The sequence below is a fragment of the Algibacter sp. genome, from assembly GCF_029245835.1.
Taxonomy (GTDB): domain Bacteria; phylum Bacteroidota; class Bacteroidia; order Flavobacteriales; family Flavobacteriaceae; genus Algibacter_B.
Window position 1 is genome coordinate 1 of the sequence record NZ_JAQWOO010000014.1, and the last position, 41,696, is coordinate 41,696.

Sequence of the window (41,696 nt, forward strand, 5' to 3'; positions counted from 1 at the left end):
CTATCTAAATAATCATCTACACCATCAAAATCTATGGTAGCTGATGATGGTGGATTAACATCAAATAAATCGCGGTAATCTAAATCACCGCCTGATGCTAAATCACCATCCGCATCTGGTAAAATTGTTAAATCTGAAGGGGTTTCAATATCCTCATTGACATCGAAAGTAGCATCATTAACTCCTGAAGTCTCAAAAGTATTATCCAATCCATCAGTATCTGTATCGGTTCCTGATACTGAATTAGCCATTCCGTTTTCTTCTATATCTGGTGTACCGTCGTTATCACTATCCATATCTATATAATCAAATACACCATCAAAATCAGTATCTGTTAAAGACAAGCCTGTTCCATAGTTGTTATATATTCCCGTAATACCATCTATAACCAAAGAAGGTCCAATATAACCTAGAGTTGTTTGGGCTTCAATATTATCTGGTATTCCATCATTATCTGAATCAATATCTAGAAAATCAAAATCCTCGGAACTATCAGTATTTACTGGGTTTGTTCCTGAACCTGAAGAACTGGGTATACCATTTGTAGTTGGTGTAATACCTATAGTTCCATCTGCCATACTGTTGTTATCTACATCTACTCCACCAGATTCAATTACATCTGTAATTCCATCATTATCACTATCAAGATCAAAATGATTAGGTAATCCATCTTTATCTGCATCTAGGTTAGCAAATACTCCGAAGGCATTTAATGTACAAAAATCAGGATCTTGATAATTAGGTGTGCCATCAGTGTCATCATCTGCTGAAGGGTCTATCCCTCCACATTCATCAGTATCTTTAATTCCATCATTATCGTCATCTAAATCATCCACATCACTAAACCCATCACTATCAACATCAGGCAGGGTAAGTATAAACAATTTCCCATCGGCATGATCGTTTGTTGAAGCTGTTAATTGTGCCTTAGTAATAAGAGACCCATTTGGTGCAATATCATCAAGATAGAACAACGCAATACCAATAGTACCATAATTTTCAAGCACTCTATCACTTAACCAATAATCTGACCCAGTAACAGGTGGATTTACGGCACCAGGAGTTCCAAAATTTCCATTAGATCCAGTTCCTCCAAAACCCCATTTTGTTGATGTTTGATTTACAAACGTTTCACCTAAAGATTGTTCAGCACCACCGCCAGCAGGTATCCCAAAAAGTTCTACATGATAGCAGTTATTGGCATTTCGTTCTGTGACTGCAATAACTCCACTTGTACTTGCAATAATTCCAGTACCATAAGTTAAGGTTTGCCTTTGTGCATCTGTTGTTGATTCTGACGAGTAATTATCACAAATACCTCTACCGTTACCGTTGGCTTCAAAATAATGATTAAGATTCAAGTCTTGAAAAGAGGCTAATGCTGAAGCATTCCAAGAGCCACTAGCACTTGTAGTCTCCGTATATGTTCCATTTAGTCTAATATTATTTGCTCCGTGTCCATTGGGTCCTAATTGTGTCATTGTATAACCTACGGGAACACCATAGTTGAAATATACAATCCCATTAACTGTAACACTTTGAATTGTAGCAGATTGTGTTGGAGCCGTTTGTGTATCGCTCCATTGAAAGCTAACCCCGGTTTGAATACTTGGAGCATTAGTTTGAGCGATTAAATTACCAAATGAGAGGCATGCTATAATTACCAAGAAAAGTAATTTTGCTTTCATATTTAATTGATTTAGGCAAGTCAACATTAAAATATATGAAATTATGATTAAGAACAACTTAAACCCTTTATAATATGAAACATTGAACATAAATATGTCACAATTACAGCTTTAAGGTTCTTGTTAAAGTTCTTTACTTTAAATTAAAATATATATTGAAACTAAACTTGAGGGAAGAATATTTCAGTTTTTGAATCCTATTTTCAGGATTCAGTCTAAAATTGTATCACAATAGTAATGCAATTAATTCACAAAACCTAATAAAAATCAGTTTAAAAGATTAATTTATCCGACAAAAAGATATTTTTCGTAAGATAAATCGATTAAGAAATATGGCAATTGCTTATATAAAGATATTTGTTATTCAGATTGTAATTTATTTTATTGCTTAAGTTTTAAACAATTAAATCAACTAAATCTTCAATTTTAGAAATTAATTGAATTTTAATACCTGTGTTTTTTAATGAAATTTTATTGTACTTAGATACAAAAATGGTTGAAAACCCTAATTTTTCGGCTTCTAAAATACGTTGCTCTACGCGTTGTACAGGGCGAATTTCGCCAGACAATCCAACCTCAGCAGCGAAACAAAAATCTTTTTGCAAGGCAACATCTTCATTAGACGATAAGATAGATGCAACTACTGCTAAATCTATGGCAGGATCATCTACAGTGATACCGCCTGTGATATTTAAAAACACATCTTTTGCCCCTAAACGGAAACCAGCTCGTTTTTCTAAAACCGCCAATAACATATTTAACCGTTTTGCATTAAATCCGGTGGCACTGCGTTGTGGTGTCCCGTAAACTGCAGTACTAACAAGTGCTTGCACTTCAATCATAAGCGGTCTCATACCTTCTAAAGTTGCTGCTATGGCATTACCCGAAAGCTCTTCATCTTTTTTAGAAATTAAAATTTCCGATGGATTTGTAACCTCTCGCAAACCCGAACCTTGCATTTCATATATACCTAATTCATTTGTTGACCCAAAACGATTTTTGTGTGCCCTTAAAATTCGGAATACATGATTTCTATCGCCTTCAAATTGTAAAACGGTATCCACCATGTGTTCTAAAATTTTAGGGCCAGCAATATTCCCATCCTTGGTAATATGACCAATTAACAATACTGGCGTTGCTGTTTCTTTGGCAAATTTTATAAGCTCTGTAGTACACTCTTTTATTTGGGAAATACTTCCAGAAGACGATTCTATATAATCGCTATGTAAGGTTTGAATAGAGTCAATAATAACAACATCTGGTTGAAGCGAAGCGATTTGTTTGAAGATATGTTGAGTTTTAGTTTCTGTTAAAATATAACAGTTACTATTTTCTGGATTGATACGTTCTGCACGCATTTTTATTTGTTTCTGGCTTTCCTCTCCCGAAACATAAAGTGTTTTATAAGGTAGCTTTAAAGAGATTTGAAGTAACAGCGTACTTTTACCAATTCCGGGTTCTCCTCCTAATAGAGTTAAAGACCCTGGTACTATACCGCCACCTAAAACACGATTAAATTCTGCATCATAAGTGTCTAATCGAGGTTCTTTAGAGGTGTCAATTTCATTAATTCGTAACGGAATTGATGCCTTCTTTACTTTAGAGGTAGGAGATTTCCAATCGCTTTTTTCTGGCTTTTGAATAAGCTCTTCTACAATCGTATTCCATTCTTTACAGGCATTACATTGCCCTTGCCATTTAGCATATTGTGTGCCGCAATTTTGACAAAAAAATGTGGTTTTTACTTTTGCCATTATTTAGTATCCGAAATCTGATTTAATTAAATCTGCTTTTTCTAACATTAACTCTTTTGTAAGTCCTGCAACTTCTTCTAAGGTATAAGCTGATTGGTAGGTACGCATAGCTTTTTTAGGCTCTCCTGTTTCTTCATAAAAACGGGCAACATAATACGTTCCCATCATGGTATCGGGATAAGCTTTTCTTGCCATTTTACCTAATTCTTCGTAATATTCGTATAATTCATTTCTTTCTATTGCGGCAGATATAGCTTTAAAATCGTTTATTAAAACTTGTTTTTCAACACCAAACAAATCAGAAATAGCTTGATATTTTTCTTGAAGATAAAGCACTGGTGATATTTCTAATTCAAGTATAACCTCTTTATATTCCTTTTTTGTTATGGGTTGAAAGACTTGAAATATGTTTTCTATGGCATTGGGTATAGCATGTGTTGGCACTGAATAATGAGATGGCCCTTCAAAACTATCAAAATTATAGACTAAATTTTCATTATCGATTGCAAAGATATCCGTATTCAAAGCATCTGTCATTCTTTTTAAAGATTTAGAATCATTACTGGTATTTGCTAAATAGTAAAATGTTTTAGATTCAATTTTACTCATAACTTCTGGCAAATATTCTATCATTTGAGGCGCTAATTCTGGACTGATACTAATGTAAGCCTGAAATAAAGATTGTGACTTTAGTAAATAATAGTTTATAAAATTGGCTGTTTCTCCATGCCCTACAGCAACCCTAAAATCACCTACTCTATACGTTTTTTCAATATATGGCATTAATTCCATACCAATAAATTCAAAAAATGCAGCACCAGTTTCAATAGGTAAGGAATTTTGTTCAGAATACATACAATCGTCAAATCGTTTGTCTAGCTGGTTTACACCAACTACTATAGCTGCCGGCATATCTTCCCAATAAGAATAATAATCTACGTTTCCAGCAACAACTTCAAACATATAATCACCATCTAACACTATAAATACAGGATACGTTTTATCTTCATCAGAGTTATACCCTCTTGGTAATTGAATTTTTATTTGGCGTTCTTCTCCTAATTTTGAAGATTGAATGGTTTCATATTTAACTTGAGCATTAGATATATTAAAAGCTAAAAAAAGGATTAAAAAGAAAACAACCGTCTTTTTCATTCTAAATGATTTGAGATTTGACATTGGCAAGGTAATAAATTAAGAGAAAGATAAAAAGCTAAGCTCTAATCGCTTTTTGAAGCCTTAATTCTATTATATATAGGCAAGTAAATTAATGAAATTCCTCCAAAAATAATAATCATAAGGGTTTGTGATGCCCACATAATCCAACCGAAAGCTATACTAGGATTTTCTGGAATTCCAAAAACTGAAAATGCAGCATAAATAGCTAAAGGATAAGAGCCAATACCTCCATTTGTAGCAGCTATACTAAAACTTGCCGATATAAACCCAATTAAAATTGCACCCATAGAAATGCCATCTAAGTCAGCAATAGAAAAAGAGGTTATATAAAACATAAGCACATACATACTCCAAATAAAAAGCGTATGAAAAATATAAGCCCACTTCTTTTTCATTTTAAAAATACTTAATGCGCCTTCAATTAACCCATTTACAAAAGCTCTTATTTTTAGTGCTATTTTAGAACTACTTTTCTTTATGAATCTAAAAAAGAAAATGATTAAAAGGGCAAATACAAGAAGCGCAATCAAAATTTTTATGGGATTGAATTTTTCGATAAGAAAGCCATAAATAAAATCGAATTGAAGAAAAAGGGTTATTCCAATTATTCCAAACATCACAATTAAATCGGCAATACGTTCTGCTACAATAGTGCCAAATGCTTTTTCAAAAGGGACATCCTCGTAATTTGTAAGTATGGAAGCTCTAGCAACTTCTCCAGCCCTAGGAATCGTGTAGTTTATTAAGTAGGTAGCAAAAACAGCCATAATACTATTACCAAACTTAACATTATAACCCATAGGTTCTAACTGGTAACGCCACCGATAAGCACGGGACAAATGACTTAAAAACCCTAAAAACATACCTAAAAAAATCCAAGTATAATCTGCCTTTTTAGCATATTGTAGCAACTCGTCTATTGACACCTTAGAGAGTGAATACCAAACTAAAAAAACTCCCAATAATAGTGGGAGTGTGATTTTTATTATATTTTTTGTCTTTTTATTCAAAAAAAGTTATTTTAATAGATTTGTGGCTTCATCCGGGAACACTAAAGATGGCTTAAATACTTTAGCTTCTTCAATATCCATGAAAGCATATGTTATGAGAATTAAGGTGTCGCCTACTGAAACCTTTCTTGCTGCAGCTCCATTTAAGGTAATTTCTCCACTATTTCGTGGTCCAGGGATACAATAGGTTTCTAGACGCTCTCCGTTATCATTATTTACAATTTGAACTTTTTCTCCTTGTATAATATTGGCAGCCTCCATTAAATCCTCATCAATAGTGATACTACCAATGTAATTGAGTTCTGCACCAGTGCATTTAACTCTGTGAATCTTAGATTTTACTACTTGAATTTGCATGTGGCAAAGGTAATTAATTTAAAGCGATATTATCAATAAGTCTAATATTGTCTGCATATACCGCAATAAAGGCTCTATACGCTTTTTTGTTTGATTTTCTTTTAATTGGTTTTAGGGTTTTAGCGTCTGCAACAATAAAATACTCTAACTCCAGAATATCATGATTATCAAACTGTTTTTCAACCCATTCCGATATTTTATTAGCACTTTTTGTGCCAAACTTTTCTTTAGCTTTTTTTAGTATTTTATAGATAAAAGGTACTGCTTCTTTATACTCTGCTTTTAACCTTGTATTTCGAGAACTCATGGCTAAACCATTAGCTTCACGATGTATTTTACACCCAATAATTTTTACAGGTATGTTATACTTTTCAACTAATTTTTTTATGATCGCCAATTGCTGAAAATCTTTCTCTCCAAAATAAGCTTTGTGAGGTTTTACAATGTCGAAAAATCGTTTTACAATAGTCCCTACACCATCAAAATGACCACTTCTAAATTTGCCTTCCATTTCAAACTCCAAACCATCAAAATCGAATGTTTGAGACACGGTGTTTCCTTCATATATATCATCAACAGTCGGTGCATAAACCATAATATTGGTTTTACTTACTGTTTTTAACAAGGCTACATCACGGTCTAAAGTTCTTGGATATTTTATAAGATCCTCGTTATTATTAAACTGTGTTGGATTCACAAAAATACTAACCACGACTCTATCATTTTCAAGCAAAGCTTTTTTAACTAATTGTAAATGCCCTTCATGTAACGCCCCCATTGTGGGTACCATACCAATAGTTAGCTTTTTAGCTTTAAAGGCATCAATAGCTATTCTAATTCCTTGTTTTTCTGAGTAAACTTCCACTTTTTAATAAAAAATTAACGCGTGCAAACTTAAGATTTTACAACGAATTAGCATAAAATTTTGTACTTTTGCGTGTTTTTTATTTCGAATTTTTCAAAAAGCAGAACCATTGGTGTATTAGTTTTAAGAAATTTTTATTTAAAAAAGAAATCAATAATTGCTATTGTATAGTATTATTTTAAGTCAACAAAAACAAACATATGAAAGATAAGAGGATATTATACGTATCATCTGAAGTTGTACCTTATTTACCTGAAACTGAAATTTCGTCTGCATCGTTTGAAGCACCGAGATTGGTGAATCAGCAAGGTGGACAAATACGAATTTTCATGCCTAGATACGGCAATATTAATGAGAGAAGACACCAATTACACGAAGTTATAAGATTATCAGGTATAAATCTAGTGATTAATGATTTAGACATGCCTTTAATCATAAAAGTGGCTTCAATTCCCAAAGAGCGTATTCAAGTTTATTTTATTGATAATGATGAATATTTTAAAAGAAAAGCAACGTTAACAGACGAAGATGGGAAATTATTTTCTGATAATGATGAGCGTGCTATTTTCTTTGCTAAAGGTGTTATTGAAACTGTAAAAAAATTAAACTGGGCACCAGATATTATTCATGTTCATGGATGGTTAGCCTCATTATTACCACTTTATCTTAAAGAATATTATAAAGATGAACCATTATTTAACGAAAGCAAAATAGTCACTTCTATTTACAATCAAAGTTTTGATGGTAAGTTAAATAACGATATGGTTAACAAGATTAAGTTTGATAATATTGGCGATGCTGTTATTAAATCACTTGAAGAACCAACATATAACAATTTAATGAAAATTGCTATTGATTATTCTGACGCTTTAATTGTAGGATCTGAAAATATCCCAGAAGACCTAGGTACTTATTTAAAAGCATCCGAAAAACCAATTTTAGAATATAAGAGCAAAGACGAATTTGGCGAGGCTTATACAACTTTCTTTAACGAAACTGTTTTAGGTTAAACTATTTATATTCATTAAAATATTATATGAAAAAGACATTTAAAGCCCTTAAATTTCCTATTGTTTTTCTTCTTTTAATATCTTTTATTGCTTGCGATAAAGATTTTAACACTATAGATAGTGATGTTTTAGGAGAAGGAAATGCTAGTTTTTTAACAGACTCTTTGGAATTACCAATAGTGGTTTACAACAAAAAATTAGATTCATTACAAATCAATAACTTATCAGCTAATTTGTTGGGTGTTTTTAACGATCCTGATTTTGGAAAAACCACAGCTAGTATAGTTACCCAAATAACGCCTAATGCTGCCTCTCTAACTGAAAATTTTGGTGTTAATCCAGTTATAGATTCTGTTGTTATAAACATCCCTTATTTTAGTACCATAACTGGAGTCGATTCAAATAATAGTAATATTCAAACATACGCCTTAGATTCTTTGTACGGCAACAATAGCGCTCCTGTAAAATTATCTATCTACCAGAATAATTATTTTTTAAGAGACTTTGATCCTTCTGGGAATGTTAGCAGTGTTCAAAATTACTATTCAAAGACAGAAGTTCTTGATGATGCAACCCGTAATTATGCTTTAAACGGTTCTCAACAAATAGATTTTGATAATCATTTAGGTGAACTGATTTATGAAAATAATAATTTCACAAATAATAGTGAAGCTATTGAATTATGGAATATAACAAGTACAGATACAACTATAACTTATGCAGCACCTGCTTTAAGAATTTGTTTTGATGGTGAAGTTGATGATGATGCAGATGAAATAGAATTTTGGCAGCAAACCATTGTTGCAAAAAATGGGAGCCCTGACATAAGTAGTGCAAATAACTTTAAAAACTACTTTAGAGGTTTATATTTTAAAACAGAAGCCATTGATAATGACGGTAACATGATTTTAATGAATTTAGCTTCAACAGGAGCTAATATTACTATTTATTATTCTAAAGGCGAGGAAGGTACAAGAATACAAGACAGCTACGTTTTAAATTTTACTGGCAATAGGTTAAACGTATTTAAAAATGAGTTTTTTGCGCCATTAATTAATGGTAATAAAGACGAAGGTGATGAAACTTTATACCTTAAAGGATTAGAAGGCTCAATGGCTGTTGTAGATTTATTTCCAACAGAAGAGGCGCTTGAGAACTTTAAAAATCAATTTCTTGATGCTAATGGAAATCAAAAAGCACTTATTAATGAAGCCTATTTAATTGTTTTTGAAGATGATGACATGCTTACAAATCCAATAGACCAAAATGGAAATTCATACCATAAATACGACCGTATTTTTGCTTATGATATAAAAAATAATAGTGTAACCATTGATTACTTAAATGATTTTACAGAAAACCAAACCAACCCTTTAATCTCTAAAATTTTGCATCTTGGCCAAAGAGAAGAATCGGGAAAATATAAAATACGTATTACAGAATATTTAAACAACATTATACAGAACAATTCTACAAATTATCAAATTGGTTTAGTTTTATCAAATAATGTAAATGTTACTTCAAGTTCAGAAATTTTAAATAGTAATGATGATGTTACAGCTGTTCCAATGGCGTCAATAATATCTCCAAGAGGCACAATTCTTCATGGAAGTAATTCGCTTACAGTAGAAAAACAGTTAAAATTTAAAGTATTTTTTACTAAATCTAAAGCCAATTAGTAAATTAAAAATATGTTTTAAATGAAACTAATTTGTTAGTGAAGTGAATTTTATCGTACAAATCAATTCGTTTGTATAATAATTATCTGTCATTAGTATTTATTTTACATATTTGCTTTAAAATTAAATAACCCCAAAATCAGAAAATTATGTGTGGAATTGTTGGATATATTGGCCCCAGAGAAGCATACCCGATTATAGTAGAAGGTCTTAAACGTTTGGAATATAGAGGCTATGATAGTGCAGGAATTGCTTTATTTGACGGCACTGACCTTAAAGTATCTAAAACCAAAGGGAAAGTAGCCGATTTAGAAAAACGCGCTGAAAATGAAATTTCTAAAAATGGAAATGTAGGTATAGGACATACGCGTTGGGCAACTCACGGTGTTCCTAATGATTTAAACTCCCATCCGCATCTATCTAACTCTGGTGAATTAGTTATTATTCATAATGGTATTATAGAGAATTATGAATCTCTTAAACAAGAACTTATCTCTAGAGGTTACACTTTCAAATCAGATACTGATACTGAAGTTTTAATAAACCTAATTGAAGATGTAAAAAAAGAACAGAACGTAAAACTTGGTAAAGCGGTTCAAATCGCATTAAACCAAGTTATTGGCGCATATGCTATAGCTGTTTTTGATAAAAACAAACCAGAGGAAGTTGTTGTAGCACGTTTAGGAAGTCCTTTGGCAATTGGTATAGGCGAAAACGAAGATGAATTTTTTATTGCTAGTGATGCTTCTCCTTTTTTAGAATACACAAAAAATGCTGTATATCTTGAAGATGAAGAAATGGCTGTAATTAGGTTTCATAAAGGTATAAAAGTTAGAAAAATTAAAGATGATTCTCTAGTAGACACTTATGTACAAGAACTTCAACTTAATCTAGAGCAAATTGAAAAAGGGGGTTATGATCACTTTATGCTTAAAGAAATCCATGAACAACCTAAAGCAATAACTGATACTTATAGAGGTCGGTTATTAAGAAACGAAGCTATTATAAAAATGGCTGGTGTTGAAGATAACATGAAAAGGTTTCTTAATGCCAATCGTATAATTATAGTGGCTTGCGGAACATCATGGCATGCAGGATTGGTAGCAGAATATATTTTTGAAGATTTAGCTAGAATCCCTGTAGAAGTTGAGTATGCTTCAGAATTTAGATATCGTAATCCTGTTATTACAGAAGATGATGTCGTTATAGCAATCTCTCAATCAGGAGAAACAGCTGATACTCTTGCAGCTATTAAGTTAGCTAAATCAAAAGGGGCTTTTGTATTTGGGGTTTGTAATGTTGTAGGCTCATCTATTGCAAGAGAGTCTGATGCCGGAGCATACACCCATGCTGGACCAGAAATTGGTGTAGCATCTACTAAAGCTTTTACAACACAAATTACAGTTTTAACGCTAATAGCACTAAGATTAGCAAGGGCTAAAGGCACTATTAGCAGTTCAGATTTCCGTCAACATCTTTTAGAATTAGAAATGATTCCAAAAAAGGTGGAGAAGGCATTACAATCTGATGCCAACATAAAAACTATTTCTAATGTTTACAAAAACGTTAGAAATTTCTTATACCTAGGAAGAGGATATAATTTCCCCGTTGCGCTTGAAGGCGCTCTTAAACTTAAAGAAATTTCATACATACACGCTGAAGGCTATCCTGCTGCAGAAATGAAACATGGTCCAATTGCATTAATTGATGAAAATATGCCTATTGTCGTTATTGCCACAAAAAAGGGACATTATGAAAAAGTAGTTAGTAATATACAAGAAATTAAATCTAGAAAAGGAAAAATTATTGGAATTGTTACTGAGGGAGACACCCAAGTTAGAGCACTAGCTGATCATGTTATTGAAGTTCCTGAAACTTTAGAATCACTATCACCTTTACTTACAACTATTCCTTTGCAGTTATTATCATATCATATAGCGGTCATGCTAGATAAAAATGTTGATCAACCAAGAAATTTAGCAAAATCTGTCACCGTAGAATAGAAAACTTACTTCAAATAGATATTTAAAAATTGCCATGCTTTACTACAATAAGTATGGCAATTCTCAATTTTACCCTATGTTTTTTATTTATTTAGTAGCAAAATCTCAATTTTTTTATTAAAAAGTGCTATGCATGCATAATTTTTTTTACTTTTATCAGCTAGGATTATATCATAATTTTATATTACCTTGTTGTTAAACTTAAACTCAAATTACTAAATGAAGACAATTCTCCCTTATTTAATGCTTTTGTTTTGTGGCTTATCTTTTTCACAAACAACAATTACAGGTTCAGTCGTCGATGATAATAGTCAGCCCATTCCGGGAGCTAATATCATTATTGTTGGAACATCTACAGGTACCGTTACAGATTTTGATGGTAACTTTTCCTTAAACACAAATTTAAATCCCCCATTTTCACTACAAGCAAGTAGTGTTGGTTTTGAAACGGTTATTGAAGCAATAACCTCAAACAACCAAAAAATTAATTTTATACTAAACGAAGGAACCTCTTTAGATGAAGTTGTTATTTCCGCATCAAGAACACCCGAACGTGTTTTCGAATCGCCTGTAACCATTGAGCGTTTTGGATTAAAAGATATAAAAAACACAGCTTCTGCGGAGTTTTACGATGGTTTAGAAAACTTAAAAGGTGTTGATATTAACACTAATAGTTTAACTTTTAAATCCATTAACACCAGAGGTTTTGCTACATTTGCTAACACACGGTTTATGCAGCGCGTAGACGGTATGGACAATGCAGCACCTGCACTTAACTTCCCGCTTGGTAATTTACTAGGCATGGTAGAAACCGATGTGCAAAGTGTAGAACTATTGCCCGGAGCAGCATCCGCACTTTACGGAGCTAATGCCTTTAACGGAGTTCTTTTTATGACAAGTAAAAGTCCTTTTGATCACACTGGTATAAGTGCTTACTATAAACAAGGTATAACATCACAAGAGGTTTCAGGCAATAACGAGTATCAAGATTATGGTATTAGAGCTGCATATAAATTTAATGATAAATTTGCTGCAAAAGTAAACTTTAGTTATTTACAAGGTACCGACTGGGCAGCAAACGATACTAGAGGAAAAGATAGAAACACATCATTTATTAAACCAAATAGCACTAGAGCCAATGATATTGATTATGATGGTGTAAATGTTTACGGAGATTTAGCTTCTTCAAATTTAGCGGTTGTAGCAGCAAGTCCTGATTTCTTACAAGGTCTAGCAGCTAGAGGAATAAATCCTGCAGTAGCAAATTTATTACCAGCAGTAAATGTGAGTAGAACAGGTTATGACGAAGCAGATTTAACAAACTATGATGCCAAAAGCATTAAAGCTGATTGGGGTTTATTTTTCCGTCCTTGGGAAAATGATTTTGAAATTCAATATGTTGGTAAAATAGGTTCTGGTTCTACAATTTATCAAGGTTCTAACAGATACTCTATCAAAAATTTCTTTTTACAACAACATAAATTAGAAATAAAAAATGATAACTTTTTCGTAAGAGGTTATGTTACTGCAGATAATGCAGGAGATTCTTATGATATGGTATTTACAGGTGTAAATATTAATCGACAATGGAAATCTGACGAACAATGGTTTGGAGAATATGCTGGTGCTTTTTTAACAAGTACCTTGGCTGGAGCAACAGGAAATGAAGCGCATGCCAATGCAAGAATAGCTGCAGATACTGGACGATTAGACCCTATTAATACCCCAGAACAATTTCAAGCAGCGTTTAATAAAGTAACAAGTGATCCAAACATACTTACTGGAAGTCAACTTAAAGATGAATCGAAAATTTATCATTCTGATGCTAATTATAACTTTAGTCATTTAACAGATTTTGCCGAAATTCAAGTTGGTGGGTCTTACAGGCAATATGTGCTTAACTCTTTTGGAACTATTTATAACGATGGCGACGGAGAAATACCATATTCTGAAGTGGGTTTATATACTCAAATTCAAAAGAAATTTTTAGAGGATGATCGATTAAAATTAACAGCCTCTTTAAGATATGACAAGTCTGAACTTTTTGATGCGTTTTTCTCACCTAGATTATCTCTTGGATACAATATAGGAAACGATAAAAATCATAACATAAGAGCATCTTTTCAAACAGGATTTAGAAATCCAGATACACAAGCTTTATATATTGGTTTTAACCTAGGCCCTATAGTTTTGATTGGTAGTGCACCAGATAATCCAGAACGATTTTCAAAAACAGCAAGTGGTTCAGATTTATCAGCAACTGGTCAAGCCATACTAGGTTCAACTAGTTATACCTACGATGGAACAGGTGCTTATAACAACTCGTTTACAAGAAGTTCAGCAACAGCATTTGGAGCTTCTAGAAACCCTGCAGACTTAGAAATTGCAAATCCAGATATCGTAAAACCAGAACAAGTCAGTTCTTTTGAGTTTGGTTACAGAGGTAAAGTTGAAAAAGTGGTTATAGATTTTAGCGCATACTACAACCAATATCAAGATTTTATTACAACGGTTGATGTTATTAATCCTTTTTATGGCGATGTTGAATTAACACAAACCATTCCTGTAAATGGCAACCCAACACCTTTAGCATTAGTAGCATTATCACAAGGAGATATTGAGGTATTTCGTGCCTATACAAACACTACTGAAGATGTTAATTCGTATGGAGCGGCTTTAGGAGTTTCTACAAAGGTATTTGGTGATTTTGATTTAGGAATGAATTATACTTATGCAAAACTAGATTTTGATCGTCAAGCAAACTCAGATTTTCAAACTAATTTCAATACACCAGAGCATAAGGTTAAGGCTACTTTTGGAAATACCGATTTATTTAAGAATTTTGGTTTTAACCTAGCATGGAGATGGAGTGACGATTATGTATGGGAAGCCACTTTCCTGACTGCTGATGTTCCTGCCTTTCATGTTCTAGACGCTCAAGTTAATTTTAGAATCCCTCGTTATAAATCTTCTATTAAAGTTGGCGCAAGTAACCTTTTAGGTGATGAGTATTTCACTGCAGCTGGAACTGGATTAATAGGTTCTCAATACTATGTGTCTCTGACTATCAATAACCTATAAAAAAAATAAAATTATGAAATATAAATATATATGGCTTTTCACGCTTTTAGTTGGTTTTTTATCATGTGAAGAAATAGAAAGCCCAATACCAGAAGCCGTTTTACTTCCAGAATTAACTACGGGTTCAGTAGATTTTTCTAATTACGTAGCAGTAGGAGCATCTTTCACTGCTGGATTTACAGATGGTGGTTTGTTTATAGCATCACAACAAAATTCCTTTCCAAACATTTTAGCAAAAGAGTTTGCAAAAGTTGGAGGAGGCGAATTTAAACAACCATTAATGGCAGATAATACAGGAGGTATTTTAGTTGGTGGTAATGTTGCTAGAGGTTATAGGTTTACCTTTAATAGTGAAACTAGCACCCCTCAATCCTTAGATACTTTTTTAACAGGATTAGGCGCATCTGTACCACCTATTACAACAGAGGCAGGGATTAGCCTTGGTAGTGATTTTAATAATTTTGGAATTCCAGGAGCAAAGAGCTGGCACTTATTAGCTCCAGGATATGCCGGTGCGAATCCATATTATGCAAGAATAGCATCTGGTCCAACAGCAACAGTAGTAGGCGATGCCATAGCACAAAACCCAACATTTTTTACCTTATCAGAAGTTGGAGGAAATGATGTTTTGGGATATGCGCTTTCTGGTGGAGATGGCACAGATATTATAACGCCTGTTGCTGGACCTCCAGGAGTTGGTTTCAATGAATCATTTGGTGCTTTAGTAAATACCTTAACTTCCAATGGTGCAAAAGGCGTCGTAACCAATGTACCATATGTTAAAGATTTACCGCACTTTACCACAGTACCCTTCAAACCATTAAGTCCAGCAAATCCAGATTTTGTAGATCAAATACCTACACTGAACGGTATTTTTGGTCAATTAAATCAAGTATTCGCCTTTTTAGAAAGTCAGGGAATCCCTAATGCCACTGAACGTCAAATCGTTTTTAGTCAAACTGAAGCAAGTGCCGTTGTGATTCACGATGAAAGCTTAGCTAATTTATCCACTAATATAGCTGATGTACTAAAATTAAGCCCAACATTCCCAGCCTTTGTTGAAGCTCTTGGCCTTCCAGCTGAGGTGGCTCCCGTAGTGGCTGATTTATTTGGATTTGTATATGGACAAGCCAGACAAGCCAATGAAAACGATTTACTTGTTTTACCAAGTAGTGCAGTAATTGGAACAGTTAACACAAACTCTGTAGCTTTTTTAATGTCTCAAGGCGTACCACAACAATTAGCTGGTCAATTTTCTGCAGAAGGCATTACATTTCCTTTAGAAGACAAATGGGTGTTATTACCTAGCGAACAGGACGATATTAAGATAGCAACAGACGCTTATAATGTAACTATTGCCTCTATAGCAAGCAGCAATGACAATGTGGCTTTAGTAGACCTTAATTCTATACTAACTGAAGCCTCGACGATGGGTATTGATTTTGACGGCTTTAATTTAAGTACAGATTTAGTTACCGGTGGCACAGTAAGTTTGGATGGTTTTCATCTTACCGCTAGAGGTTATGCTTTTATGGCTAACAAATTCTTAGAAGCTATAGATACTTCTTTTGGAACAAACTTTATTGCATCTGGAAATGTTGCTAAAGCAAGTAGTTATCCAACTTTCTATTCCCCACTATTACAATAAAATAAACTCAAAATAAAATATTAAAAACACCTTCAATTTGGAGGTGTTTTTTTATTGTAAAAAACCTATAAAAACAACTTTCATTTTAAATTAAAAAATATATCTTTGCACGCGAAAACTTCAAATGTTTTCAGAATTAAAACGCATAATATTAAACATATAAGTAATGTCTAAAGTTACAGGTAAAGTTTCACAAATAGTAGGACCAGTTATCGATGTTGAATTCGCTGCTGGCTCAGAGCTCCCAAAAATTTACGATTCATTAGAAATTAAGAAAGCAGATGGTTCTCTTTTAGTGCTAGAAGTACAATCTCATATTGGAGAAGATACAGTTCGTACTATTGCCATGGATTCATCTGACGGTTTAAGTAGAGGAACTGAGGTTTTTGCTACAGGTGCTCCTATCCAAATGCCAATTGGTGATGATGTTTACGGACGTTTGTTTAATGTAATTGGCGATGCAATTGATGGTCTTGGAGATTTACCTAAAGCTGGGAAAGCTGGATTACCAATTCACCGTCAAGCACCTAAATTTGAAGATTTATCAACTTCTACTGAAGTTTTATTTACGGGTATTAAAGTTATCGATTTAATTGAGCCTTATGCAAAAGGTGGTAAAATTGGTTTATTTGGTGGTGCTGGTGTTGGTAAAACGGTATTAATACAGGAGTTGATTAATAATATAGCAAAAGGTCACGGTGGTTTATCAGTATTTGCTGGTGTAGGTGAAAGAACTCGTGAAGGGAATGACCTTTTAAGAGAAATGTTAGAATCTGGAATTATACGTTATGGTGATGATTTTATGCATTCTATGGAAGATGGCGGATGGGATTTATCTAAAGTTGATAAATCAAAAATGAAAGAATCAAAAGCAACGTTTGTATTCGGACAAATGAATGAGCCTCCTGGAGCACGTGCACGAGTTGCATTATCTGGTTTAACTATAGCAGAATATTTCCGTGATGGTGCTGGTGAAGGACAAGGAAAAGATGTACTGTTTTTCGTAGATAACATTTTCCGTTTTACACAAGCTGGATCTGAGGTATCTGCATTATTGGGTCGTATGCCTTCTGCGGTAGGTTACCAACCAACATTAGCAACAGAAATGGGTGCTATGCAAGAGCGTATTACCTCAACTAAAAGAGGCTCTATTACATCTGTACAAGCGGTTTATGTTCCTGCGGATGATTTAACAGATCCTGCACCGGCTACAACTTTTGCTCACTTAGATGCAACAACCGTATTATCTCGTAAAATTGCTGAGTTAGGTATCTATCCTGCGGTAGACCCATTAGATTCTACTTCTAGAATTTTAACTGCTGATATTTTAGGTTCAGATCACTACAATTGTGCACAACGTGTAAAAGAGTTGTTACAACGTTATAAAGAATTACAAGATATTATTGCTATCCTTGGTATGGAAGAATTATCTGAAGAAGATAAATTGGCTGTAGGTAGAGCAAGACGTGTACAACGTTTCTTATCTCAACCTTTTCACGTAGCAGAACAATTTACTGGTATTCCTGGTGTATTAGTTGATATTAAAGAAACTATCAAAGGGTTTAATATGATTATGGATGGTGAATTAGATCGCTTACCAGAAGCTGCGTTTAACCTTAAAGGAACTATTGAAGAAGCTATTGAAGCTGGAGATAAAATGCTTGCCGAGGCATAAGCCTAAAGCAACTGCTGAATTTATTTTAGCATCTTTTAAATTGAACATCGAATAAAATTATAAAGACCCTGAACTAAATTCAGGGTAGTTAAACAAGTTTAACTATGTATTTAGAAATAGTATCACCTGAAGCAACCCTATTTAACGGAGAAGTAACTAGTATTGTGGTTCCTGGAACTCATGGTGATTTTGAACTGTTAAATAATCACGCCCCTATTGTTTCTATTTTGAAAGAAGGTGTTGTAAAAATCTCTGGAAACATTCAATTAACTGAAGACGTAGAAGATAAATTTACAAAAGGTGAAAACGGCAGAACATTATTAAAAATAAATTCTGGAACTCTAGAAATGAAAGATAATAAGGTTATTGTCTTAGCAGATTAAGAATTTCATTTTCTGTCTTTAAGAATATTTAAAACGCGAAGCCATGCTTCGCGTTTTTTTATGCAATTTTCTTCCAATTGTTAATTAATAATAAACAACATATAACTGCCAAAACTGTAAGCCCTAAAGCAAGCATTGTTTTCCCATAAATAAAATACCCTGTTGCAAACAAAACACTATATGTGCCTATTACCCCTAAAAAGAAGGCTAGAATTTTGTAACCAATATTTTTAAATTTACTTTCATTACCGTAAACTAAGTGTTCAAATTTCTCAAGAGTTTCTGAGTCACTTTGTTTTGTTAAAAGCGTGACAATAATCCAGCCAACAGTAGTTACAACAACCCCAAAAACTAATTGCATATAACCTTCTAATTGAAACCAAGGCGTGTCTAATTTTCCATTAATAAAAAAGATAACGGCTATTATAAATGAAATAACCATAGCCGCGATTTCGCTATATGGGTTTATACGTTTCCAAAACCAACGCATAATAAATAACAATCCTGTTCCTGCTCCTATTTGAAGTAATAAATCAAAGACATCTTTCGCAGATTTTATATAAAATGAAAATAGCGCAGCACAAATCATTAGTAAAACCGTTGAGATTCTACCCATACTAACTTTTTGTTTTTCTGAAGCTGTTTTATTGATGAAGCGTCCATAAAAATCATTAACAATATAAGAGCTTCCCCAGTTTAATTGCGTTGAAATCGTACTCATAAACGCCGCAATTAAGGATGTTAAAACAATTCCTATTAATCCTGCTGGCAAATACGTCATCATAGCCGCATAAGCTACGTCATGCCCTTGCATGTCTTCATTTAAGTTTGGAAATGCCGTATTGATACTCTCTAAACTTGGAAAAATAACTAATGATGCTAAACCAACTACAATCCATGGCCATGGACGAAGCGCATAATGTGCAAAGTTGAAAAATAAGGTTGCCCAAGTGGCATTTTTTTCATCTTTTGCGGCAAGCATCCGTTGCGCGATATAACCGCCACCTCCTGGTTCTGCACCCGGATACCAAGTGCTCCACCATTGTACAGCAAACGGAATTATAAATAATGTAATTAAAGCTTCAGAATTTGAAAAGTCAGGAAGAATATTTAATTTTCCTGCTACATTTTCGTGCGTTAATAAGTTTTGCATTCCACCAATTTCTGGAAGATTTACAATATATACAGTGGCCCAAACCGAACCTACCATAGCAATTATAAATTGCAAAAAATCGGTAATTAAAACACCTTTTAAACCACCTAAAGAGGAATAAATTACCACAACTATTGATGAATATAATAAAGCTTCTTGTTGAGAAATACCTAACAAAATATTTGCGATTTTAGCGCCAGCTAAACACACTCCTGCCATGGTAATAATATTGAAAATAACACCTAAATAAATAGCGCGAAAACCTCTTAAAAAACTCGCCGACTTCCCAGAATAGCGTAATTCATAAAATTCTAAATCCGTTGAAATGCCAGATTTTCTCCAAAGTTTAGCATAAAAAAATACGGTAAGCATACCTGTTAGTAACATAGCCCACCAAACCCAATTACCTGATACCCCATTTTTTCTAACCAATTCGGTTACTAAGCCAGGAGTATCGGCCGCAAATGTTGTTGCCACCATAGACACTCCTAATAACCACCAAGGCATATTACGCCCTGAAAGAAAAAATTCTGCTGAACTTTTACCTGCTTGCTTAGACACCCAAACGCCAATAAACAGTGTGATTATAAAAAAAGTAATGATGATACCAATATCTAAACCTGATAAGTTTACCATGAAAATAATTTTAGTTGATTAATTTATAAATCCCATGTTAGAATATTCCAATCTTGATTCTTAAAACGGCATGAATATAATGTTTTAAATCCGATTGCTAATTGTGCACTTACAGATTGTATGTTTGCTTTATTTTCATCGGTAATATAGCATCGTATTATGTGTTTCTATTTCTGAAATTGGAGTTGGACTATGTTTATGTTGAAATTCTAGAATTTGATATAATTCTTAATCAATAATATTTTTTTGTAAATGATTTACACTCTGAATACCTATACCTTTTTAATCACATTGGTTACAATACCCCAGATAACAAAATTATTATGTTCGGTTATTTTTATAATAGGGTAATTAGGATTTTCTGGTTTTAGCCAAATGCCTTCGTTATCAACTTTTAAACGTTTTACAGTAAACTCACCATCTAAAAAGCAAACCGCTATTTTATTATGTGATGGTTCTAAACTTCTATCGATAACCAATAAATCATTATCATCTAATCCCGCACCAATCATAGATTGCCCACTAACACGAGCATAAAAAGTGGCTTCTTTATTTTTTATAAGTTCCTTATCAAGGGATAGTTTTTGCTCGTTAAAATCTTCTGCTGGAGAAGGGATTCCTGCAGAAATTCCAGTATCAAAAAAAAGAGCACCTAAACTGTTTGAAGCTTTTGGAGTAAAAAAGGTAAGGTTATTAGATTTATGTAATATCATGGACATTATTTAATATATTGGCATTTTAGAAGGCTAGGGATTGCTTCGCAAATCGCTATGCTTTTGGCAACCTACCTTTCGGCAGGAGGACGCCCAAAAAAAATTATTTTCTGTTCTTAAATTTAATTAAAATTTCTGGTAATTTTGGTTTATTTAATAATATTAATGCGATAAAAATTCTTGGTTTTATAGAATTGGGTATTTTAAAAAAACTTCTGTTTTTTAATTATGACGTTTCCAATACGTTTATAAATAACTTCCTCCCCTTTAACACAAAAATGATATACAGCCTTGGACTTAATTTCTGAAATCTCAAATAGTGTAACATCGCTTACATCACAATTGTATTCTTTAGCGACTTTCTTTTTTACGTGGCTCATTGTGGCCCGCCCTTTTTTAAGCTGTGATTGAATTTTTTTATCCAAACTAGGTTCTACAAAATCTTCTGGCAAATTGCAATTTGTAGTTTCTTTTGGCATTGGGTTATTGGCAACTGTAGGCTTTGGAGTACTAGAAACAGCTTGAGGAGCATCAATATACTCCCAAGTAAAATCTGCTTTTAATAGCACGCGCCTTCCATCATCTGTTTTTACTATATGATTATTTTGTGCTACCGAAATTAAAGATATAAGAAATACTAAAAGGAAGAAATATGTTTTCATTTTGACTATTATTGGGTTGAAAAGTTTATCAAAAATACAATTTTAATCCTCAACATATTCTAAAATATCAGCAGGTTGACAATCCAAAGCTTTACAAATAGCCTCTAGAGTTGAAAATCGAAAAACAATAATTATTTCTAAAAACATATTAACTATATTTACTAGACCATTAATAGGATATGGCAGAAACCTTTACCACAATTGCAAAATTTCAATATTCTAGCGAAGCACAAATAATAAAAGGCCGCTTAGAAGCTGATGGTATTCAAGTTTTCCTTGCAGATAATTTAACTATTGATACCGATCCATTAGTAAGTAATGCTATTGGTGGCGTGAAACTTAAAGTACTAACTGAAGATACTTTAAAGGCCAAACACATTTTAGATGGTATAGCAAAATACTCTAAAGATGACGAAGGCAAACCAATAGTCTGCCCTAATTGCAATAAACAAGAAATTGAACTTTTTTCTACAATAACCAATTTAAAATCTCTTTTCGCTTTTATTGTTGCATTAATAACTAGTGTTTTAACCTTCGGCTCTATTTTACCTATTTACTCTAAACACAAATACAGGTGTAATAATTGCAAAACAGAGTTTGATATAGAAAATCAATAAATTTAGTTTCACGAGCAATTTAAAATTGAAATTTATGCTTCAATATGGTCTAAAATACTACATTGTAAGCATTTTTTAATTTCTTAACCACAACCTCTATTTCTTCTTCATTTAAATATCCAAATCCAAAACGAATAGCACATGTATTTCTATCTTGATAGAGTATAGTTTTTGGAAGATACAAATCGTTTTTTTCGGCTTCTTCAGCTAATTTAACCAATGAAATTTTAGGTTCAAATTGCAGCCATATGGCTAATCCGCCCGATGGTAATTTCCATGTTATAGCATCTCCAAAACAGGATTCCAAACACTGGCACAGATAATCACGCCTTTGTTTATAAATGATGCTATTTTTTTTCATGAAGCGGGATATTTCACCTTCAGAAATTAACTCAGAAAGCATCTGTTCTTGTATGATATCGCCTTGTTTATCTAGCAATTGCAAATAGTTTTTTGCTTCAGAAACTAAATTCTCTGGTGCTACTACAAATCCTGTTTGAAAACTTGGAAATAGAGATTGCCCTAGTTTTCCTAAATAAATAACCATACCATTACCATCCGCACTTGCCATTGGTAACATGGCTGAACCTTCGAACTGAAAATCGTAATCGTAATCGTCTTCAATAATAGCAAATTGAAATGCTTTGGCTAATTCTAACAATTTTAAGCGTCGTTCTGCACTTAAAGTTGTAGTTGTTGGATAATGCCTATGGGCACATACATACACACAACGAATACTTCCCTTAACAAAATGGGTCTTAATATAGTCTACATCTAAACCTTGGTCATCTACTGGGATGGTTTTAATAGCAGCACCAGCTTGCTGAAAAATCATATTTGACGCATAGTTACTTAAATGTCCTACCAAAACAACATCGTTCTGCTTTATTAAAAGTTGCGAAACAATATATAAACTCATTTCGGTACTTCGCGTACTTATTAAGTTAATTGGTTTGATATGAAATCCTCTTGTAGCATTTAAATAATTACAAAGTTGCGTTTCATAAACCGAGTTAGAGAATTGTGTGGTTTCATTCCATTTTTTAACTAAAGGTTTCCGCTTCATAACCGCACTATACCATCTTGAAAATTGATGCACGGGATGCAACCTTAAATCGGGATTTCCATCATTAACACGATACTTAGCGGTTGTTACTTGCACTGTAGAAGACAAATTAAATGACGGTTGAAACGGAAAACCTGTGTTTTTAGAATAGTCGTACACCTTATCTATCTGTTGCGCAGTGGCTTTAATTTTAGCTGTTGGTTGCTCTGGCACTAAAACAAATGTGCCTTTATTTGGAATTATTTCTACCCAGCCTTGGGATGCTAACTCGTCATAAACGGCAACCACTGTATTTCTATGAATTTTTAATAGTTGACTTAAAACTCGTGTTCCAGGAAGTACTAAACCTTTTGATATATAACCACGTTGAATCGCATTTATAATTTGTTGCGCTATTTGAATATAAATAGCTTGTGCACTAGATTTATCAAAATGCACTAACTGTTTCAAAAGATCGCTAACCGGACTATTCATTGTTTTAAAACTGGACTATTATAATCGTCCGGAAAGTTACCACTTTTGCAGCGTTTTAAAAAAATCATTTTTATGAAGACTAGATTCACTTTAACCGTTTTATTATTATTTGCATTTATAATAGGATATGCACAAGAAAATCCTGTTAAAATGGATGCTTTGCAAGAAGTTATTATTAACTCAACTAGAATAGATTTACCATTTAAAGAAAACTCCAGAACTATTGACATTATATCCTCAGAAGATATAAAAAATAGCGCAACTACAAATGTTGCCGATTTATTACAGCAAGTTGCTGGAGTAGACATAAGACGTCGTGGAACTGCTGGAAGTCAAGCCGATGTATATATTCGAGGTGGTAGTTTTGACCAAACCTTACTACTTATTGATGGTATTAAAATGGACGACGCCCAAACGGGACACCATACTATGAATGCCGCATTACCTATTGAAGTTATTGAGCGTATTGAGATTATTAAAGGACCTGCTGCTCGTGTATTTGGGCAAAACGCTTTTACCGGCGCCATTAATATTGTAACTAAAAAACAGGTGAAAAACTCGGTTTCTACTAATTTAGAAACGGGTTCGTTTGGACAATTAAATGGCTCTGTTACTATAGGGTCAGAACTAGAAAACTCATCACACATTATCCATGTTGGGAAGTTAACTTCAGAGGGTTACAGGAACAATTCAGACTATAATAATTCAAATTACTTTATTAAAAGTGTGTTTAATAAAAAAGTACAAGCTGTTGAAATGATTGCGACGTTTTTTGATCGTAAATTTGGTGCTGAAAATTTCTACACCACAAATCCAGATTGGAACGAATATGAAGAAACTCAAAATAGCTTAATTGGTTTTACAACAACGTTTAAATCTGAAAAACTTAAAATAAGTCCTCGCGTGTATTGGAAACGCAACCAAGATATGTTTCTATTAAAACGAAATGAACCTAATTTTTTCAGGAACTTGCATATTACCGATAAAATGGGTGCTGAAGTAAATGCATCTTACAATTCTAAACTTGGTGTTACTGGTTTTGGTATAGATATTTCTAAAATTTATATACGAAGTAATAATTTAGGGAATAGAAATCGATTTATGACGAATCTTTTTTTAGAACATCAATTTAAATTATTTAATAACAGATTAGATATTACTCCGGGCGTTGCAGTAACGTATTTTTCAGACTTTAAATTTCATGCCTTTCCTGGTTTAGATATTGGCTACAGATTAAATGATTATTTCAAAATTTACGGAAACACAGGTTACACCTATCGTATTCCTACCTACACCGATTTATTTTATAGCGATCCTGGAACGATTGGAAACGAAAACCTAGACCCCGAAGAAGCCCTTTCTTTTGAAATTGGCGGGAAATATTTCTCACCAAAATTTACCGGATCTTTTGCGTTTTTCTATAGAGATGCTAATAAATTAATAGATTTTGTAAAAGAAAATGCTGCCGATCGTTTTATGGCTACCAACCTTCGCGATTTATATACCAAAGGGTTTGAAGTTAATACAAGCTATAATTTTAAAGTAAATAATTTAAACCAAAATCTGTCACTAGGTTACACCTTTATTGAAGATGAAGTGGGCGATTTAAACATCCCTTTTTCTAGGTATGCTATTAACTCATTAAAACACCATGTTACCTCTCGTTTAAGTACACAATTTAATAAACAAATAAACTTTAATATTATCTATAAACATGCTGAACGTACTGCAGGGCTTAGCTATAATGTTTGGGATACGTCTATAGCTGTAAAAGCCAAACAATTTGAGTTTACGCTTACTGCGGCCAATATTTTTGATGCAGACTATATTGAAACTGGATTTGTGCCTATGCCTCCTAGCAATATATTATTTGGGTTACGTTATGGTTTTAACTAAGGTTTATTTTGTTTAACCAAGTGACTATTCTAGGTTTCTAAACGAAAGGATTTTACAGTAGCAATTTTGTTTTCAATTTTCTCTAAACCTTTACAGATAGGTTCACAGACTTAGAACTGATGACTGCAAACTGCGGATTGACCCGCGTTAAGGCTTGCAGAGAAACATTTATGTTCATGAATTCAATGATATAATATAGAAAATCATGAATAAAAGCCCACAGCACGACAAAGGAGGTGCGAGGACTTGTAACGAAAAGCCAAACCCTTGTGGTAACGCCCAAAATACTATTTTAGTTCTAATATCGTTTTCTTAACTTTACGCACTTAAACTAAATAGACTTTGTCGTTAAACCTAAAGGATATTCCGCGCGTAAAAACGATTACTAAAACGGATTTTTTAAAACACTATTTTAAACCGCAAAAGCCTGTGGTTATTGAGTGCTTTATTGAAGATTGGCCGGCTTATAGCAAATGGAATTTAGACTACATGAAATCTATTGGTGGTGATTTGACAGTGCCACTTTATGATGACAGACCGGTAAATTACAAGGATGGGTTTAATGAGCCACATGCTAAAATGAAATTGCGTGATTATATTGATTTACTAAAACGTGAGCCTACCAAATACCGAATTTTTTTATGGAATGCCTTAAAAGAAATTCCCAATTTACAGAATGACTTTTCGTTTCCAGATTTTGGATTGCGCCTTATGAAAACAATGCCTATGTTGTTTTTTGGTGGACAAGATTCACATACGTTTATGCATTATGATATTGATTTGGCTAATATTTTTCATTTTCATTTTGAAGGTAAAAAACAATGCATTTTGTTTGACCAAAAGCAAAATGACTATCTGTATAAAATCCCGCATGCTTTAATAACTAGAGAAGATATTGATTTTAATAATCCTGATTTTAAAAAATGGCCTATGCTTAAAAAGGCTAAAGGTTACAAAACCCAGCTTAAACATGGTGAGGTTTTGTATATGCCCGAAGGCTATTGGCACTATATGCGTTATATAACTCCTGGTTTTTCTATGAGTTTACGTGCTATTGCAAGACATCCTAAAAATTTTGGAATGGCCATTTATAATATTTTTATTATGCGCAATTTTGATAATATTATGCGACGTTTAAAAGGGCAAAAATGGATTGAATGGAAAAATGAGCAAGCCATAAAAAAAACACATAGCCATTTATAAAACTTATATTCTCTTTAAAACAAAACCTAAGAGGTGTTTTTAAATAAACCTTTGATATTAAAAAACTTATAATATCTTTGCCGACTTAAATTTAAAACTCAAATCATGAAGAATTTTATTTTATTATTAACTATACTAAGTTTTTCGGCTGTAAATGCACAAGCTTATAAAGGGAAAGATGACAACAAATTTCAAGTAGGTGCTAATTTTCAAGAAAACGGTACTGGAATTAATGTGAGTTACGATTATGGTATTGGAGAGAATATTTCTATCGGAATATCTTCAACCTACCTTTTAGGGGTAAATGATGCTTTAACGAATAATCCTTTAATTGATGATGCCGACTTTGACAATCGTTTTGATATTAGAGCCCGTTTCAATGCTAACTTAGGTAACGTTATTAATGTTGATGACAATTTTGATGTATACCCTGGTTTAAGTTTAGGACTTAAAAATTTTGGTGGACATTTAGGAGCGCGTTACTTTTTTACAGAAGGTTTTGGTCTATATACCGAATTAAATGTGCCATTTGCTAAATACAAAACAGGTACATTAACAGCTGCTGAAACTTTGCACAATCAATTTACAATAAACTTAGGGGCTAGTTTTAACCTATAAGTTTATACTTGAAAATATTTAAAAAGCGGGTTAAATTTGCATTTAACCCGCTTTTTATGGTTTTACCCGAAAAGTTCCTTCGCTTTTTCGTACACTAAATGCGTTTCCCAGCCTCTATACAGCAGATAATCGATTAATTTCTGTCTTTTTTTATAGATGTTGGTTTCTGTAATCGAATTCGCCTTTTTTTCGGCTAAACTATTGAAAACCTCGTTGTATTCCGTAATTTCTATTTCTGCAAGTGCCTGATTTATATTAACTTTGCCTATGTCCTTTTTCTTTAATTCAAAAGTTAATCGACGTCGGCCCCAAGCCTTAATTCTAAACTTACCACTTACAAATGTTTTGGCAAAACGTTCTTCATTAAGAAAGTTATGTTCCAAAAGATGGACTATGATCACATCGATAGCCTCGGGTATCATGTGCATAGATTCTAACTTTTGTCGCACTTCTTTATGACAGCGCTCTTGATACGCACAATAATGCTCTAGTTTTCTAGTAGCTTCTTGTACGGTATATATTTTTTTTGTTTGCATGCGCTTCAAAAATAGCAATTGTTAGAAAGATATTAAGTAAAAAAAATTATAAAAAAACCAAATCCACTATACCAAGACTAGTCTAAAGTATAGCTATTAAACCTAACGATTATGAAAAAGATTACTTATTTAAAATCCCTCTCTTTTTTAATTACCGTCTTATCGGTGGTTTCTTTTAGTTTTGGGCAGACAAAAATCACTGAATTAACATTTGAAACTGCTGGCGGATATACAACTAGTATTCCTGAATTTACTGATGGAACTAGAGATTATTTTCTTAGAACCGATGGCTCTGATATAACTGGAGAAGCCTGGATTAATACTCAAGGGTCATATTATTTTGCAGCACAAGATATTGATGGTGCAGGAGCTTCTTTACCTGTTACTTTACTCATAAATAATATAAATATTAGTGGTTATACAAGTTTGGAGTTTAGAGTTCATTTAGCAGAAGCTGATGATGGAGCAAATCAAGATTGGGATAACCCTACGACTGGTGTAGATGATTATGTGCATATTAGTTATGATATAGATAACTCTTCATCATTCAATAATTTATTATGGATTGAACCGAATGGTACAGGGATTAATAATGAACCTTCCATTGACACTGATTTTGATGGCACTGGAGATGGCACTGCAATAACTGATACATTTACACAATTTACAGAAAATATTACTGGAACTGGCAGTTTATTAGATATAGAAATAGAATTTAGCCTTAATGCTGGAGATGAAGATATCGCCATTGATAATATTGAAATATGGGGGATACCTGCTCCTTGTCCAACTTCTGTAACATGGGATGGAACAGCCTGGATTGGTGGCACACCATCTTCAACTACTTTTGTAATAATTGATGGAAACTATACTGCTACAACAGCTAATAGTTTTTCTGCATGTAGTTTATATATTAATGAGGTTTCATCAAGCACTAGCAATCCTGTGATAGTAACAGTAGATAATGGAGGATTTATAGAAGTTGAAAACGACGTTACTGTTAATGGTACTTTAATAGTTGAAACTCAAGGAAACTTTGTGCAACGTGGTAATACGGGAACGTTTAACTTAAATACTGGACTTGGAGCAGTTGCTAGAGTAAACAAATCAACAGCAGCTAAATCTGCATGGTATTTCTATACGTATTGGAGTTCGCCAGTTATTGGTGAAACCATAGCAGATGCTTTTCCTAACGTAGATGGTGATAGACGTTTTTGGTTTAACGCGGCTAATTTTGTTGATGAGCATACGGTTGGTACCACCAACGGTATTCCAGATGATATTGATGACAATGGCGATGATTGGCAATACGCCTTAGGTGGAGACATTATGACTCCTGGTGTAGGATATGCTGCTACTGAGTCTCGATTATTTATTCCACCACCAGGCCCAGGTGGTGCTTCGGGTACTGCTTCGTTTGAAGGCCCTTTTAATACAAATGATATAGACGTTTCTATTTCGGAAAATGCTGCAAATGTGGCGGCAGGTTCTACAAGTTGGAATTTTATTGGTAACCCATATCCGTCTGCTATAGATTTTGATGCATTTCATGCTGCAAACTCTACGGTAGTTGGTGGCGCTGCTTATTTTTGGTCTCAAGTAAGTGCTCCTAATACTGCAAATGCAGGAAACGAAAACTTTAATTTTAATAAAAATGATTATGCTATTTATACTGTAGGATCTGGAAGTATAGTTGCTGGTGCAGGAGGCATTATACCAGATCAATATATTCCTTCTGGCCAAGGCTTTTTTATTGCTGGTATCGATAACAATACAGCAACTTTTACTAACGCCATGCGAATGGCAGATGACACAAGTAATAATCAATTTTTCAGAAATTCTAATTCAAAAAAGAAAACAAGTAACCCTAATACAAATAGATTGTGGGTAAATCTTACTACAGATAATGGTGTTTTTAGCCAAATATTATTAGCTTATGTTGATGGTGCTACTAACGGAAACGATGGTTTATCTTATGATGCCCCAAAAATAGTTAATCAAGATTTTGCTGCTATTTTGTATTCTTCAATGGATTCTGATAGTAAAAAATATGTTATTCAAGGTAAAAATATTGATAGTATTAATGAAGATGAAATAATCAATCTTGGATTTAGTTCAACCATTCAAACAACTACACAATACAACCTATCTATAGCTCAAATTGAAGGTGATTTTTTAACGAGTAATACCGTTTACTTGAAAGATAATTTACTTGGTACTTTGCATAATTTATCTGATTCTGACTATACTTTTACCTCTGAAGTTGGTGAATTTAACACCCGTTTTGAAATCGTATTTAACGCTAATGCTTTATCTACGGAAGATTTGGCTTTAGAAAATAACACTTTAAAAATTATTGAATTAGAAGATGATCGTGTTCAGTTTACAACGTCTAGTAACATAAAAGCGGTTAGAATATACGATTTATTAGGAAGACAATTATATAACTTTAAAGGTCAAAGTAATTCTGAAACTTATAAATTATCAAATTTAAGCAGTACTATTTATATCGCTAAAGTGGAGTTATTAAATGGCGCAACAATAACTAAAAAGGCTTTTAAAAAGTAAAACGTTATTGCGAACACGGTGAAGCAATCTCTAGATGTATAACTCCTATTTCACAGATTACTTCGTCGCTTTGCGCCTCGTAATGACGTTACAAACTATATTTTAAAGACAATATAAAATTTCTACCAGCTGCAGCGATACCGGAGGAATAGGTTTTATAGCGTTGGTCGGTGATATTTTCAAGACTTGCTGTTATTGCTATAGATTTATTAATCTCGTACTGTGTTCTAAAATTAAGAGTATACCAAGATGGACTGTATGGATTTCCATCACGATCTAAAGCATAGATATAATCCTTTTCAATTTCAGAGGGCGCTAATTGATTAAAAGATAAATCCCCATTATAATTAGCAAAAAAGTCTAATTTTAAATCATTTGTTGTCCAAAGTAAATGGGTATTGCCAAAATTTGGGGCCACATGCCTTATAGGCACTTCAATATACCCAGCTTCTTCTGTACCTCCTATTATTGAATACTGCGATGTTACATCAAGTTGTTTTGTAACAGTCATTTTTAAACCTACTTCAAAACCATAAATCCATGCTTTTGATGCATTTTGTATGGCTTGAACTTTACTTAACTCGCCATCATAAACAATTTGAGTATCACCATTTAAACTATAATCTCTTCTAACTAATGCATTATCTAAATACGTGTAATAGGAACTCATATCTAGAATTAATTTATCATTGAAGTTTAATTTTAAACCAAGTTCTCCACCATAAGCATATTCAGGTCTTAAATTAGTGTTTGGCACAACTACTGACCCTGGCTCAGAATCAAACACCTTACCAATATCATCAATATTAGGTGCTCTAAATGCTGAGGAAACATTAAACTTCCATTGGATTATTGGATTTGGTGTCCAGCTTATTCCTGCTGTACCTGTTAACGCTTCAGCTTCATGCTTTGATTTTTCAAATGGTAAATTTAAATACACATTATTTTCAGTAAAATCAGCCTCAGAAACCACATAGTTAAAACGTAAACCTGATTGAAATACAAACTTTAAATTTGGCTTATATTTAATACTAGAATATACCGCAGCTGACTGCCAACTTGCACCATTGGGGTATCTAGACACACTAGAAATCATAGTATTATTTGCTATATCTTCTTCTACACCACTAGATCTTACTTTATTATAAACGTACTCTACTCCATAGTAAAATTGTGTTTTAGGTGAAACTCTTTTTTCTAAGTCTAAATTAAAAGAATAGGCATCAACTTCTTCTTCATGAATATTTCTTATCGACGATTGAAAGTTTCTATCTCTTCTACTTTCCTTAAAATTTTGGTATCCTAAAGTGGTTTTAATTTTATTATACAAATTAGATTTACTACTGAGTTTTGTGAGTTGCAAATTTGACATAAACCATTGTTGCGGACCATAATGCCATTCGGCGGAACGTAACATATCATTCCTGTAACGAATTAAGCGGTCATATCTTGGAATATCTGATGTTGTTGTGTAATATAAACCTAAATCAAAACTTAAATCCTCATAAGGTTCATAATGCACTTTCTGCATGAGATTTAATTGATTGTATCCAGAAAATTTTTGAACCAAAGGATTATTGTTTTGTATAATCACATCGCCATTAGTTGTAGCTAGAGCAAATTCGGGCCTTAAATATTCATCAGGTCCGTGGCTTCCCATTCTTAAAGCATCAAAATCTGTATAACTTGCACTGGTTAAAAACGCCCATTTTTTATAACCCAAATTAAAATCAAAATGCCCTGTTTTTTCATGGCTTGCTGATGCATATCTTAGTATAGTATTCCCGCTAAACATCAAAGAATCTGTATAAGATAATTTTGGTTTTTGAGTATAAAAACTCATCACACCACCAATAGCATCACTCCCATATATTACAGAACCCGAGCCAAGAGTAACCTCTGTGTTTTGAATTGAAAAAGGATCAATAGAAATAACATTTTGAAGGTTTCCGCCTCTAAAAATCGCATTATTCATTCTTACACCATCAATAGTGATTAGCAATCTATTTGTTGAAAAACCTCTTATCATTGGGCTTCCACCTCCTAATTGACTCTTTTGAACATATACTTGACCTGTATTTTCTAATAAATCTGCACTAGTTTGAGGGTTTGAAAATTGAATACTATTAGCATCCATACTCACAATTTTCTGTGGAATATCTTTTCTATTTTGCTGGAATTTTGATGCAGAAATTACAATTTCTTCTAAACCTTGTGTATTAGAAACTAAGTAAACCTTATTTGATTTTCCAATAAGAGGTTTTATTAAAGATTTTAATACGTGTGATAAATGCTTAAAATAAATAACTTCAGTATCTGAAAACTTATTCAAATCTGCCTCACCTCTAAAATTTGTAACTACACTTTTTGACTTATCTACATTGTAAATAGCCACCCCAAAAATGGGTTCTTTAGTAATTTTATTAAGCACTTTTATATTTTGAGCATGGGAGAAGGTAGAGGCAAGTATAAAGAGGGAAAAGAGATAAAGCGCCTTCATGGTTTTAGCTAAAAACTTGATTAAATACCTTTAAAGATTTAGGAGTCTTAAAACTACCCAAATGTAATTCAAAATAAAGCAAAATCATACTTAAAAAAGACTGTCTTTGTTTTGCATTAATTTTTATACTTTTTAAGGCATCAAATGTTGTGCCTAATAGGGTTTTTAGTAATATTAAATTTTCTCTAGAAACAGTATATTTATTACTTTCTTTAATTTCAAACTTGCCTTCGTATAAATTAAAAAAAGGAAAATCTATCTGGCTTGTATCTGGATAAAAGCCTAAGTATTTTGTTAGCTTTAAAAGAAATAACAAGTGAAAATTAGCATATTCAGATTGTGTATCAAGCCATAAAAGCGTGTTTTCTAAATAACTATAAAGGGTTTCATTCTGTTCTTCTTCTTTCAATGTATTTGATAACACTTCAGATAAAAACATAACTATAGCGCCCTTTAAAACATTAGAATGTAAGCTGGAATAGATGTGATTTAACTTTGTCTCTTTAATACTTTGTAGAGACCTGTTATTTTTATGAGTAAGTACAATTTGCAATTGTGATAATAATTGAAAATACGCTATTTTGGAGGTTCCCCTTTTGCTTTTTAAAACACCCCTTAACAAAAAACTAACTATACCCATTTCTTGAGTATAACATTTTATAATTAAATCGTTGTCTTTATATTTTAATTTTGAAAGGACAATGGCGTTTGTTGTTATAAGCATTATCTAACTACCATTATTTTTAAAACTTTAGTTTCAAAAGTATCCAAATCTGAAAGCATCACTAAATACACACCTGATGCGACTATATTGTTTGCTAGATTTTTACCATTCCAATAGGCCGTCCCTCCATCAATTTCTAGGTTAAAACCTTGGTATCTTTGATTTACTCTAGATTGAGCTTCGGCAACTAAATTACCTTCAATATCTGTAATTTTAATATTTATGTTTTCTGATAGTTCTTTGATTTTTACTTTTTCATCGGTAATATTAAAATTAGGTCTTACAGGGTTTGGATAGGCATAAGCTTTTGATAAATCATCAAAAGGTGCAGAGCCTCCAGAATTGAAGGATAATAAACCTTTGCTTGTTGCAATGTAAACGACACCATTTATATCATCTAATGACACATCATTTATACTATTTGAAGGTAAAGGTGAATTATCAGTAGTGAAATGAAATATGGTTTTTTGCCCGTCTGAAGACAGATAAAACAATCCAGAATCAGAGGTTCCAATCCATTTATTATTTGATCCATCTACCTCAATATCTGTTATGTACTGCTCAAACAACAACTCTTTAGCAATTCCATCTTCTTCAATAATAATTTCATCAACTGTTATATTTTCTTCTGTAAAAAAATTAGATGTATTGAATAGTACTCTTAACCCTCTTATGGTACCAATCCATAATTGATTTCGTTTATCTAAAGCGATAGCCGTTACAAACGCGGTTGGCATATTTTGTGCTTCAGAGCCTATGTTTTCTATTTGTGGGTTACCACCATTTTCGTTAAATCCAATTAAACCAAAACTTGAAGAACCTACAAATTTTGTACCCGAACTATCATCTATTTCAATATTACTAAATCCTAAATGGCTTATAGGGTCTGATATGATTTCAAAAAAACCGAAGGACGTCCATGTTCCGTTCTGATATCTATTTAAAGGACTCCCAACTCTTCCATTCATTACCCACAGCGTGCCATCTGAATCATAAGTGCTATTTGCTGTTAGATTAATATCCGAAGCAAATGGCACTATGGTACTATTATCTTCATCAAATAGTCCTGTAACTTCGTTATCATTAACCTCAATAAGTCCTTCATAATAAGAGCTAATAAAAACTTGATCTGCTTGTATTGGATTAATAGCAATATGAGATAAATACCATGGTCTGGCTATTTTATTACTTATTGAATCGTAAGGAATATTAACCCAATCATCATTTTTTAAATGACTAATTCCTGTTAAACGCCTATCTCCTCCAATGAAGTTATAAAAGAAGTCGTAACCGCCAGAAACACCCCATAAATTATTATTATAATATTCAATTGAAAATAAGTCATTTCTCAAAGGCCCGCCTGGACGAATTTCCTCGAATGAGGTAGGGTCATTAATTAATGCTTTTAAGACCCCAAAATCCTTGGTGCCTACAAATACCGTTTCGCCATCTGAGTAAGTAGAATTAAATTGTGTATTAAAGGGCGTAGTAACTGATAATTGGGTAATTAAATTAAAGTTTGCATCATAAATAAAAACACTACTTATTGTAGTAACTAAAAGGTTATTGTTAATTGATTTTATTTCAACTGGTACATCATCATATCTAAATAACTGGTTAAAAACATCATTTACAACTTCATAAACTATCCTATTTGTTCTTATTGCATATAATTTATCTTCATGAACTTGCACTCCTATGAGATTGCCAGTAGTAACGACTTGCCAATTATTGAAATCTATTAAATCAGGGCTTGTAACCTCAGCTTTTCTCAATCCGTTCCCTTCTAAACAAGAAGCGTATATAAATCCATTAAAAACTGTTGTTTGTGTCACAGGTATTTGTGTCCCGCCATTTCCAATAAAATAGGTGTCTCGAAATTCCAAGCGTTCTAAATCATAAACTGAAATCCCATAATTTGTTGATATATATATACTATTTTGATAAGGATTTATATGATTAATTTTTTTGTCTGTTGAGGATATAGTTGGTTTATCAATAATATCTACAATGGTTAAAATTTCGGTATCGTTATCAAAAACAATTTCAATAAGTCCATTTTCGTAACCAATAACTAGTAACTCATAAAATTCACTGTAATAAATTGTTGAAATATTTTCTCCAGACAACCCATTTACAGTAGTTAGCTCTGTTAATTCGTTAGTTTGAGAATTTATACTAAATATAGCGTTATTTGATGCTGCATATATTTTATCGTTTCCTTGAACAACTTCTTTTATATCATAATATGAAAAATGGCCTTTCCATAGTGTTGAAAAATCCTGACCGAATGAGAATAATGTAAAAAAACAAAAGAGTACAATTACTAATCTTTTCAAAATACGTTTTATTTAAGTTCAAATATATTTATATCTAACGGGTTTCATCTTAAAATAATACTTTTAAAATACTTTATAATTCAAATGAATAAATTTTTGATGAATAAAAGCAAGTTAAACCTAATGCTGTTTATTGTCAAACAATTATTTATTCTCCTAATAACAACTTTCTTTGCCGCTCTTTTCTGCTTTCAGACAAATAAGCTAATTCAAGAAAATGCCATGAAAGAGCTGATATAACAACAATGATTACTATCAAAATAGCAGCTATTAGTAAAGGATTATAACTCTTGAAAAACCCTAAATGAACAAAAACCTGAATTAAGGGAAAGTGATAAATATATATCCCGTAAGTTAAATCTCCGTACTTGCCAAAGTGATTTAGAAATTTGAAATTATACGCAAAATAAAAAACCATAAAACCATATACTGCTGGTTTAAAAATCTGCGTATTAAATGCATATTGCTCTAAAACAAATAAGAGTAAACATGGTAAAATTATATGATGCTTCCATTTTATAAAAAAATCAAAATGTCTATAAAGAATAATTCCAGTAGTAAAAAAAGCTAAAGCACCAGGTAATTGTTTTGCTATTCTATACATATCTGCAGAAACAAAGTAATTATAATAAACTATAGATAGCAAATAAACAACGATACTTAAAATATGAATATTAGATTTTTTCGACTTGGTTATGAGGTAAAATAAAGGAAGTAATAGATAAAAAGCTTCTTCAATTTTTATAGTCCAAAGCGCACCATTAACTGCACATAGCAAATTATCCTGAAACACCCCAGGCAAACAAGGTTGTAAATAGTTTTGAAATGTTAAATTAGCTAATAAGTATGTCCAAAACTGACTATTTAAAAAATAAGTGCTAATGGATTGTGTTGAAATAAAACAAAAAAAGAAAGCGCAAAAAAGTATCACAAAAAAATAAGCAGGAACTATTCTTTTTACTCTTTTTAAAATATAATCTTTTAAACTTTTACTGTGTTCATAGCTTTTTGCTATTAAAAATCCGCTTATTACAAAAAAACCATCAATAGCTAAACGTGTATTGAAAAACCTTTTATAAGGTTGAAATATTTCAACTTCGCTTAATTCTATTAAATGAGCTAATGCAACAGTTGCTGCAAAAACGACTCTTAAGAAGTCGAAGTTATTTATATTTATTTTATTCAAAAACTTATATTTAAATTCCAAATATATTTAGAACAAATGAGTTTTACTTGAAAATATTATTTTAAAACAAAAAAGCTTCCTGAAAATTAGAAAGCTTTTGGTATTTATTGAATGAAACCGCTTTAAACAACTCCTTGCGCTAACATAGCATCAGCTACTTTTACAAAGCCTGCAATATTTGCTCCTCTAACATAGTCAACATAACCATCATCGTCTTTACCATACTCTAAACAAGATTTATGAATATCAGACATGATATCTTTCAGCTTATTATCAACCTCTTCTCTAGACCATTTAAACCTCAAAGAGTTTTGAGTCATTTCTAAACCAGATGTAGCAACACCTCCTGCATTAGATGCTTTTCCTGGAGCAAATAATATTTTAGCTTTATGGAAAGCAGCAATAGCCTCTTTAGTAGAAGGCATATTAGCGCCTTCACTTACACAAATACAGCCATTATCTAAAAGTACATTTGCATCCTCCTCATGAAGTTCATTTTGAGTAGCACAGGGCAAAGCCACATCACACTTAATTTCCCAAGGTGTTTTTCCCTTTACGTATTGTGCGTTTTTATATTTTTCTAAATATTCACTTATTCTGCCTCGCTTTACATTTTTAATTTCCATAACGTAAGCTAACTTTTCTTCATTAATTCCATCAGCGTCATAAATATAGCCTGATGAATCTGAGAGTGTTAAAACCTTTCCTCCTAATTGAATTACTTTTTCTGCAGCATATTGTGCAACATTACCAGAACCAGAAATAATTACATCTTTACCTTTAATGATATCATTTTTTGTTTCAAGCATTTTTTGAGCAAAATACACGGTACCATACCCAGTAGCTTCTGGTCTAATTAGCGACCCCCCCCAAGACATGCCTTTTCCTGTTAACACTCCTGTAAACTCATTTCTTAGTTTTTTATACTTCCCAAATAAGAAACCAATTTCTCTAGTACCTACACCTATATCTCCGGCAGGAACATCTGTATTTGGACCTATATATCTAAATAATTCACTCATAAAAGCATGGCAAAAACGCATAATTTCATTATCCGACTTCCCTTTTGGATCAAAATCACTTCCGCCTTTTCCGCCACCCATAGGTAGTGTCGTTAAAGAATTTTTAAAGACCTGCTCAAAAGCTAAAAACTTTAAAATACTGGCATTTACAGTAGGATGAAAACGCAAACCGCCTTTATACGGACCAATTGCAGAATTCATCTGAACTCTATACCCTCTATTTACTTGTATTTCACCATCATCATCAACCCAAGAGACTCTAAAAGAAATTAATCGTTCTGGTTCAACCATTCTTAGCAGAATATTTTTACCGTAATATATATCGTTTTTAACTATGTAAGGAATTACAGTTTCTGCAACTTCCTCTACCGCTTGTAAAAACTCTGGTTCATGGCCATTTCTCTCTTTTACAAGCTCTAAAAATGCTTCAATAGTTTGTTTCATATTTACAATTATTGCATCGTTATTTGTTAAATAAGTAATTTATAGGCGCAAAGATACGTTATCTTCAAAATAAATTGTATTTTTTTTTGAATTTCGCAATAACTATTTTGATTGGTGGTTACGCGTTTTTTTAATATTTGTTTGCTTTACTAGTTTTTATATATTTGCTTTTAATAATGCCCTCAAAAAAATAAATCTTTTATGCTTAACTTGAAACATTTAGCTTCTATTTTTTGCTTGTTTCTTATAGTTCAATCTTCAAGTGCACAACTAGGGTTTTCTCATGAAATAGGAGCAATTGCTGGTCCAGTTCAATTTAGATCTGATTTTGGTAGTCGTGATGATTCAAAAACAAATTTTGGTAATTCTGGATATGGAATAGGTATTGTTCATTATTTGAACTTCTCATATAGAGCTGATTGTAATTGCTATACTCCAGATACTTTTTTTAATGACCATTTTAAATTAAGGAATGAAATTTCTTATAATAAAACCAACTTAGAACATTTAGGTCAATGGGTTAGTCCAGATAGAACTTCCGAGGAAGCAAATCAATTAAGAGCCCATAAAGGTGTTGCAAAAAACTTAGATATTGGAACGCAGCTAGAGTTTTTCCCTTTAAGTATTCGGGATTTTCAAGGATTTGCCTATAGTTTTGCGCCTTTTGTTAGTTTAGGGGTTCATTACACATCGTTTACTCCAGAAGTGAGTACAACTTACGCTAACCCTAATTCTAGCGCTGTTGGCGATACAACAGATCCTAGCAACTTTTACTCTTTTTGGGATCCGGGTTCTGTAGATGCATCACGTGGTAGTACTTGGTCTGTTGTTTCTAGTGTTGGCGTTAGATATAAACTGACTAAAACTTCTGACTTTATGTTAGATTTAAGATGGCAATATTTCTTTAATGACCGTGTTGATGGTTTAGACCACCAATTAAGTTATAATAAAAATGATGACTGGTTAGTGTGGTTAAACTTTGGATATATTTATTATCTCGATTAAAATTGCCTAAAAGCTTTATAAATAGGCTAACAAATCATTTTTATCTACAATACGTTTAATTAAAGCATCTACAACTTCTCGTTTTTCTTTAGGTATACTAACCTGTATATAACAACTTTATATTTAATATTATCAAATTTCACACAAATACAACATTAAATTCGGTGTATTCAAATGCTATAATTATCTTTAAAACAGATTATATTACTACATATGACTCATAATAAATATCTTTTATCCCTCTGTTGCTTTTTAGTACTATTCAATTGTAAAAAAGAACAGGATACTAGTTTTTCGGATATTAACATGACTATAGAAAATAATTCTATTGTTGCAATAAACATTCCAGAAGCAGGAGGTAATAATATGGTTGCAAGTCAAATAAATTCTGATATTCAAAAAACAATAATTTCAGCCTTACATATCGGAAATCCTGATGAAATCACTTCATCTTCTGTAGAAGAAAGCATTACTTTGTTTAATGCTGAATCTGAAAAATTTAAAACTGATTTTCCAGAATTAGCGAACTCTTGGGAAGCTCAAATTGATGGCGAAGTGATGTATCAATCTCCAGAACTAATAAGTATCGCTATAACCTCTTACACAAATACTGGAGGTGCTCATGGTAGTTTAAATATTTCTTTTTTAAATTTCAATTCTGAAACTGGAGAACGCATTCAAAATAGGCAACTTTTTAATAACCTTGAAGCTTTTAAAATAGTAGCTGAACGCTTTTTTAAAAGGGCCGTTAAAGACAAAAGCCTGCTTCTAGACAACAAATTATTTGAACTACCTAAAAATATAGGATATAGTGAAGATGGCCTTATTTTACTTTACAACACTTATGAAATTGCACCCTACTCAACGGGCATTATTGAGTTTTCAATTCCGTTTAAAGATATTCGGTCTTATTTAATTTTTAATAGCCTTTAAAAGCGCTAAAACGTAACCGTAATGTAACCCTTCATGAATCGCTATAAACTGTAAAGCCTCATCTATATTACTTAAGGTATTTCCTGTTGTTGAAACCGTGTAGGCATTATAATTTTGAAAAATACCATCGTAATAATTTTCTTTAGTTTTTTCTACAGTCGATACTAGCAACCCTTTAATTTCATCTACTCCAGCTTGATTTAAATTCCCTTGAGGCTTAGTGTCTTTTCTATATGTAGTAATCAAATCTTCAGAAATTGCAGTTTCCAATCCAGATAATTTATAGGCTAATAATTGCTCAGTAACAAGAACATGTCCAATATTCCAAATAATATTATTATTAAATCCTTTAGGTATCTTGTTTAAATCCTCTAGTGCATTATTTTCTATTATTTTTTTAAATATTCCTCTTGTGTTATTTAAAACCTGAAATGTAAAATCCATTTTAATTATTTTTTTTGATAAATGTAATATTTATTCTGTGACTGGTTTTAATATCTTCCTAAAATTCTTTAGATTCCCTTTTTTAGTAAAAGAAAAAGTAATTAATTATGAAAAAAGTATATTATTTAAAAACCTGTAGCACCTGTTCTCGAATATTAAAAGAACTGAATTTATCTTCTGAATTTGTTTTACAAGACATCAAATCTGAATCCATTACAGTAAAACAAGTTGAAGCTATGAAAGCACTAGCAGGAAGCTACGAAGCCCTGTTTAGTAAACGCTCTAAACTATACAAGGAAATGGATTTAAAAAATCAAGACTTAACTGAGCGTGATTACAAACACTATATCTTAGAACACTATACTTTTTTAAGCAGACCCGTAATTATAATTGATGATGAAATTTTTGTTGGAAATTCTAAAAAAGTTGTTGAAGCTGCAAAGGCTAGGCTAAACTAAAACAAATTAATAGAACATATTAAAAACAAAAAGAGGCTGTCTAAAAAGGCAGTCTCTTTTTTATTGTTTTAGATTTTAAAAAAAGTATTGGTTTTCGTATCTTAAAGGTATGAAAAGCAACATCGTTTGGAAGACGAATAGTCAGTCTCAATTAAGTCTTCTCCCAC

General features: G+C 32.6%; 31 protein-coding genes and 2 pseudogenes. 15 read left to right on the forward strand and 18 right to left on the reverse strand.

The genetic code is table 11. From position 1 onward, the window contains the following. From P8K68_RS01760 to panC, 6 genes and pseudogenes are all read right to left on the reverse strand, one after another. A pseudogene (locus P8K68_RS01760) lies at positions 1 to 1,688 on the reverse strand (hypothetical protein); the annotation flags it as partial. 395 nt (positions 1,689 to 2,083) lie between these two features. Further along, positions 2,084 to 3,442 (reverse strand): DNA repair protein RadA, encoded by a 1,359-nt coding sequence (radA, locus tag P8K68_RS01765; protein ID WP_300247586.1) that lies wholly within the window; start codon positions 3,440 to 3,442, stop codon positions 2,084 to 2,086. A 3-nt stretch (positions 3,443 to 3,445) separates the two neighbouring features. Beyond that, the gene (locus P8K68_RS01770; protein WP_300247588.1) at positions 3,446 to 4,597 is read right to left on the reverse strand and encodes an alpha/beta hydrolase-fold protein; all 1,152 of its coding nucleotides are present in this window, start codon (positions 4,595 to 4,597) and stop codon (positions 3,446 to 3,448) included. 65 nt (positions 4,598 to 4,662) lie between these two features. Further along, positions 4,663 to 5,631 carry a lysylphosphatidylglycerol synthase transmembrane domain-containing protein gene (locus P8K68_RS01775; RefSeq protein ID WP_300247590.1) on the reverse strand — a complete coding sequence of 323 codons (969 nt, stop codon included), beginning with the start codon at positions 5,629 to 5,631 and terminating at the stop codon, positions 4,663 to 4,665. A gap of 6 nt (positions 5,632 to 5,637) precedes the next feature. Then, positions 5,638 to 5,988 (reverse strand): aspartate 1-decarboxylase, encoded by a 351-nt coding sequence (panD, locus tag P8K68_RS01780; protein ID WP_300247592.1) that lies wholly within the window; start codon positions 5,986 to 5,988, stop codon positions 5,638 to 5,640. 13 nt (positions 5,989 to 6,001) lie between these two features. Beyond that, entirely contained in the window at positions 6,002 to 6,853 is an 852-nt protein-coding gene (gene panC, locus P8K68_RS01785) for a pantoate--beta-alanine ligase (RefSeq protein ID WP_300247594.1), read from the reverse strand. A gap of 200 nt (positions 6,854 to 7,053) precedes the next feature. Between panC and P8K68_RS01790 the strand changes: the two genes are divergently transcribed. From P8K68_RS01790 to P8K68_RS01820, 7 genes are all read left to right on the forward strand, one after another. Beyond that, positions 7,054 to 7,863 carry a glycogen/starch synthase gene (locus tag P8K68_RS01790; protein ID WP_300247596.1) on the forward strand — a complete coding sequence of 270 codons (810 nt, stop codon included), beginning with the start codon at positions 7,054 to 7,056 and terminating at the stop codon, positions 7,861 to 7,863. A gap of 26 nt (positions 7,864 to 7,889) precedes the next feature. Next, on the forward strand, positions 7,890 to 9,542 hold the full coding sequence (locus P8K68_RS01795; protein ID WP_300247598.1) for a DUF4270 domain-containing protein: 1,653 nt from the start codon (positions 7,890 to 7,892) through the stop codon (positions 9,540 to 9,542). Between the two features lie 149 nt (positions 9,543 to 9,691). Further along, on the forward strand, positions 9,692 to 11,545 hold the full coding sequence (glmS, locus tag P8K68_RS01800) for a glutamine--fructose-6-phosphate transaminase (isomerizing) (protein WP_300247600.1): 1,854 nt from the start codon (positions 9,692 to 9,694) through the stop codon (positions 11,543 to 11,545). A 219-nt stretch (positions 11,546 to 11,764) separates the two neighbouring features. Beyond that, positions 11,765 to 14,626, forward strand: a complete 2,862-nt coding sequence (locus tag P8K68_RS01805; RefSeq protein WP_300247602.1) for a TonB-dependent receptor — start codon at positions 11,765 to 11,767, stop codon at positions 14,624 to 14,626. Positions 14,627 to 14,639: 13 nt separating this feature from the next. Continuing rightward, entirely contained in the window at positions 14,640 to 16,274 is a 1,635-nt protein-coding gene (locus P8K68_RS01810) for a G-D-S-L family lipolytic protein (protein WP_300247604.1), read from the forward strand. A 166-nt stretch (positions 16,275 to 16,440) separates the two neighbouring features. Continuing rightward, positions 16,441 to 17,949 carry a F0F1 ATP synthase subunit beta gene (gene atpD / locus P8K68_RS01815; RefSeq protein WP_300247606.1) on the forward strand — a complete coding sequence of 503 codons (1,509 nt, stop codon included), beginning with the start codon at positions 16,441 to 16,443 and terminating at the stop codon, positions 17,947 to 17,949. Between the two features lie 104 nt (positions 17,950 to 18,053). Next, positions 18,054 to 18,332, forward strand: coding sequence for a F0F1 ATP synthase subunit epsilon (locus tag P8K68_RS01820; protein WP_300247608.1), 279 nt, complete (start codon positions 18,054 to 18,056; stop codon positions 18,330 to 18,332). A gap of 58 nt (positions 18,333 to 18,390) precedes the next feature. On the opposite strand, the gene P8K68_RS01825 is transcribed toward P8K68_RS01820, so the two are convergent. The 4 genes and pseudogenes from P8K68_RS01825 to P8K68_RS01840 all read right to left on the reverse strand — a co-directional run. Further along, the gene (locus P8K68_RS01825) at positions 18,391 to 20,121 is read right to left on the reverse strand and encodes a sodium:solute symporter family protein (RefSeq protein ID WP_300247610.1); all 1,731 of its coding nucleotides are present in this window, start codon (positions 20,119 to 20,121) and stop codon (positions 18,391 to 18,393) included. A gap of 272 nt (positions 20,122 to 20,393) precedes the next feature. Next, positions 20,394 to 20,834 carry a translesion error-prone DNA polymerase V autoproteolytic subunit gene (gene umuD / locus P8K68_RS01830; protein WP_300247612.1) on the reverse strand — a complete coding sequence of 147 codons (441 nt, stop codon included), beginning with the start codon at positions 20,832 to 20,834 and terminating at the stop codon, positions 20,394 to 20,396. Between the two features lie 203 nt (positions 20,835 to 21,037). Beyond that, the gene (locus tag P8K68_RS01835) at positions 21,038 to 21,496 is read right to left on the reverse strand and encodes a DUF3157 family protein (protein ID WP_300247614.1); all 459 of its coding nucleotides are present in this window, start codon (positions 21,494 to 21,496) and stop codon (positions 21,038 to 21,040) included. A gap of 42 nt (positions 21,497 to 21,538) precedes the next feature. Beyond that, positions 21,539 to 21,616 (reverse strand): annotated as a pseudogene (locus P8K68_RS01840) (helix-turn-helix domain-containing protein); the annotation flags it as partial. Between the two features lie 59 nt (positions 21,617 to 21,675). Between P8K68_RS01840 and P8K68_RS01845 the strand changes: the two are divergent. Next, positions 21,676 to 22,113, forward strand: coding sequence for a DUF2007 domain-containing protein (locus P8K68_RS01845; RefSeq protein WP_300247616.1), 438 nt, complete (start codon positions 21,676 to 21,678; stop codon positions 22,111 to 22,113). Positions 22,114 to 22,162: 49 nt separating this feature from the next. Here the strand turns inward: P8K68_RS01845 and P8K68_RS01850 are convergent, their stop codons facing one another. After that, entirely contained in the window at positions 22,163 to 23,653 is a 1,491-nt protein-coding gene (locus P8K68_RS01850) for a PLP-dependent aminotransferase family protein (protein WP_300247618.1), read from the reverse strand. 72 nt (positions 23,654 to 23,725) lie between these two features. Here P8K68_RS01850 and P8K68_RS01855 point away from each other — a divergent pair, with 72 nt between their 5' ends. From P8K68_RS01855 to P8K68_RS01865, 3 genes are all read left to right on the forward strand, one after another. Next, positions 23,726 to 25,549, forward strand: a complete 1,824-nt coding sequence (locus P8K68_RS01855; RefSeq protein ID WP_300247620.1) for a TonB-dependent receptor — start codon at positions 23,726 to 23,728, stop codon at positions 25,547 to 25,549. A 342-nt stretch (positions 25,550 to 25,891) separates the two neighbouring features. Continuing rightward, positions 25,892 to 26,752 carry a cupin-like domain-containing protein gene (locus P8K68_RS01860; RefSeq protein ID WP_300247622.1) on the forward strand — a complete coding sequence of 287 codons (861 nt, stop codon included), beginning with the start codon at positions 25,892 to 25,894 and terminating at the stop codon, positions 26,750 to 26,752. Positions 26,753 to 26,857: 105 nt separating this feature from the next. Then, entirely contained in the window at positions 26,858 to 27,370 is a 513-nt protein-coding gene (locus P8K68_RS01865) for a DUF6646 family protein (RefSeq protein ID WP_300247623.1), read from the forward strand. A gap of 62 nt (positions 27,371 to 27,432) precedes the next feature. Here the strand turns inward: P8K68_RS01865 and P8K68_RS01870 are convergent, their stop codons facing one another. After that, positions 27,433 to 27,906, reverse strand: a complete 474-nt coding sequence (locus P8K68_RS01870) for a regulatory protein RecX (RefSeq protein ID WP_300247625.1) — start codon at positions 27,904 to 27,906, stop codon at positions 27,433 to 27,435. A gap of 111 nt (positions 27,907 to 28,017) precedes the next feature. Between P8K68_RS01870 and P8K68_RS01875 the strand changes: the two genes are divergently transcribed. Continuing rightward, positions 28,018 to 30,474, forward strand: a complete 2,457-nt coding sequence (locus P8K68_RS01875) for a T9SS type A sorting domain-containing protein (protein ID WP_300247627.1) — start codon at positions 28,018 to 28,020, stop codon at positions 30,472 to 30,474. A gap of 88 nt (positions 30,475 to 30,562) precedes the next feature. Here the strand turns inward: P8K68_RS01875 and P8K68_RS01880 are convergent, their stop codons facing one another. The 5 genes from P8K68_RS01880 to gdhA form a co-directional block, all read right to left on the reverse strand. Beyond that, positions 30,563 to 32,974 (reverse strand): TonB-dependent receptor, encoded by a 2,412-nt coding sequence (locus P8K68_RS01880; protein ID WP_300247629.1) that lies wholly within the window; start codon positions 32,972 to 32,974, stop codon positions 30,563 to 30,565. A 4-nt stretch (positions 32,975 to 32,978) separates the two neighbouring features. Next, on the reverse strand, positions 32,979 to 33,698 hold the full coding sequence (gene recO / locus P8K68_RS01885; RefSeq protein WP_300247631.1) for a DNA repair protein RecO: 720 nt from the start codon (positions 33,696 to 33,698) through the stop codon (positions 32,979 to 32,981). Further along, complete coding sequence (locus tag P8K68_RS01890; RefSeq protein ID WP_300247632.1) at positions 33,698 to 36,037, reverse strand: two-component regulator propeller domain-containing protein; 2,340 nt, start codon at positions 36,035 to 36,037, stop codon at positions 33,698 to 33,700. Before P8K68_RS01890 ends, recO begins: the two co-directional genes overlap by 1 nt. A 148-nt stretch (positions 36,038 to 36,185) precedes the next feature. Then, a complete protein-coding gene (locus tag P8K68_RS01895; RefSeq protein WP_300247634.1) occupies positions 36,186 to 37,223 on the reverse strand; it encodes an acyltransferase in 1,038 nt (345 codons plus the stop codon). 122 nt (positions 37,224 to 37,345) lie between these two features. Continuing rightward, positions 37,346 to 38,689: an NADP-specific glutamate dehydrogenase gene (gene gdhA, locus P8K68_RS01900; protein WP_300247636.1), complete on the reverse strand. Its 1,344-nt coding sequence runs from the start codon at positions 38,687 to 38,689 to the stop codon at positions 37,346 to 37,348. A gap of 201 nt (positions 38,690 to 38,890) precedes the next feature. Here gdhA and P8K68_RS01905 point away from each other — a divergent pair, with 201 nt between their 5' ends. Both P8K68_RS01905 and P8K68_RS01910 read left to right on the forward strand, forming a co-directional pair. Beyond that, the gene (locus tag P8K68_RS01905; RefSeq protein ID WP_300247638.1) at positions 38,891 to 39,694 is read left to right on the forward strand and encodes a glutamate dehydrogenase; all 804 of its coding nucleotides are present in this window, start codon (positions 38,891 to 38,893) and stop codon (positions 39,692 to 39,694) included. Positions 39,695 to 39,907: 213 nt separating this feature from the next. Next, positions 39,908 to 40,627: a DUF3298 and DUF4163 domain-containing protein gene (locus P8K68_RS01910; protein WP_300247640.1), complete on the forward strand. Its 720-nt coding sequence runs from the start codon at positions 39,908 to 39,910 to the stop codon at positions 40,625 to 40,627. On the opposite strand, the gene P8K68_RS01915 is transcribed toward P8K68_RS01910, so the two are convergent. Beyond that, positions 40,607 to 41,071: a DinB family protein gene (locus P8K68_RS01915; protein ID WP_300247642.1), complete on the reverse strand. Its 465-nt coding sequence runs from the start codon at positions 41,069 to 41,071 to the stop codon at positions 40,607 to 40,609. The genes P8K68_RS01910 and P8K68_RS01915 overlap by 21 nt on opposite strands. Before the next feature lie 107 nt (positions 41,072 to 41,178). Here P8K68_RS01915 and P8K68_RS01920 point away from each other — a divergent pair, with 107 nt between their 5' ends. Next, positions 41,179 to 41,529, forward strand: a complete 351-nt coding sequence (locus P8K68_RS01920) for an ArsC/Spx/MgsR family protein (RefSeq protein ID WP_300247644.1) — start codon at positions 41,179 to 41,181, stop codon at positions 41,527 to 41,529. The last annotated feature ends 167 nt before the right edge of the window (positions 41,530 to 41,696 follow it).

Coding starts and splice junctions, on each gene's coding strand:
- radA (WP_300247586.1), bottom strand. CDS start 3,442: ATGGCAAAAGTAAAAACCACATTTTTTTGTCAAAATTGCGGCACACAA.
- P8K68_RS01770 (WP_300247588.1), bottom strand. CDS start 4,597: ATGAAAAAGACGGTTGTTTTCTTTTTAATCCTTTTTTTAGCTTTTAAT.
- panD (WP_300247592.1), bottom strand. CDS start 5,988: ATGCAAATTCAAGTAGTAAAATCTAAGATTCACAGAGTTAAATGCACT.
- P8K68_RS01790 (WP_300247596.1), top strand. CDS start 7,054: ATGAAAGATAAGAGGATATTATACGTATCATCTGAAGTTGTACCTTAT.
- P8K68_RS01795 (WP_300247598.1), top strand. CDS start 7,890: ATGAAAAAGACATTTAAAGCCCTTAAATTTCCTATTGTTTTTCTTCTT.
- glmS (WP_300247600.1), top strand. CDS start 9,692: ATGTGTGGAATTGTTGGATATATTGGCCCCAGAGAAGCATACCCGATT.
- P8K68_RS01805 (WP_300247602.1), top strand. CDS start 11,765: ATGAAGACAATTCTCCCTTATTTAATGCTTTTGTTTTGTGGCTTATCT.
- P8K68_RS01810 (WP_300247604.1), top strand. CDS start 14,640: ATGAAATATAAATATATATGGCTTTTCACGCTTTTAGTTGGTTTTTTA.
- atpD (WP_300247606.1), top strand. CDS start 16,441: ATGTCTAAAGTTACAGGTAAAGTTTCACAAATAGTAGGACCAGTTATC.
- P8K68_RS01820 (WP_300247608.1), top strand. CDS start 18,054: ATGTATTTAGAAATAGTATCACCTGAAGCAACCCTATTTAACGGAGAA.
- P8K68_RS01825 (WP_300247610.1), bottom strand. CDS start 20,121: ATGGTAAACTTATCAGGTTTAGATATTGGTATCATCATTACTTTTTTT.
- umuD (WP_300247612.1), bottom strand. CDS start 20,834: ATGATATTACATAAATCTAATAACCTTACCTTTTTTACTCCAAAAGCT.
- P8K68_RS01835 (WP_300247614.1), bottom strand. CDS start 21,496: ATGAAAACATATTTCTTCCTTTTAGTATTTCTTATATCTTTAATTTCG.
- P8K68_RS01845 (WP_300247616.1), top strand. CDS start 21,676: ATGGCAGAAACCTTTACCACAATTGCAAAATTTCAATATTCTAGCGAA.
- P8K68_RS01850 (WP_300247618.1), bottom strand. CDS start 23,653: ATGAATAGTCCGGTTAGCGATCTTTTGAAACAGTTAGTGCATTTTGAT.
- P8K68_RS01855 (WP_300247620.1), top strand. CDS start 23,726: ATGAAGACTAGATTCACTTTAACCGTTTTATTATTATTTGCATTTATA.
- P8K68_RS01865 (WP_300247623.1), top strand. CDS start 26,858: ATGAAGAATTTTATTTTATTATTAACTATACTAAGTTTTTCGGCTGTA.
- P8K68_RS01870 (WP_300247625.1), bottom strand. CDS start 27,906: ATGCAAACAAAAAAAATATATACCGTACAAGAAGCTACTAGAAAACTA.
- P8K68_RS01875 (WP_300247627.1), top strand. CDS start 28,018: ATGAAAAAGATTACTTATTTAAAATCCCTCTCTTTTTTAATTACCGTC.
- P8K68_RS01880 (WP_300247629.1), bottom strand. CDS start 32,974: ATGAAGGCGCTTTATCTCTTTTCCCTCTTTATACTTGCCTCTACCTTC.
- recO (WP_300247631.1), bottom strand. CDS start 33,698: ATGCTTATAACAACAAACGCCATTGTCCTTTCAAAATTAAAATATAAA.
- gdhA (WP_300247636.1), bottom strand. CDS start 38,689: ATGAAACAAACTATTGAAGCATTTTTAGAGCTTGTAAAAGAGAGAAAT.
- P8K68_RS01905 (WP_300247638.1), top strand. CDS start 38,891: ATGCTTAACTTGAAACATTTAGCTTCTATTTTTTGCTTGTTTCTTATA.
- P8K68_RS01910 (WP_300247640.1), top strand. CDS start 39,908: ATGACTCATAATAAATATCTTTTATCCCTCTGTTGCTTTTTAGTACTA.
- P8K68_RS01915 (WP_300247642.1), bottom strand. CDS start 41,071: ATGGATTTTACATTTCAGGTTTTAAATAACACAAGAGGAATATTTAAA.
- P8K68_RS01920 (WP_300247644.1), top strand. CDS start 41,179: ATGAAAAAAGTATATTATTTAAAAACCTGTAGCACCTGTTCTCGAATA.